We start from the raw sequence: 57,671 nt of genomic DNA, 5'->3' as shown, positions 1-57,671 counted from the left end.
AACCGCGCTTGAGCTCGGTGTCGCGCGCCTTTTCAAACGCGGCTTCTGCCTGGGCCTGTTCCGCGAAGTACTGGCGGTGCAGCTTGGCGTGCCTGCCGACCTGGCCCGACTCGCGCAGCAGCTCCCAGCCGCCGAACAGGTCCGGTTGCAGGATGAGCTGGAGGTAGCCGGTCGGATCGGTGCCGTTGACAGGTTGCTGCAGGAAGATGCGCATGGCCGCGATTGTAGCCGCGAACCGGCAACGCGGCCGTCACCGGCCCGCGGGGCGGGCGCGACAGACGGTCGCGGCTCAGCCGGTGGCCAGCACGCGCAGCACGTCGGCCTCGTCCACGTCGGCCACTACCTCGGCGCGGCCGATGCCCCGCCACAGCACCAGGCGCAGGCGCCCGGCCACGTTCTTCTTGTCCAGCCGCATGCGCGCCAGCAGTGCCTCGGGCGCCAGGCCGGCCGGAATGGCAACCGGCAGCTCGTAGCGCAGCAGCAGCTCGCGCAGGCGGGTGGTGTCGTCCTCGTGGCTCATGCCCAGCTGGGCCGACAGCCGCGCAGCCAGCACCATGCCCACCGCCACCGCTTCGCCATGGTTGAGGTTGTCGTTGCCTGGCGCGCCGTAGCCCTGCTCGGTCTCGATCGCATGGCCAAAGGTGTGGCCCAGGTTCAGCAGCGCGCGCTCGCCGCGCTCGAGCGGATCGCGCGCGACGATCTCTGCCTTGTGTTCGCAGCTGCGCGCGATGGCCTGGGCCAGCGCCGCATCGTCGCCGGCCAGCAGCGCGGCGTGTTCGGCCTGCAGCCACTGGAAGAACAGCGGGTCGCGGATCGCGCCGTACTTGATCACCTCGGCCAGGCCGGCGCGCAGTTCACGCGACGGCAGGGTACGCAGCGCGGCGGTATCGGCGATCACCGCGCGCGGCGGGTGGAAGGCGCCCACCAGGTTCTTGCCTTCGGGAATGTCCACCGCGGTCTTGCCGCCGACCGACGAGTCGACCATCGCCAGCAGCGAGGTCGGCAGCTGCACGCAGTCCACCCCCCGCATCCAGCAGGCCGCGGCAAACCCGGCCAGGTCGCCGGCCACGCCGCCGCCCAGGGCCATCACGCACGCATCGCGGGTGGCGCCCAGCGATGCCAGCGCGGTGATCGCCGCGCCGAAGTTGGCCAGCGTCTTGGAGGCTTCGCCAGCCGGCAGCACCAGTTCGCCGATCAGCAGTCCGTGGCGTGCATCCAGCAGCGCCTGCTTGACCCCGGCCAGATACAGCGGGGCGACGGACGAATCGCTGAGCAGCAGCACGTGGCGGCCGCGCACGTGGCGCGCCAGCAGTTCGCCCTGGCCAAGCAGGCCCGGGCCGATATGGATGGTGTAGGGGGTGTCGCCGCCAACGGCGACGGTGCGGGGGGACGCGGTCATGCGGAAGGTTCCAGTCGCTGCCATTGCGAGGCCAGGCGCAGCACCAGCTGCGCGGTTGCCTCGCTGGGCGTGTACAGATCGGTATCGAGGGTGAGGTCGGCCAGGCCCTGGTACAGCGGGTCGCGCAGGCTCGCCATCTCGTGCAGCACCTGCTCGCGGTCGGGCCGCTGCAGCAGGGGCCGGGCGCGGTCGCGCGCCAGCCGCTCCAGCTGCGCCGGCACGCTCACCCGCAGGTAGACCACGAAGCCGCGCCGTGCGATCGCCTCGCGGTTGCCGGCATCGAGCACGGCGCCACCGCCGGTGGAGATCAGCTGTCCCTTCCCGGCCAGCAGCTGCTGCAGCACCTGGCGCTCGTGCTGGCGGAAGCCGGCTTCGCCCGAGTGCTCGAAGATGGTCGGAATACTGGCCCCGGCCGCGTCGACGATGGCCTGGTCGGCATCGACGAAGTCCAGCGTGAAGCGCTCGGCCAAGCGGCGGCCGATGCAGGTCTTGCCGGCGCCCATCGGGCCAATCAGGATCAGGTTCGGAGCGGGATTCATTACCCGGAATGCTAACACCTCCGTGTCGCCGCCTTTACGTCCGGGACCCCATGGTGGGCGGTGCGGAATGTCCCGCGCGCAGCCGGAGTACGCCCATGTCAGTGGCCAAAATCATCGAGATCAATGCCTCCTCGCCCACCAGCGTCGAAGACGCAGTCCGCAGCGGCCTCAAGAAAGTGTCCGAAACGGTCAAGGGCATCCAAGGGGCGTGGATCAACGAGACCAAGGTGGTCACTGACGGCCAAGGCAACATCACCGAGTGGCGGGTCAACCTGCGCGTGACCTTCCTGGTCAGCTGACGATCCGGCGCTGTTCATCCAGCACCACCACGCGGTCGGCCAGCGCCGGCAGCGTGCGCAGTGCCTGCCGGCTGATCCGCTCGTAGTACTGCACGAACCGCTCCAGCTGGGCGCGGCTCATGCTGCTGCGCTCGGGCTGGGCGGCCTGCAGGTTCTGCTCCTGCTGCCAGCGCCAGCGCGGCACTACCGCGAAATCCGGCGGCTGCAGGAACCACAGCCGGTCACAGCACTGCCACAGCGCCGGATACTGTCCGGCAAGGGCCTGGTTGCACCAGCGGCGCCAGCGGCCATCGGCGTCGGCCTCACGTTCGAGCGCATTGAGCGCGGTGTCCAGTTCGCTGTCGGCCTGCGCCGGCGTGCCCAGGAACCAGCCTTCGAACACCAGCAGGTCCAGTGGTTCGTGACACTGCGGCCATTGCGCTTCCGGCACGCGTTCGTCGGCAAGCTTGTCAAAGCGCGGCAGCGCCACCGGCTGTCGCGCGGTGATCGCCTCCAGCGTGGCATGGGCAAGCGGCAGGTCATGCGTGCCGGGTGGTCCACGGGTCAGCAGCAGCGGGTGTACCTGGCGGGCCAGGCGTTGGCGTTGGGCACGGGTGAGGTAGAAGTCATCGATGGACACTGCCGCCGCGCGCAGCCCGCGTTGCTGGGCCAGGCCCACCACCTGGGCGGCCAGCGTCGATTTGCCGCTGCCCTGCAGGCCGCTGATCGCCAATACTGGCACCGTGGCCGTCACGGCCAACGCATCATCCAGCGCCTGCGCGACCAGTGCATCGGGGAAACCCTTGTTCCGGGGAATGTACGCAGCAACGGACATGCGGTGACAATAAACCCAAACCGAGCCGCAAAGAAGCCGACCATGACCGATCTCTACGCTGAAGCCCTGTCCACCTTCGCCGCGTTGTACGACGAAGCCAAAGGCAGCGCTGAAATCGAACCCAACGCAATGACCGTGGCCACCGCCACCGCCACGGGCGTCCCCTCGGCGCGAACGGTACTGCTGAAAGCCTTCGATGACCGCGGTTTCGTGTTCTACACGCATCTGGACAGCCACAAGGGCCGCGAGCTGCAGGCCAACCCGCACGCCGCGCTGCTGTTCCTGTGGCGCAGCCTGCGCGAGGCCGGCATCCAGGTGCGCATCGAAGGCACCGTGGAACAGGTCAGCAACGAAGAAGCCGACGCGTACTTTGCCTCGCGTCCGCGCCTGAGCCAGATCGGCGCGTGGGCGTCGCTGCAGTCACGCACGCTGGCCTCGCGCGAGGAATTCGATACGCGCGTGGCCACTGCCGAAGCCAGCTTCGCCGGCCGCGATGTTCCGCGGCCGGACGGCTGGAGCGGGCTGCGGGTGGTGCCGCGCCGGATCGAGTTCTGGTACGGCGCGCAGTTCCGCCTGCACGAGCGCTGGTGCTACGAGATCGATGCCAACGGGCAGTGGTGCAAGCGCCTGCTGTACCCGTAAGCGGCGCTCAACCGACCACCGGCAGGGTCAATGCGCCGATCAGCGACGACATCGCCTTCTGCCGGGTGGTGATGGCCCCGACCGCTTCGAACAGCGCATACAGCTGGGCGCGCCGGGTTTCGGCATCGGCTGCCTGCGTGAACGCGTCCAGCGTGCTGGTATCGGGATTTTCGCGGCGCGTGGTGGCACCACCGATAGTGGTGGTGGGCTCGCGCTGCAGCCAGTAGCGCGCTTCCAGCGAAGGTACGGAACCGGGGTCGGTGAGCGCTTCGGCCAGCCGGTCCAGGTCGGCACCATGCGAATCCAGCAGCGCGGCCCACGTCTCAGCACGGGGCTGCGTGGCCGAACACAGGGACAGGTAGCGCATCAGCGGGCTGGTCAGCGTGCCTTCGCCCAGCCGGTCGTACCGGGTGAATTGGGTTGCGCGGTTGTGCTCCACCCGGATCGTCGGTGCCAGCCCCGGCAGCACCGGCACGGGTACCGTCACGCCCAGCGACTGTGCGGTGCCGGTGGCCAGACGCACCGCATGCAGGTGGTTGCCGCGCGCGGACGGCGAGAAGTCTGGATCGGTCTGGAAGGAAGGCCGGAAGAAGCGCACCAGCAGCTGGCTGGTGCCGCTGACCCCAAGGTCGGCCGACAGCGGGGCGACCAATGCTTCTGCTTCGTGCAGGGGTAGCGCCCCCCACTCCGGCAACTGCCGCTCCACCTCGGACAGGATGGTGCCCAACGCGGGCGCGAGATGGGCAGCAACGGTCAGCTCCAGATAGTCACCATTGCGCAGCGGATCCGGATCCTGGCGCACATGGCGTGCCACGCCGATCTCTCCGGTGGCGGTCAGCAACGGCAGCGATGCAGAGAGCGACAAGCTGCCGCGGGTGGTGGCGATGCGCTGGATCTGCTCGCGGAACGCATGCGTCGCCCGGTACACCCACGCGCGGTCGTGCGGCAGCGTGGTGTCATGGATGCGCCGCGCTTCAGACTGCACGCTGCGCTGCAGGCGGGCCCAACCTGCATGTTCTGCCGCTGCCCGGGTGTCCGGTGCCGGCACCGCCTGCAGCCAGGCGAGCGTGTCGAGCAGGGCGATCATCACCGGTTCGGGCGCTGCGGTGCTGCTGCCCCAGTCGCGTGCCAGCGAGGCCAGCGGCGCGCGTGCCTGGGCCGGCGCACGCAACGACAGGTCGGTCAGCGCCTGCAGGTGATCGAACGCGGCGCCGACATGTGCCACGGCCTTCTGTCGTTTCTCAATGGTGTCCGGGTCCCGCGGCGACGCCATGACCTGCTGGACGATCTGGAGCGCGTGCGAACGGGGCTGGTTGCCCACCAGATGCGCCACGCGCGCTTCCAGAACGGAGCGGATGCCGGGATCCTTGCTGGCAGGCAGGCCGTCTTCGCCGAGTTCGGTCAGCCGGGTCGGCAGCGCCGCCCGCAGTACCGTGCGGTTGGCCGCAGCGGTGGCGCCGAGCTGGCCCAGCCCATAGCCGGCAGTGGCGTCCAGCGCGCCGCCATGGGTGGTCATGCCTGCGGTGATCAACAGGCCGCGCTTGCCGAATGCCAGAGGCTGCGCCACGGCCTGTTTGCCGAGCAGGACTGGCAGCGTCGACTGCAAGGCCATCGCGCGGCTGGTGCGCTCGTCGTAGCGGTCGCGACGTGGCTCGGTCACGCGCTTGAACGCGCGCTGCAGGACGTTGCCGCCCAACCGGTGGGCGACCGATGCATGCGCCAGGCGCAGCACGCGGGTGCGCATCGACATGGAGATGTCCGCATCGCCTTCGGTCGAGTAGCCGCTCAGTCTGCCTTCCACGCCTACCCCGGGACCGACGGTGGCCTGGACACTGGCTTCAGCACTTACCGTCGCGCTGCGGATGGTGGCGACCGTCAGGTCGTCGAAGGTGGCCACGCTGGATTCCTGGCGTGCACCGGCCGCCGCGCCGGCATGCACGCCGCTGGGCAACCCGAAGCGCACGCCCAGCATGCCGCCGGTGCCGGCGCTGCGCTGCGAACCCGGCAGCGCGTTGATGCGTTCTCGCTCGGTGTGGCGTGCGATCTGCTCGTGCAGCATCGCCTCGGCGCGTGCTGCGCGGGTCAGGTCGTACAGCGCCGCCCGCAGTGCCTTCTGCCGTTCGGGGACATGGCGGCCGTTGGGCAGGCGCTTGATCGCACGCAGCAGCGCGCTGCTCTGCTTGCGGGCCAACGGCTCGCGTGGGTCCAGGTCCAGCGCGTCCAGTGCGTTGGCAACATCCGCAGGCGCTTCGGCGCGGCACTGCGCCAGCAGGGCATGGATCTGGCCGCTGAGCACCACCAGTGCATCCTCGGTGGGGCCGGGGGCGCTGGGTGCATCGTCCCGCTCGGGGTCGGTGTTGGACGCTGACGCGGGCATCCGCGATACGCGGGCGGGTGCGGGCTGCGGCCGGTTCGCGTGGTTGCTGATACCGGTCAGCGGGATGGCCCGGGTCGGGCCCGCCGCGGCATCGCGCGGCCTGCGCAGGGCCAGCGCGGTGGTGCGGGCGACGAGGGTGGAAAGGGGCCTGGCGTGAGTGGCTGGGAACATGCAGTGTCCTTGGTGGTGGGCGGATCCTCGCTCTGGAACCTAGCCGTGCGGCGGGCCGTTGGACATTGCAGTATTCGCAGACAGTTCACCCGGGGTTTCCGTTGATGAACCTCCTGCGCGGCCATCGAACTTTCTTCCTCTTGACGTCATCGATGGCGTGTATCGGTCCGCGTGCGGCGGAATCGGGCGGCAAGGCCTGGTATGGCGGGAAATCCGGGCATCAAACCGCCCGATGCGCCCGGCGCGCTGATGTCGCGGCAGGACGCATGCGATCCACCGCCATGTCCCGCGCTGTCAGTTCCTGCCCATGCAGCAGACGAAATGATGAACATGTCGCACAACCGGATATCCGCATTTGGCTTTAGGAGTTTCCCTAATGCGTTGTCGGTTGAAGCCTGCTCTGCGTATCAGGGATGTCGTTGCAGGCGCGGGATGCGCAAAACGCGGTCACCGGCGCTCGTCAAACGGGGTGCCGCAGCCAACGCCACAGCGTCGTGCGCGATACGCCCAGCTGTGCGGCCAGCTGCTCCCGGTTGCCCTGATGTTCGATCAGCCACTGGTGCAGGGTTGCTGGCGAGGGGCGTGCGGGCGCAGGCCCGGCATGCAACGTGGCGCTGTCGGGCACGACAGTGCCGCCCGTGGCCGGCAGCAGTTCGGGCAGCCACGACTGCAGCTGTGCCAGGCCCAATGCCCCCTGGTCGATCCGCCAATGGATGCGCAGGCGGTCAACCAGGTTGCGCAGTTCGCGCACGTTGCCCGGCCAGGCATACCCGCACAGGCGCTCGGTGGCGGCCGCATCCAGCGGCGACGGGCGCTGGCCCAACTGCTGGAAGAAGTGCTCCAGCAGCATCGGCACGTCCTGCGGGCGCTCGCGCAGGGTAGGCAGTGCGATCCGCAGCGCGGCCAGGCGGTAGTAGAGGTCGCGCCGGAAGCGCTGCGCCTCTACCAGCGATTCCAGCGTCTGCAGGGTGGCCGCCACTACGCGCACATCCACCGGGGTGGGTTCGGTCGCACCGACCCTCAGCACTTCGCGCTCTTCCAGGACCCGCAACAGACGCGTCTGCAGCGGCAACGGCAGCTCGCCGATTTCGTCCAGGAACAACGTGCCGCCATCGGCAGCTTCTACCAGGCCGACCCGTCCACCACGCCGCGCGCCAGTGAAGGCGCCTTCGGTGTAGCCGAACAGTTCCGCTTCCAGCAGCGATTCACTGATTGCCCCGCAGTTGAGCGCCACGAAGCGGCCGCTGCGGCCACTGGCGGCGTGCAGCTGCCGGGCGACCAGTTCCTTTCCGGTGCCGGTGGCGCCGGTAACCAGCACGGTGCTGTCGTGCGGGGCATACAAGGCAATGCGCTCGCGCACCTGCTGCATCGAAGGGCTTTCGCCGAGCAGGCGCTGCTCGGTGGGGCGCGAGCGGGCAGGGGCACGCCGGCGCGGTGCGGCCACGCCGGAGCGGGCCAGGGTCTGGGTCAGTTCCAGCGCGTGTTCGAAGGCCTGGCGCACCGAATCGGCCGAGTACAGCAGCACGCCGGGCAGGCCCACGCGTTCGGCGTGGTCGATGGCCATGCCGGTGCCGACGATCACCTCGATGCCGTTGGCACGCATGTCGGCGATGCAGTCGCGCGCATCTTCGCGGGTGACGAAGCGGCGGTGTTCGATATCCAGCCCGAAGCTGTGCTGGAAGCTGCCGAAACTGGGCACGTCGGTGGCGTGGGTGACCAGCCCGATCCTGGGGGCGATCCGCCGCGCCCGCGCCAGTGCTTCCATCAGGTCGAAGCCGTTGGCCTGGATCGGTACCAGTGGTACCTCCAGGCGGCTGCGCAGGTAGGCGGCGTTGGAGCCGCCTGCAATGACCACATCGCAATGCTCGCGGCGCAGGCGCTGGCCGATCACGTCCACCGCCTCTTCAAAGCCGAGGTTGATGGGGACGATCCGCGCGCGGCGGTCGAACTCCGGGATGACGTCGCCGAGCAGGCCGGTCAGGCGCGACACGCTCACCGTCCAGATCACCGGCAGGGCGCCGGGATCCAGATCGGGCAGGCGGGGGCGGGGCAGGCGGATGGACATCGTCGGGTACCGTGTTTCAGTTCCATCCATGTTACATCCGTTTCAATGTTTCAAAGTGAAACAAGCCGGGGCGGCGGCCAAGCCAGTGGAATCAATCACTTGCGAGTTGGCACGCGCCTTGCGCCTGTTACCCGACAACCACGATGGAATGTTGCCCATGAGCACCCCTGTTTCCTCCGCCGGCGCCCGTTTCCGCGCCGCGCTGGCCGCCGAATCGCCGCTGCAGGTGATCGGGGCGATCAACGCCAACCACGCCCTGCTGGCGCAGCGCGCCGGCTACCGTGCCATCTACCTGTCGGGTGGCGGCGTCGCGGCCGGCTCGCTGGGCCTGCCCGACCTGGGCATCAACACCCTGGAAGATGTGCTGATCGACGTGCGCCGCATCACCGACGTGTGCGACCTGCCGCTGATGGTCGACATCGACACCGGCTTTGGCCCCAGCGCGTTCAACATCGCGCGCACGGTCAAATCGCTGATCAAGGCCGGCGCAGCAGCCTGCCATATCGAAGACCAGGTCGGCGCCAAGCGCTGCGGGCATCGGCCGGGCAAGGAAATCGTCACCCAGGGCGAGATGGTGGACCGGGTCAAGGCGGCCGCCGATGCGAAGACCGATCCGGATTTCTTCCTGATCGCGCGCACCGACGCCATCCAGGTGGACGGCGTGGATGCCGCGATCGAGCGCGCCATCGCCTGCGTGGAGGCCGGTGCCGACGGCATCTTCGCCGAGGCCGCCTACGACCTGGCCACCTACCGCCGCTTCGTGGACGCAGTGAAGGTGCCGGTACTGGCCAACATCACCGAATTCGGCAAGACCCCGCTGTTCAGCCGCGATGAACTGGCCTCGGCCGGCGTGGCCATCCAGCTGTTCCCGCTGTCGGCGTTCCGTGCGGCCAACAAGGCTGCCGAGAACGTGTATGAGACCATTCGCCGCGACGGCCACCAGAAGAACGTGGTGGACAGCATGCAGACGCGCGAGGAACTGTACGACCGTATCGGCTACCACGCCTTCGAGCAGCAGCTCGATGCGCTGTTCGCCGCCAAGAAGTAACGTCGCACCATTGTTTTCTGGAGGGATCATGAGCGAAGCAACCACCGCCCCCGGCTTCAAGCCGAAGAAGTCCGTCGCCCTGTCGGGCACCGCCGCCGGCAACACCGCCCTGTGCACCGTCGGCCGCAGCGGCAACGACCTGCATTACCGCGGCTATGACATCCTGGACCTGGCCAACACCAGCGAGTTCGAGGAAATCGCCCACCTGCTGGTGCACGGCAAGCTGCCCACCCGCGCCGAGCTGGTCGCCTACAAGGCCAAGCTGAAGTCGCTGCGCGGCATCCCGGCCGCGGTCAAGGCCGCGCTGGAAGAGCTGCCGCCGTCGGCGCACCCGATGGACGTGATGCGCACCGGCGTTTCCGTGCTGGGCTGCGTGTCGCCGGAAAAAGACGACCACAACCACCCCGGTGCCCGCGACATCGCCGACAAGCTGATGGCCTGCCTGGGCTCGATGCTGCTGTACTGGTACCACTGGAGCCACAACGGCCGCGCGATCGACGTGGAGACCGACGACGATTCCATCGGTGGCCACTTCCTGCACCTGCTGCACGGCGAGAAGCCGCAGGATTCGTGGGTGAAGGCGATGCACACGTCGCTGATCCTGTACGCCGAGCACGAGTTCAACGCCTCGACGTTCACCTGCCGCGTCATCGCCGGCACCGGCAGCGACATGTACAGCTGCATCACCGGCGGCATCGGTGCGCTGCGCGGGCCGAAGCACGGCGGCGCCAATGAAGTGGCGTTCGAAGTGCAGAAGCGCTACGACTCGCCGGACGAAGCCGAGGCCGACATCAAGGCCCGCGTCGAGCGCAAGGAAGTGGTGATCGGCTTCGGCCATCCGGTCTACACCGTCAGTGATCCGCGCAACAGCGTGATCAAGGACGTGGCCCGCGAGCTGTCCAGCGAGCAGCAGAACCTGAAGATGTACGACATCGCCGAGCGCCTGGAATCGGTGATGTGGGACATCAAGAAGATGTTCCCGAACCTGGACTGGTTCAGCGCTGTCAGCTATCACATGATGGGCGTGCCGACCGCGATGTTCACCCCGTTGTTCGTGATCGCCCGCACCTCGGGCTGGAGCGCGCACGTGATCGAACAGCGCATCGACGGCAAGATCATCCGCCCCAGCGCCAACTACACCGGCCCGGAAGACCAGGCCTTCGTGCCGATCGACCAGCGCCGCTGAACGAAGGGCCGGCCCACCGGCCGGCCTTTCCGCATTTCACGCACGGCCCGCCAAACAGAAGCAGCTACCGCCAGCCATGAACACTGATTACCGCAAGACCCTGCCCGGCACCGCGCTGGACTATTTCGATACCCGCGCCGCAGTCGATGCGATTGCCCCGGGTGCCTATGCCACGCTGCCGTACACCTCGCGCGTGCTGGCCGAAAACCTGGTGCGTCGCTGTGACCCGACCACCCTGGAGGCCTCGCTGCGGCAGCTGATCGAGCGCCGCCAGGACCTGGATTTCCCGTGGTACCCGGCCCGCGTGGTGTGCCACGACATCCTTGGCCAGACCGCGCTGGTCGACCTGGCCGGCCTGCGCGACGCCATTGCCGATGCCGGTGGCGACCCGGCCCAGATCAACCCGGTGGTACCCACCCAGCTGATCGTGGATCACTCGCTGGCGGTGGAATACCCGGGCTTCGACAGGGCCGCGTTCGAGAAGAACCGCGCCGTTGAAGACCGCCGCAACGAAGACCGCTTCCACTTCATCAACTGGACCAAGAAGGCGTTCAAGAACGTAGATGTGATTCCGCCAGGCAACGGGATCATGCACCAGATCAACCTGGAGAAGATGTCGCCGGTGATCCAGGTGCGCGATGGCGTGGCCTTCCCCGATACCTGCGTGGGCACCGACAGCCACACCCCGCACGTCGACGCGCTGGGCGTGATCGCCATCGGCGTCGGCGGCCTGGAAGCGGAGAACGTCATGCTCGGCCGCGCCTCGTGGATGCGCCTGCCGGACATCATTGGTGTCGAGCTGACCGGTCGCCCGCAGCCGGGCATCACCTGTACCGACCTGGTGCTGGCGCTGACCGAGTTCCTGCGCAAGGAGCGCGTGGTGGGGGCGTGGATCGAGTTCTACGGTGAAGGCGCCACCGCGCTGACCATCGGCGACCGCGCCACCATTTCCAACATGACCCCCGAGTTCGGCGCCACGGCGGCGATGTTCTCGATTGACCAGCAGACCCTGGACTACCTGCGCCTGACCGGCCGCGAAGAGACCCAGGTGAAGCTGGTGGAAACTTACGCCAAGGTGACCGGCCTGTGGTCGGACGACCTGGGCCAGGTGCGCTACGAGCGCGTGCTGAAGTTCGACCTGTCCAGCGTGGTGCGCAACATGGCCGGCCCGTCCAACCCGCACAAGCGCGTGGCCACCAGCGAACTGGCCGCGCGCGGCATTGCCGACGAAGCCAAGCTGGCCTCCGGCAAGCTCGAGCAGGAGCAGGGGCTGATGCCTGACGGCGCGGTGATCATCGCGGCCATTACCAGCTGCACCAACACCAGCAACCCGCGCAACGTGATTGCCGCCGCGTTGCTGGCGCGCAACGCCAACCGTGCCGGGCTGAGCCGCAAGCCGTGGGTGAAGAGCTCGCTGGCGCCTGGTTCCAAGGCCGTCCAGCTGTACCTGGAAGAGGCCGGCCTGATCGGCGACCTCGAACAGATGGGCTTCGGCATCGTCGGGTTTGCCTGCACCACCTGCAACGGCATGAGCGGTGCGCTGGATCCGAAGATCCAGCAGGAAGTGATCGACCGCGACCTGTACGCCACCGCCGTGCTGTCGGGCAACCGCAACTTCGACGGACGCATCCATCCGTATGCCAAGCAGGCGTTCCTGGCCTCGCCGCCGCTGGTGGTGGCCTACGCCATTGCCGGCACGGTGCGCTTCGATATCGAGAAGGATGCGCTGGGCTTCCGCGCCGATGGCAGCGCGATCACCCTGAAGGACCTGTGGCCGAGCGATGCCGAGATCGACGCGGTGGTGGCTGCCAGCGTCAAGCCGGAACAGTTCCGCCAGGTCTATGAGCCGATGTTCACCTTCAAGGTCGAACACGGTGCGCCGATCAGCCCGCTGTACGACTGGCGCCCGCAGAGCACCTACATCCGCCGCCCGCCGTACTGGGAGGGCGCGTTGGCCGGCGAGCGCGGGCTGACCGGGATGCGCGCGCTGGCGGTGCTGGGCGACAACATCACCACCGACCACCTGTCGCCGTCCAACGCGATCCTGGCCAGCAGCGCCGCCGGTGAGTACCTGGCGAAGATGGGCCTGCCCGAGGAGGACTTCAATTCCTACGCCACCCATCGCGGCGACCACCTCACCGCGCAGCGTGCCACCTTCGCCAACCCCAAGCTGATCAATGAAATGGCCGTGGTCGATGGCCAGGTCAAGCAGGGTTCGCTGGCGCGCATCGAACCGGAAGGCAAGGTCACCCGCATGTGGGAGGCGATCGAAACCTACATGGAGCGCAAGCAGCCGTTGATCATCATTGCCGGCGCCGATTACGGCCAGGGCAGCTCGCGCGACTGGGCGGCCAAGGGCGTGCGCCTGGCCGGCGTGGAAGCCATCGCCGCCGAGGGCTTCGAACGCATCCACCGCACCAACCTGATCGGCATGGGCGTACTCCCGCTGGAGTTCAAGCCGGGCGTGAACCGCCTGTCGCTGGGCATCGACGGTACCGAAACCTTCGACGTGGTCGGTGAGCGCGTGCCGCGCGCCGAGCTGACCCTGGTGATCAACCGCCGCGACGGCGAACAGCTGCGGGTGCCGGTCACCTGCCGCCTGGACACCGCGGAAGAAGTCTCGATCTACGAAGCGGGCGGGGTATTGCAGCGTTTTGCGCAGGACTTCCTCGAATCCTCGCAGGTGGCGTGAAATCCTGTCTGTCCTACTGAATATGAAGGATGAATGGGGGTGCGCTTGCAGCCATGTGGCTGTAGGCGCACCATTCATGGCAAGAATTGCCATAGGAGGCCCCCATGGCCACGATGAACATCTCGCTCAGTGACCCGCTCAAGCAGTTTGTCGACGAAGAAGTCAGCGAAGGCGGCTACTCCAGTACCTCCGACTACGTGCGTGACCTGATCCGCCAGCGTCAGCGGAGCAAATCGGAAGACCTGCTCCGCAAGCTGGTTGCAGAGGGCCTTGCCTCAGGAACCGCAGAGCCGCTGGAAGCCGATCATTTCAATCGCATGCGTGAACGGGCCAAGGAGCGCAGCGGGAAATGAAGCCCTCCCGTTGGTATCCACGCGCGCTCCAGGACGCCGACGAGGCGGCCCAGTGGTTCGCCGGCGCAGGCGGAACGGCGCTGGAACTGGCTTTCATCGATGCCCTTCAGGCAGCCGTTGAACTGTTGGAGCGGCACCCGGAAGCAGGCTCGACCCGACACGATGGTGTCCTGGACCTTCCTGAAGGATCGCTGCGCTTCCTTCCCATTCGTCGTTTTGATGATGACCTCATCTACTACATAGCGTTGGCCGACCACATCCGTGTCGTCAGGATCTGGATTGCACGTCGTGGCCTTGATGCCCTATTGGATACGCAATGACCTATCTTCCCCAACTCCGCATTCCCGCCACCTACATGCGCGGTGGCACCAGCAAGGGTGTGTTCTTCCGCCAGCAGGACCTGCCGTTTGCCGCGCAGGTCCCAGGTCCGGCGCGTGATGCGCTGCTGATGCGCGTGATCGGTTCGCCCGATCCCTATGGCAAGCACACCGACGGCATGGGCGGGGCGACGTCCAGCACCAGCAAATGCGTGATCATTTCGGCGCCATCGGTGCCCGACCATGATGTGGATTACCTCTACGGGCAGGTCTCCATCGACACCGCGTTCGTGGATTGGAGCGGCAACTGCGGCAACCTCAGCACCGCCGTAGGCCCCTTCGCGATCAGCAACGGTTTCATCGATCCGACCCGCGTTCCACGCAATGGCATCTGCACGGTGCGGATCTGGCAGGCCAACATCGGCAAGACCATCCTGGCCCACGTGCCGGTGGTGGACGGGCAGGTGCAGGAGATCGGCGACTTCGAACTGGATGGGGTGACCTTCCCGGCCGCTGAGATCGCGCTGGAGTTCCTCGATCCGTCCGACGACGAAGGCGAGGGCGGTTCGATGTTTCCCACCGGCAACCTGGTCGACACGCTGGACGTGCCCGGCGTGGGCAGCTTCCAGGTGACGATGATCACTGCTGGCATTCCCACCATCTTCCTCAACGCGGCGGACCTGGGCTACACCGGTACCGAGCTGCAGCCGGCGATCAACGAGGACAAGGCCGCGCTGGCCCGGTTCGAGGCGATCCGCGCGCACGGCGCGGTGCGCATGGGCCTGATCGACAGCATCGACCAGGCTGCCACCCGCCAGCACACGCCCAAGGTTGCGTTCGTCGCCCCGGCGCAGGACTACGTGTCCTCCAGTGGCAGGCAGATCGCGGCGGGCGACATCGACCTGCATGCCCGCGCGCTGTCGATGGGCAAGCTGCACCACGCCATGATGGGCACCGCGGCGGTGGCCATCGGCACGGCTGCCGCCATTCCGGGCACGCTGGTGAACCTCGCGGCCGGCGGCGGCGAGCGCGGCGCGGTCACCTTTGGACATCCGTCGGGAACCCTGCGTGTGGGCGCGGAGGCGGCGCAGGTCGATGGCCAGTGGACCGTGACCAAGGCGATCATGAGTCGCAGCGCACGGGTGCTGATGGAAGGCGCGGTAAGGGTCCCGGCCGGGACCGTCTGACCGCCCGGTACGCGCCACCTGGGACACGCATGGCGTGTCGCTACGCCGATCCGCGCACTGCGTGCATGCCCTGGGTCGCGTAGGGACACGCCATGCGTGTCCAGGCAGCCCGTAACGCCCGGGTGCATAATGAAGCCCTTGTTCAAGGAGCGACATATGGCAACGGTCGGGCGGTGGGGCTGGAAAGGAATCCTGGGGATGGCGCTGGTCGCCGGCCTGGCACTGGGGATCGGCGGCTGCAAGCGCAACGACAGCGGCCAGCTGCCGACGCCGTCGGGCGCGCCGATTGCCGCCAAGGCCGAAGCCGTCAGCGAGTTCACCCTGGTACGCGCCTTCCCCGACCAGAAGAGTGATGGTCTGTCGCTGGCCCTCGAGTTCTCGCGGCCGCTGGTCGGCACGCAGGACTTCGACAAACTGGTCCGCTTCGGCGAAAAGGTCGGCACCGAGGACAGCAGCTGGACCCTGTCCGACGACGGCAAGACCCTGCGCTACCCGTTCGTCGAGGCGGCCAAGGAGTACACCCTGATCGTCTCGCCGGACCTGCTGGCCGCCGACGGCAGCCGGATCGGCAAGGAGCTGCGCCAGAAGGTCTTCAGTGGCGAGCTCAAGCCGGTGGCCGGCTTCGCCTCGCAGGGCAGCGTGCTGCCAGCGCGCGAAAGCCGCGGCCTGCCGGTGGTGTCGGTCAACGTGAAGGAAGTGGACGTGGAGTTCCTGCGCGTGCGCGACAAGGAACTGTCCAGCTTCTTCAGCCAGTACCAGCGCGGCGGCCGCCGTGGCAGCTGGGAGCTGGACAGCGAATACGGCGACAAGACCCCGATGTCGCAGCTGGCCGAGCCGGTCTACGTTAACCGCTTCGTGCTGGGCGGCAAGCAGAACGAGCGCGTGCTGACCTACCTCCCCACCCAGGACATCAAGGAACTGCAGGAGCCGGGCCTGTACTTCGCGGTGATGAAGCGCAGCGGCTCGTTCGACAGCGAGTTCGACACCGCCTTCTTCACCGTCAGCGACATCGGCCTGCACACCCGCGCCTACAAGGACACCCTGTTCGTGCACACCGCCTCGCTGCAGAGCGGCGCGGCGCTGAAGAAGATCGACCTGCGCATCATCGACGCCAAGGGCGAGGTGGTGCTCAAGGGCAGCACCGACGGCAACGGCAACGCGCTGCTCAACTACACCCTGGATGCGGGCCATGTGCTGATTGCCAGCAGTGGTGCGGATACCTCGATGCTGCCGTTCAACCAGCCGGCGCTGGACCTGAGCGAGTTTGCCGTGGCCGGGCGCGACAACGCGTGGTTCGACGTGTTCGCCTGGTCCGGCCGCGACCTGTACCGCCCCGGCGAAACCGTGCGCATTTCCGCGCTGCTGCGCGACAACGACGGTAAGCCGGTCAGCGGCCCTGGCAAGGGCGGGCAGCCGGTGTTCCTGCGCCTGAAGCAGCCTGACGGCAAGACCTTCCGCGAAACCCGCCTGCAACCGGGCGAGCAGGGCTACCTGAGCTTCGAACAGACCATCCCGGTGGAAGCGCCGACCGGGCGCTGGCAGGTCGAGTTCCGCACCAACCCGGCCAGCAAGGAGGCGATCCAGGGCATGACCCTGCGGATCGAGGAGTTCCTGCCCGAGCGCATGAAGCTGGACCTGGACAGTCCGCAGAAGACCCTCAAGCCGGGCGAGCCGCTCAAGCTGCAGGCCGATGCGGCCTACCTGTACGGTGCGCCGGCCGATGGCAACCGCTTCACCGCGCGCCTGGCGGTGGCGGCCGAGCAGTCGCCGGTGGAATCGCTGCCGGGCTACTTCTTCGGCGACCCGACCCTGGAGCTGCCGCGCGAAGCGCGCGATGTGATCGATACCGAGTTCCCCGCCGACGGCACGCTGCGCCAGGACGTGGAGCTGCCGGCCGAGGTCAAGGCCAGCGCGCCGGTGGCGGTGGTGCTGTCGGGCAGCGTGTATGAAACCGGCGGCCGCACGGTCAGCCGCACCCTGAAGCGGGTGCTGTGGCCGGCTCCGGTGCTGGTCGGCGTGCGCCCGCTGTTCAACCCCGAAGACGGCGCCGATGCGAACAGCAACGCGCGCTTTGAAGTCCTGCGCGTGGATGCGGCCGGCAAGCCGCAGCCCGGCAAGGGCCTGAAGGTCACCCTGGTGCGCGAGCTCCGTGACTACCACTGGACCTTCAACGACAACCGTTGGGATTACGACTTCAGCCGCCGCTTCGAAAACAAGGAAAGCCGCACCCTGGACGCCGGCAGCGCGGCGGTGGGCGTGGACTTCCCGGTGGAATGGGGCGAGTACCGCCTGGATGTGTTCGACCCGGCCACCGGGCTGACCAGCCGTTACCCGTTCCACGCCGGCTGGAGCTGGAACGACGAAAACCGCGGCCTGGATGCACGCCCGGACAAGATCAAGCTGGGCCTGGACAAGACCGGCTACAAGGCCGGCGACAAGGTCCGCGTCACCGTCACCCCGCCGCACGCCGGCAAGGGCGTGCTGATGGTTGAAAGCGACAAGATGCTGTACGTGCAGGAGATCGACGCCAAGCCGGGCAGCACCTTCGACATTCCGGTCACCGCCGAGTGGGAGCGCCACGATGTCTACATCACCGCGCTGGTGTTCCGCGGTGGCAGTGCGCCGAGCAAGATCACTCCGGCCCGCGCGGTCGGCGTGGTGCACGTGCCGATGGACCGCAAGGCACGCCAGATCGCGGTCGGCCTGTCCGCGCCCAAGCAGATGCGGCCGGAGCAGACCCTGCCGGTGACGGTGAGCGCGCCGCAGCTGGCGGGCAAGCTGGCGCATGTCACGGTGTCGGCGGTGGACGTGGGCATCCTCAACATCACGCGCTTCCCGGTGCCCGACGCGGCCGGCCACTTCTTCGCCCAGCGTCGCCTTGGCGTGGATGCCTACGACATCTACAGCCGGGTGATCGAAAGCTTCGATGGCAGCAGCGGCAAACTGAAGTTCGGTGGTGACATGGCCTTGGCCGCGTTGCCGCAGGCCAAGCGCCCCACCGCGCGCGTGCAGACCGTGGACCTGTTCTCCGGCCCGGTAAAACTGGATGCCAAGGGCATTGCCCGGATCGCGTTGAAGGTGCCGGATTTCAACGGCACCCTGCGCGTCTCCGCGCTGGTCTACGCCGATGACCAGTACGGCAAGCGCGACGTGGAAACCGTGGTGCGTGCACCGATCCTGGCCGAAGCCAGCATGCCGCGCGTGCTGGCCCCGGGCGACCGCAGCACGGTCACCCTGGATGTGCAGAACTTCACCGGCAAACCGGGCGAGTTCAACGTGCAGGTCGATGGGATCGGCCCGCTGACCCTCGGCGAGTCCAGCCGGACGCTCAAGCTCAACGCCGATGCCAAGAGCACGCTCAGCTTCCCGCTGGTGGCGCGCGAGGGCTACACGGTGGCCAAGGTGCGGGTGCGGGTGGAAGGCAACGGCTTCAAGGTCGACCGCCGCTATGACCTGCCGGTACGCGCGGCGTGGCCGCAGGTGCTGCGCGCGCAGACCCGTACGCTGGACCCGCTGGCCGACGTGGAGCTGGGCGCCGGCCTGGCCGATGGCCTGATGAGCGATTCGGTCACCGCGCGCATGCTGGTCAGCGCGCTGCCGCCGATTCCCTTCGCCAGTGCGCTCGACGGTGCGCTGAAGTATCCGTATGGCTGCGCCGAGCAGACCACCAGCAAGGGCTACGCCGCACTGATGCTGGATGAAGCCACCTCGGCCATGCTCGGTGCCGATGGGCTGGATGCCAGGACCCGCCGCGAACGCATGGAAGGCGCGTTCGGCCGCCTGGCGTCGATGCAGGTAGCCAACGGCAACTTCTCGATGTGGGGAGACGACGGCTACGTCAATCCGTGGCTGACCCCGTACATCGCCGAGTTCCTGCTCGATGCCAAGGACGCCGGCTTCGCCGTGCCCGACGGCGTGCTGCAGAAGGCGCTCAACCGGCTCAGCGAGGACCTGCTGTCCGGCGGCAACCAGTTCTACGGCGAGGACCGCCGCGAGAACCTGAAATTCGCCAACCAGGCGTATTCGGGCTACGTGCTGGCGCGGGTCAACCGGGCCCCGCTGGGTACCCTGCGCGCGCTGTACGACAACGAACGCAGCAAGTCGCTCACCGGCCTGTCGCTGGTCCACCTGGGTATCGCGCTGTCGCTGCAGGGTGACCACAAGCGGGGCGATGCGGCCATTGCGGCCGGTTTCGCCAAGCCCAGCAGCGAGCGCCCGCAGTACTTCGGCGATTACGGCAGCGCGGTGCGCGACGATGCGTTGATGATCGCGCTGCTGCACGAGCGCAAGCTGTCCAAGCCGGCCTACGACGCACGCGCGGTGGAACTGGGCCGCGCGCTGGATGCCCGCCGCAACAACGGCTGGATGTGGCTGAGCACGCAGGAACAGGTGGCCATCGCGCGCCTGGGCAAGGCGCTGGCGGCCAACCAGACCAGGCAGGTGTCCGGCGAGCTGGCCGTCGGGAGCGAAGTGGAAGCGATCGCCGCGCGCCGCATGTTCGGCCGCAGTTTCGACTACGCCGCACTGGCCAAGGGCGTGCGGTTCAGCCCCAAGGGCGAGCCGCCGATGTTCGCCAGCCTGGAAGTGGCCGGCATTCCGCGCACCGCGCCGGAACCGGACAGCCGCACCTTGGGCGTGGAACGCAGCTGGTTCACCACCGACGGCAAGCCGTGGACCCCGCGTGCGTTGAAGGAAGGCGAAGCACTGATCGTGCGGGTCAGCGTCACCCCGAACGTGGACATGCCCGATGCGCTGCTGACCGACCTGCTGCCGGCCGGGCTGGAGATCGAGAACTTCAACCTGGGCGATGCCAAGCAGTGGGCCGACGTGGTGGTCGATGGACTGCGCGTGGAAGACCGTGGCGAGGCGGCCACGCTGCGCCATGAGGAGTTCCGCGACGACCGCTACGTGGCCGCGCTCAAGCTCTCGCGTGGCAGCACCGCCAAGGTGTTCTACCTGGTGCGTGCGGTCACCCCCGGCACCTACACGGTGCCCCCGCCGCTGGTCGAGGACATGTACCGGCCCGACCTGCGCGGGGTGGGGCGCAGTAACCCGACCACGCTGACGGTGGTCCAGCCGTGACCCAGGGCGGGCCCCGGCCGACGCCGGGGCCCGCGATGCCGGCCGTACCGCAATGACGACCCTTCGCTCCCGACTGCACTGGAACCGCTGGCGTCCCTGGCTGTGGCCGGTGCTGCGCTGGGGCACGGCCGCGCTGCTGGCTCTGCTGCTGGTGCTGGACCTGGCGTTCCCGCCGCCGTTGCCCCGGCAGCGCGATACCAGCACGCTGGTGGTGGCCGGCGACGGCACGCCGCTGCGCGCGTTCGCCGACGCCGATGGCGTGTGGCGTTACCCGGCCTCCGCCAGCAGCGTGTCGCCGCTGTACCTGCAGGCCCTGCTGAACTACGAAGACCGCTGGTTCTGGCGGCACCCCGGGGTCAACCCGTGGGCGTTGCTGCGCGCCGGCAAGCAGTGGTTGCTGGAACGGCGGATCGTGTCCGGCGGCTCCACCCTGACCATGCAGGTGGCCCGCATCCTTGACCCGCACACCCGCACCCCGTGGGGCAAGGCCAAGCAGCTGCTGCGGGCGGTGCAGCTGGAACTGCACCTGGACAAGGCGCAGATCCTGGCGCTGTACCTGGAGCGCGCACCCTACGGCGGCACCATCGAAGGCGTGGAAGCGGCCAGCTGGGCGTACCTGGGCAAGCCGGCAGCACAGCTGTCGCATGCCGAAGCCGCGCTGCTGGCGGTGTTGCCGCAGTCCCCCAGCCGGCTGCGCCCGGACCGCCACCCGGAGGCGGCACAGGTTGCGCGCGACAAGGTGCTTGAGCGCATGGTGGCGCTCGGGGTATGGACACGCGAGGAAGTGGACGACGCCCGTATCGAAGCGGTGGTGACCCGCGCGCTGCAGCCGCCGCTGCATGCGGCGCTGCTGGCGCAGCGCCTGCATGCCGCGCAGCCGCGCGCCGCGCGCATCCAGAGCACGCTGGACAGCGGGCTGCAGCGCACCCTGGAAGAGCGCGTGGCGTCGTATTTCTCGCAGCTGCCCGAACGCACCTCGGCGGCCCTGCTGGTGGTGGACAACCGCACGCTGGAGGCGCGTGCCTACGTCGGGTCGGTGGCGTTCGGTGACAGACAGCGGCTGGGTCACGTGGACATGGTCCAGGCCTGGCGTTCGCCGGGCTCCACGCTCAAGCCGTTCCTGTATGGCATGGCCATCGACGATGGCCTGATCCATTCCGAAAGCCTGATGGTCGATGCGCCGCAGAGTTTTGCCGGGTATCGCCCCGGCAACTTCGATGCAGCGTTCAATGGCCCGGTGAGCGCCGCTACCGCGTTGCGGTTGTCGCTCAACGTACCGGCGGTGGACCTGCTGGACCGGGTCGGGTCGGCACGTTTCGCCGCACGCCTGTCGCATGCCGGCATCACCCTGCGCTTCCCGCACGGCAGCGCGCCGAACCTGTCGCTGATCCTGGGCGGCACCGGTGCGCGGCTGGAGGATCTGGTTGGCACGTTCGCAGCGTTCAACCGCAACGGCATCGCCGGCCGCGTGCGCTACACGCCCGATGATGCCGTGATCGAACGGCGGCTGATGTCACCGGGCGCCGCATGGATCACCCGCGAAGTACTTGAATCCAACCCGCGCCCGGGCTATGGCGCCGGGACGTTCGACGTGACCGGGCGCCCGCGCGTGGCGTGGAAAACCGGCACCAGCTACGGCTATCGCGATGCCTGGGCGATCGGCACCACCCGCCACTACACCGTGGGCGTGTGGGTGGGGCGACCGGACGGCACGCCGTTGCCGGGCCAGTACGGCGCCGTGACCGCATTGCCGCTGATGTTCGAAGTGGTGGACAGCCTGCCACGCCAGCGCGGTGACGCCGCCGCCGCGCCACTGCCCGCCAACGTCAGCCAGGCCGAGGTATGCTGGCCGACAGGCGAACGCGCCGAGGCCACGCCGCCGGCACTGTGCCAGCGACGCCTGCAGGCCTACCTGCTCGATGATGTGGTGCCGCCCACCTTCGCAGAACGCGATGCGCGGCTGTGGCAGGCGGGGCGGCAGGCATTCAACGTGGATGCCCGCACCGGCCTGCGGCTGTCACCGGAATGCAGCGAACCGCACGAGGCCCAGCGCCGTGAAATAGCGCGGTGGCCGGCGCTGGTGTCGCCGTGGCTGCCACTGGCCCAGCGCCAGGCCGCGCAGCTGCCGGCGCTGTCGCCGGATTGCCGCGATGATGGCCGCAGCAGTGCGGGCAGCCTGCATATCGAGGGCCTCAACGACCGCGCAACGCTCGCACGCGCGCCCAATGCCGAACACGGCGTGCGCCTGCAGCTGCGTGCGCTGGGCAGTGAGCACGCGGTGGACTGGTTGCTGGATGACCGCTGGATCGCGCGCAGCGAAGGCGCGCGCAGCTTCCAGCGGGATTTCGACGAAGCCGGCGAGCACACCCTCACCGCGCTCGCCGCCGATGGTGCCTGGACCCAGGTGCGGTTCCGGATCCTCCGGTAACCGTCATTCGCGGGGGTAGACGGCCAATACCGAACAGCCGGGGCGGGCGAAGCGTGGGGTGTGGGCGCGTTGATCGCCGCCCTCGCCATCGTTGACCAGGCCATTGTCGGCCATGACGATGCGGTCGCCCGGGTTGCCGCAGATCAACCCGTTCTGGAAACCGGACTGGAAGTCCACGGCGGTGGCGCCCTCCAGGATGCTGCAGCTGCTGCCCAGCTCCAGGTGGTAGTAGCGATGACCGCCGTTCTTCTTCGGATTGGTTTCCACCACCACGCCCTTGGGATCTTCGCTCCAGCCGCGCACGTTGCGGGTGGCGAAGCAGAACTCGGGCGAACCCTGGAAGGCCTGGGCCCGGTTGCTGCGCGCTGATCTGGCCGTCACACTGACTGTCGGCAGGGTCGCCGCGTACTGGCGGCTGCTCTCGCGGGCGGCTTCGGCGAAGCTGCGGTTGTCCATCAGCCCGACCGCCGCCACCGCGCAGGTGCGGCCGTCGACCACCAGTCGCTCACCGGGGCTGCCACAGGCCCAGCCATCGGGTGCGTCCAGCCGGACCTGTTCGGCCTCGTTGACACCGGGGCAGGCATCGGTGAACTCCAGCCGATAGGGCTGGCCATTGGCGCCCAGCACGGCGATGGCCGCAGGGGTGGCCTGCTCGACCTGGCGCACACCGCGTGCATCCAGGCAGTGCGGGGAAGGCGGCGAGCGCTCGCCTGCCGCGGGGGCAGGCTGAGCGAAGGCCCCGGCAGAAGCCAGCAGGGCAAGCACAAGCGGGGCAGAACGGCGGGCAATGGTCACGATGCATTCCATGCAAGGAGGACGTGGGCGACCTTACCACCGTGCCATGGCCAACGCATTGCCGTTTCATTGCACGGTACCGACCACCGGTCGGCACCTACCGATCATGCATGCGTATCTGGTAGGTACGGACCGTTGGTCGGTACCGCGCTCACTCGCCGATCCAGCCCTCGAGCAGATCGGCAAACTCATCAGCGTGCTCTTCTTCCTGCGCCAGGATCTCTTCAAGGATCCGCTTGGTGGTGGTGTCCTTGTCGCCCACGAAGTTGATCATTTCCCGATAGCTGTCGATCGCGATGCGTTCGGCGATCAGGTTCTCGCGGACCATGTCGCGAAGGTCCTTGCCTTCCTTGTACTCGGCATGGGAGCGTCGGGTCAGCGTGTCGGGGTTGAGATCGGGTTCACCGCCCAGCTGCACGATGCGTTCGGCCAGCTTGCCGGCATGCGCCTGTTCCTGCTGCGCGTGCTCGAGGAACTCGCCCTTGACCGCGTCGGCCAGCATGCCCTTGGCCATGAAGTAATGGCGGTAGTAGCGCAGCACGCACACGTATTCGGTGGCCAGCGCATCGTTGAGCAGCTTGATCACCGCTTCGCGGTCGGCGGTGTAGCTGTCGGTGATGGCGCCATCTTCGATGTCCTTGCGGGCCTTGGCGCGCAGGGTTGCGGTGTCGCTGATGCCCGGCGGACGGCTGGCGGGCTGGGGCGTGCTTTCATTGGAGGAGGGGTTCGGGTGCTGCTTGGCTGGCTTTGACATGGCTGGCCGGGTTCCTTTGTTGCGGGAGGGGGATCAGCTGGGCAGGTGCTCCAGCACGTACTGCGCCGAAGAGACCTCGAACTTGCCGGGCTCTTCGATGAAGGTGTTGCGGACCACACCGTCTTCCACGTACAGCGCGAAGCGGCGCGAGCGCATGCCCATGCCGGAACTGCTGGCGTCCAGTTCCAGGCCGAGCGCGCGGGTCAAGTCGCCGTTGCCATCGGACAGCAGCTGCAGCCCGTCGGGGACCTGCTGGCTTTCGCCCCAGGCCTTCATCACGAACGGGTCGTTGACCGCCATGCAGAACACGTCGATGCCGCGGTGGCGGAAATCGGCGAAATGCTCGACATAGCCGGGCAGGTGGCGGGCCGAGCAGGTCGGGGTAAACGCGCCAGGCACCGCGAACAGCACCGCCTTGCGGCCATCGAACAGGGCATGGGTGTCCAGCGTCTCCATGCCCTCGCGGATGCGCTTGAGGGTGACTTCGGGAATGCGGTCGCCAACGTGGATGGTCATGGAAAGCTCCTGGGTCAAGGGCAGGGTAGTGAGGGGCGTGGGAGCGCGGCGTCAAAACGTTGAAACAAGCCTGTTCATTCCCATATCGACCGTAGCCGACCCCCGTGGCGACTGCATTGCGCAGGATCATTCGTTCGATCACGGCAGCGGGGCGGCCAGCCGCTAGAATTGCCGGCATGGCCCCGCCGGCGCGAGCGGCCGAACTTATTCGAGGTGTATGGATGGAATTCAAGGATTACTACGCCACGCTGGGTGTGGAACCCAGCGCGGGCGATGCCGAAATCAAGACCGCCTACCGCCGGCTGGCGCGCAAGTACCACCCGGACGTGAGCAAGGAAACCGGCGCGGAAGAGAAGTTCAAGGCGGTCAACGAGGCCTATGAAGCGCTGCGCGACCCGCAGAAGCGCGCGGCCTATGACCAGCTCAAGGCCCAGGGCTACCGGCCGGGCGAGGAGTTCCATGCACCGCCGAACTATGGCGGAGCGCAGGGCTTCGATTTCGAGGAAGTGTTCGGCGGCGGCGCCGGTGGCGGTGGCTTCAGCGACTTCTTCGAAAGCCTGTTTGCCCGCCAGCGCGGCGGCGGCGGGGCTGGCCGCGCCAGTGGCTTTGGCGGCGCCGGCGCCGGCCCGCAGCCGGTCCGCGACACCCGCGCCAAGCTGTCGGTACCGCTGGAAGCGGCCTACGGCGGTGACAGCCTGCGCATCACCGTCAACGGCAAGCAGCTGGACGTGCGCGTGCCCAAGGGCATCCGTCCGGGCCAGGTGATCCGGCTGACCGGGCAGGGCACCAACGGCGGCAACCTGCTGCTGGAAGTGGAATATGCCGCGCATCCCCAGTTCGAGGTCGACGGCCGCAACATCCTCTACACGCTGGATGTCACCCCGTGGCAGGCGGCATTGGGGACCTCGATCAGCGTCCCCACCCTGGGCGGTGCGGTCGAGCTGAAGGTGCCGGCCGGCTCGGATGCCGGGCGCAAGCTGCGCCTGCGTGGCCGCGGCCTGCCGGGCAACCCGGACGGCGACCAGATCGTGGAAATCGAGATCATCGCCCCGGTGCCGACCGATGAGGCGCAGAAGAAGGCCTACAAGGCGCTGGCCAAGGCGTTCGGCGAAAAGATCTAGTCGGCATACCGACCAGCGGTCGGTATCCACAACGGGTAGGTACCGACCGTTGGTCGGTACGCACTCACATCACGCCGAAGGCGGCTGCTGCCCGCTGAAGACCCGTTCCAGCACTTCGGACAGCTCGTCTTCGGAGAACGGCTTGGTGATGTAGGCCTTGGCACCCTGTCGCATGCCCCACATGCGGTCGGTGTCCTGGTCCTTGGTGGTCACCAGGATCACGGGGATGTGCTTGGTGGTGGCATCGCGCGCAAGGGTGCGGGTGGCCTGGAACCCATTGAGGTTGGGCATCACCACATCCATCAGGACCAGGTCGGGCAGCTCGGCCTTGGCCACTTCCACCCCGTCGGCGCCATCCACGGCGGTCAACGTCTCGTGACCCAGCTTCTCGACGATGCGTTTGATTGCGACCTGCTGCAACTGTGAATCGTCGACGATCAGAATGCGTGCCATGTTGTTCCCCATGTGATGCCCGCAGTGTAGGGCCGCGCCCGTGTCAGAGAGAAGCGTCCGCCGCGCCGTCCGTCGCCCAGCTGCAACGCTCAGTCGATCCGCACCACGGTGCGGCCCAGCGCGCCGCCGGCCAGCATCCGCTCGAACGCGGCCGGCAATGCCTCCAGGCCGATCTCGCCGGTGCAGATCGCGTCCAGGTGGCGCGGCTTCCAGTCGCCGCCCAGTCGCTCCCAGACCTGCTCGCGCAGCGCACGCGGGGCCGAAGACGACGACACGCCCAGCAGCGACACGCCGCGGATGATGAAGGGCATCACCGTCACGTCCAGCGCCGGACTGGCGGCCAGGCCCGCGCTGACCACGCTGCCGTAGGGCACGGTCTGGGCCAGCAGGCCGGCCAGCATCGGCCCGCCGGCATTGTCCAGGCCACCCCCGAAGCGGGCGGACGCCATCGGCTTGTCCGTGGCCAGGCTGTCGCGCGGCAGCACCTCGCGCGCGCCCAGCCCCCGCAGGTAATCGGCCTGCTCGGCCTTGCCGCTGATCGCGTGCACCTCGAACCCGGCCCGGCTGAAGATATCCACCGCGAGCGAACCGACCCCGCCGGTCGCACCGGTCACCGCCAGCGGGCCGTGGGCCGGGGTGAGCCGGTTGTCGAGCATCCGCAGCAGGGCCAGCGCCGCGGTGAAACCGGCGGTGCCGATCACCATTGCTTCGCGCGCGCCCAGGCCGGCGGGGCGTGCGATGACCGCGCTGGACTCCAGCCGGACATACTGGCTGTAACCGCCATCGCGGGTCTCGCTGAGCCCGCAGCCGGTGGCCAGCACCGCATCGCCCTCGCGCCAGGCCGGGTCGGCCGAGGCCACCACCGTGCCGGCCACGTCGATCCCGCCCACCAGCGGGAAGCGGCGCAGGATGCGCCCCTTGCCGGTGCCGGCCAGGGCATCCTTGTAGTTCACCGACGACCATTCGGCGCGCACCACCACCTCGCCCGGGTTGAGCTGGGCCAGGCCGATCGGCTCCAGGCCGCTGTGGTGGCCCTGCTCGTCCTGGTGGATGCGGAAGGCGGTGAACCGCTCGGGGATCGCCATGGGGGTGGCCCTGCAGAATGGGGGGCTCCACCTTACCGTGATGAATCGCGACCTGCGCCGGGTTGCCCCTTCCAATCCTGTCGGTCAGCCCCATCTAGTAGAATCGGACAGGATTGAACGGTTGACGGTGCGGGACTGGCCCGCAGGCAACCTTTACTGATGGAGCGTGCATGGCCTGGAATACACCCGGCGGCAACAAGGGCGGACAGGGTTCCGACGAGAATCGACGAGGGCCGTTCGGCCCGCGCGGTGGCGGCGGTGGTGGTGGTTGGGGCGGGTTGCCCGGACCGCTCAAGGACCTGTTCGATGGCGGCATCCTGCGTTGGGTGGCGGTGGCGGTGGTCCTGCTGCTGTTGTTCTCCAGCTTCCAGCTGATCGGCGAACAGCAACGCGGCGTGGTGCTGCGCTTCGGCCAGTTCTCGCGCATCCTGCAGCCCGGCCCGAACTTCAAGCTGCCCTGGCCGATCGAGTCGGTGACCAAGGTCAACGCGACCCAGATCAAAACCTTCAGCAGCGAAGTGCCGGTGCTGACCCGCGACGAGAATATCGTGCGCGTGTCGCTCAACGTGCAGTACCGCATCGACGATCCGCGCCTGTACCTGTTCGGCTCGGTGTCGGCCGACCAGGTGCTGGAGCAGTCCGCGCAGAGCGCGGTGCGCGAGCAGGTCGGCCGTGCCGACCTCAACGCCGTCCTCAACAACCGTGGCCCGTTGGCCGTGGTCGCGCAGGAACGCCTGCAGGCCGCGCTCAAGGCCTACCGTACCGGCCTGGTCGTGACCGGCCTGACCCTGCCCGATGCCCGTCCGCCGGAAGAGGTCAAGCCGGCCTTCGACGAGGTCAACGGTGCCCAGCAGGTCAAGGAACGCCTGATCAACGAAGCCCAGGCCTACGCGGCCAAGGTCGTGCCCGAAGCCCGCGGCCAGGCCTCGCGCGCCCGCACCACCGCCGAAGGCTTCAAGCAGGCCGTGGTGGCCCGCGCGCAGGGTGACGCCGAGCGCTTCAGCCTGCTGCAGGCCCAGTACAAGGACGCCCCGGAAGTCACCCGCAAGCGCCTGTGGCTGGAAACCGTGGAGAAGGTGTTGGCCGAGAACCGCAAGGTCATCGGTGGCGATGGCCGCCAGCTGATCTACGTGCCCATGCCCGACAACCGTGCCGGCGCTGCCGCCGGCACCAGTGGCACCCCGCTGGTGACCCCGGAAGTGATGATGCCGTCGCTGCCGGCCAGCACTCCGGTTGACGGCGTGCGCAACGCCGAGCGCCCGACCACGCGCCCGACCACCCGACCGACCGGTAGCGAAGGAGCCATCCGATGAAGAGTCCGCTTTGGATTGGCCTGGCCGTTGCTGTCCTGCTGGGCCTGCTGGGTTCGGTGTTCGTGGTCCGTGAGGACCAGACCGCCATGGTGCTGAACCTGGGCAAGGTGGTCCGTGCCGACATCAAGCCCGGCCTGCACTTCAAGCTGCCGCTGGTGGAAACGGTGCGCGTGTTCGACCGCCGCTTCCAGGTGCTGGCCACCGCCCCGGCGCGTTACTTCACCGCCGAGCAGAAAGACGTCAGCGTCGACTTCTTCGCCATTGGCTACATCTCCGACGTGCGCGCCTACTACCGCGCCACCGGCGGCGATGCCAGCGTGGCCGATGCCCGGCTGGCGCCGATCATCACCGACTCGCTGCGCAACCAGATCAACTCGCGTTCGTTGCAGCAGCTGGTCTCCGGCGATCGCAGCGAACTGATTGCCGGCCAGCTGACCGGCATCAACGAGGCGGTCAAGGGCCTGGGCATGCAGATCATCGACCTGCGCATCAAGCAGATCGACCTGCCGACCGACAGCCAGGTGATCAACGACGTGTACGAGCGCATGCGCGCCCAGCGCAAGCAGGAAGCGGCCAAGCTGCGGGCAGAGGGTGAAGAGCAGTCGCTCACCATCCGTGCCCAGGCCGACCGCGAAAGCACCGTGATCGTGGCCGAAGCCGAGCGCGACGCCCAGCGCCTGCGTGGTGCCGGCGACGCCGAAGCGGCCCGGATCTACGGCCAGGCCGGCTCGGCCGATCCGTCGTTCTTCTCGTTCTACCGCAGCCTGGAGGCCTACCGCAACTCCATGACCGATGGTAATGGGGTGATCGTGCTGGACAAGAACGACCCGTTCCTGCAGTACATGAAGAACGACCGCTGACCGCCGGTTGAATCCGCCCCCCTTCGGGGTGGCGGTCGACCCCGGAAACCCGGATAATGCACAAAAGCCGGACGGGCCTCCCCGTTCGGCTTTTTCCGTGTCTGGGCCTGCCTTCGCCGACCGCTCCCCGATTGGAGCCGTCACTTCCGCGCCGGCCGGCCCTGCTACGGTTTACCCGTCCGCGGCCCCGATGGCCGCAACAATTCGAGGAGCCCGTCATGGGTCAGTCTGTCGTAGTGCTTGGTGCCCAGTGGGGCGATGAAGGCAAGGGCAAGATCGTCGATCTGCTCACCGAGGAAATCGGTGCCGTAGTGCGTTTCCAGGGCGGCCACAATGCCGGCCACACCCTTGTCATCAATGGCAAGAAGACCGTGCTGCACCTGATCCCGTCGGGCATCCTGCGTGAAGACGCGCTGTGCCTGATCGGCAACGGCGTGGTGATCTCGCCGGCTGCGCTGCAGAAGGAAATCGCCGAGCTGGAAACCTCCGGCGTGGAAGTGCGTTCGCGCCTGAAGATCTCCCCGGCCGCGCCGCTGATCATGCCGTACCACATCGCCCTGGACCAGGCGCGCGAACGCGCCGCCGGCGGCAAGGCGATCGGCACCACCGGCCGTGGCATCGGCCCGGCCTATGAAGACAAGGTAGCGCGTCGCGGCATCCGCATCGCCGACCTGCATTACCCGGCCCAGCTCGAAGAGCTCCTGCGCACCGCGCTGGATTACCACAACTTCGTGCTGACCAATTACCTCAAGACCGACGCGGTCGACTTCCAGAAGACCTACGACGAAGCACTGGCCTTCGGCGAGTACGTCCAGCCGATGAAGTCCGACGTTGCCGGCATCCTGCACGACCTGCGCAAGCAGGGTAAGCGCGTGCTGTTCGAAGGTGCGCAGGGCGCGCTGCTGGACATCGACCACGGCACCTACCCGTACGTCACCAGTTCCAACACCACCGTGGGCGGTGCGCTGGCCGGTGCCGGCGTCGGCGCCGATGCGATCGACTACGTGCTGGGCATCGCCAAGGCGTATGCCACCCGCGTCGGCGGCGGCCCGTTCCCGACCGAGCTGGACGACGAGATCGGCCAGGGCATCCGCGACCGCGGTGCCGAATACGGCGCCTCGACCGGCCGTCCGCGTCGTTGCGGCTGGATGGACATCGTCGCGCTAAAGCGCGCCGTGGCCATCAACGGCATCAGCGGCCTGTGCATCACCAAGCTGGACGTGCTGGACGGCATGGAAAAGCTGAAGGTCTGCATTGCCTACGAATACCGTGGCAAGCGCACCGAATACGCACCGCTGGACGCGCAGGGCTGGGAAGAGTGCACCCCGGTGTACCTGGAATTCCCGGGCTGGAACGAGAACACCCACGGCATCACCGAGTGGGACAAGCTGCCCGCGGCCGCGCGTGCCTACCTGCGTGCCCTGGAAGAGCTGGCCGGTTGCCCGATCAGCATCGTCTCCACCGGCCCGGACCGCGACCACACCATGGTCCTGCAGGACCCGTTCGCCTGATCCAGGTGCCGGGCCACGCCCGACACCATCCGGCGTAGTGCCAGGCCCTGTCTGGCAACCAGAAGCCCCGCGAAAGCGGGGCTTCTGCGTTTTACTTGGCGCGCTTGAACATACCCATATTGGGCATTAATATGCCCAATATGGGTAACAAGGCCACCTCCGTCACAGCTCCACCGCCACGCTCCGGCTTGGCCGATGCCCTTTTCACCCAAACCCAGCAACGAATCCTGGGCTTGATTTTCGGTCAACCCAATCGGGACTTTGCCGTCTCGGAACTGATTACAGCTACCGGAGGTGGCTCCGGCGCCGTCCAGCGTGAACTCGCAAAGCTCACCGCTGCAGGTCTGCTGACCGTCCGTCGCTCGGGAAATCAGAAGCGCTATCAGGCCAACCCTGACGCGCCCATCTACCACGAGCTCGTCTCGATGATCCGCAAGACCGTCGGATTGGCTGGTCCACTTATAGACGCGTTGCTTCCCATCGCAGACGACATCCTCGTTGCTTTCGTATACGGTTCCGTCGCCAAGCAGAGCGACACTGCACGAAGCGATATCGATCTGATGATCGTTTCCGACACAGTGGGCTACGCGGATGTCATGCAGCACCTGGAGACACCGCAGCAAGCGCTCGGGCGCCCGATCAATCCGACCATCTATTCACGCCATGAATGGAATGCACGCATTCACGAAGAAAATTCGTTCTTGATGCGCGTGCTGGCGCAGCCGAAAATCTGGGTGATTGGAGGCGAGCATGAACTCAGCGCTGCACAACCTGGCGGGGCCAGGTAAATCACTCAGCATCGAACCGCCAGACACGCGCGAAATTGACGGACTGCTGCGGTCTGGCAAAGCGCGTCTTCTGGATGCGCGCCGCACGGAACTCTCCTTGGAGAGTCGTTTCGATCTAGCCTACAACGCAGCGCACGCGCTATGCCTGGCAGCGTTGCGTCGGCAAGGTTTTCGCCCGGCACACCGTTATCTCGTGTTCCAGCTCCTTCCGCACACGCTTGGAATGGGAGCCGGGGTCTGGCGCGTTCTCGACAAATGCCACCAGCAGCGGAACATTGCAGAGTACGAGGGTCACCTCGATGTGACCGAACGGTTGGTACTCGATTTGATCGAGGCATGTGACGCGGTGCGATCCGCTTTGGAATGAAGAAGGGGCCGGTACAAGCGCGACCCAATTCCAAGCGCGCCCACCGATGCGGTCAGCGCATCTCGAACGAAGACTGCAGTGGAATAGTTACGTTGCGCAGCGTGTCGCGCACGTTGATCGCCACTGTCCAAGTCCCTTTGGGGTCGCCCGCTTCAGCAGTGAACTTCATTCCTACCGAAGACAGATAGACACTGTTGGGATCGGTATCGAGCTGGGTGACGAAGCAGGGCAAGTCGTGCTCGTCGCCGCTCAGGCTGCCGTCGGGACGGGTGATGCGCAGGTCGCAGCGCACCTGCGCCATGCCGGCGGCGTCCAGCTTCGGGTTGGTCAGGAAGGACAGGATGTACAGCGAGCTGCCTTCCTTGACCTCGGTGGCCAGCTCGAAGCGCGGCACCCCGTTAACCGGGTTTTCCCACTTCTGCTGCCATTCCGGGTCTGCGGTGACCACCATCGACGCGGAGAAGCCTTCGCTGGATTTCGCCGACGACGTGTCGGGCAGCGCGTTGCCTTGGCCATCGTGCAGGGCCGTCTGCGCCAGTGCGGACAACGGCATCAGCAGGGCCAATAAGGCCAGCGTACGTGCAGTTTTCATGTAAGTGGTTCCCCTGTCCGCGTCCTGCGGTGATGAGCGAGTATCGCCCATCCACCGCGCAGGCCGTCAAGGCGGTGCGGGGCCAAACCCTGCATCGGGCCAGGGCGGCTGCTTACCCAGCCGCCGTGGTGGCCCGCTGGCGTACAGGTTGGTGATGCGGAAACCTGTTTCAATTTCAGGTCCATGCGTCAATGTGCGTGGCACCTGTACCGGCGGTTGTTTGGGAACCAACCCTACCGGGCTGCCTTGGAGGCCTTCTTCGTTGCCGCCTTGCGGGGTGCGGCCTTCTTGGCTGCAGCCTTCTTCACCGCTGCTTTCTTGGTGGCAGGCTTCCTGGCAGTGGTCTTCTTCGCTGCGGTCTTTTTGGCAGCCTTCTTCGTGGCCTTTTCAGCGGTCTTTTTTGCTGCCTTCTTGGCCGGTCGTTTCTTTCCGCCGCCGTCCTGCTTGTTCACTGTCGCCCAAGCGATGCGTTCGGCGGCTTCGTCGCTGCGGCCTTCGGCTTTTTCGCTTTCCTCGATGTGCTCGGCCTGGCGCTTCTGCTTGTCGGTGTAACTGGATTTGTCTCCGCGGGGCATGGGAATCGTCCTCTCTTCAGGGAGCAGCGGACCAGCGGTCCGCTCTACACGTTGCCCGGCAGGAGCGGATCCACTGTCCGCTCCTGCCGGCACGGGTCAGGCGAGGGTGCGCACCTTGGGTTCGCGCGCCCACTGGCGGGTGGCGGCGGCGGCAATGAAGCCCTTGGCATCTTCGGCTTCCACCACGCCATTGTCTTTGCCAACGCGCGCCGTCTTGAGCAGCTGCTGGGCGCCGTCATCGGCGGCGATGGCCTTCAGGTGGGCCCAGGCGTCCGCGGCGAAATCGATCGCGGCCGATTCCTTGCTCAGGCGCTTGGCGGCGTCGGCGCTCAGTACGATCGCCACTGCGTCGAACACCACCGAGGGCGTTCCGGCCAGCTGGCCATCCGCAGGCTGCAGTCTGCCGTCGCTCAGCTTGCCGCCGCCGACCTTGGGCGCGACCAGCTTCACCTTCGCGCCGGCTTTCTCGGCTGCTTTGCGCAGGTTTGCGATCAACCCCGCGTCGGAGCCCTCGTCGAACAGGATGCCGATGCAGCGGCCCTTGAGCAGGTCCTTGGTGCGGCCGATGATGCGCACTTCCGGCGCCTTGGGCTGGTCCTTGGCCGGAGTGGCGGTAGGGGCCGGGGCGGGCAGGGCGGGCATCGCCAGGCCGTCGGCAACGCGTTTTGCCAACGAATCGTCGATGTTGCGCAGGTGGCTCACCGTGCGCTCGCGCACGGGCACCGTTTCGACCTTGGACAATTCAAACACCAGCGCAGAGGCCAGGTGCGCCTGCTCCGCCGCCTCCAGGCTGCGGAAGAACATGCGCGCCTGGCTGTAGTGATCGGCGAAGCTGGCAGCACGCACGCGCCCCTTGCGACCATCATCGGCCGGCGTGGCATGGCTGGGGAAGCCATCAGCGGTCTCGCGCGGGCTGTCGCCCTGCAGCGAGCTGGGGTCATATGCCACCCGGCCCTTGGGGATGTTCATCTGCATATGGCCGTCACGTTGATGGTTGGCGAACGGGCACTTGGGTGCGTTGACTGGAATCTGGTGGAAGTTCGGCCCACCCAGGCGGCTGAGCTGGGTGTCCAGGTACGAGAACAGCCGTCCCTGCAGCAGCGGGTCGTTGCTGAAATCGATGCCGGGCGGCACGTTGGCCGGGCAGTAGGCGACCTGCTCGGTTTCGGCGAAGAAGTTGTCCGGCCAGCGATCCAGCACCATCCGGCCGATCACGGTCAGCGGCACCAGCGATTCGGGAATGATCTTGGTCGAATCCAGGTGGTCGAACGGGAACGCCTCGGCTTCTTCTTCGGTGAACAGCTGCACCGCCAGCTCCCATTCGGGGAAGTCACCGGCAGTGATCGCCTCGAACAGGTCGCGGCGGTGGAAATCGTTGTCCGCCCCCTGCAGCTTCACCGCCTCGTCCCACACGGTGGACTGCACCCCAAGCTTGGGCCGCCAGTGGAACTTCACGAAGGTGGATTCGCCGGCATCGTTCAACAGCCGGAAGCTGTGGATGCCGAAGCCTTCGATGGTGCGAAGCGAACGCGGAATGGTGCGGTCGCTCATCGCCCACATGATCATGTGCATCGATTCGGGCATCAGCGAAACGAAATCCCAGAACGTGTCATGGGCGCTGGCGGCCTGCGGGAACGCGCGGTCCGGTTCCATCTTGACCGCGTGGATCAGGTCGGGGAACTTGATCGCGTCCTGGATGAAGAACACCGGGATGTTGTTGCCCACCAGGTCCCAGTTACCCTCGGGCGTGTAGAACTTCACCGCGAAGCCGCGCACATCGCGCGGGGTGTCCACGGAACCGGCACCACCGGCGACGGTGGAGAAACGGGTGAACACGGGCGTGCGGACGCCTACTTCGGTGAGCACGCGCGCACGGGTGAATTCCTCCAGCGAACGGGTAAGTTCGAAATAGCCGTGCGCAGCGCTGCCGCGCGCGTGCACGATGCGCTCGGGAATGCGCTCATGGTCGAAGTGGGTGATCTTTTCGCGCAGGATGAAATCTTCCAGCAACGTCGGCCCGCGCGGGGTATCGCGCAGCGAGTTCTGGTTGTCCGCCACCGGGATGCCCTGGTTGGTGGTCAGTGCCGGATGGCCACCGCCGGCCTGCTGGTGAAGTTCGTCGCCTTCGCCACGGCGATCGGCGGGCGGGGCGGATTTGGTGCGGGGCTTGCTGGTGGCCATCAGGCGACTCCGGGCTGGCAGGGGGGATGCAACGCCTCACAGTGGCGGGCGGGGCGTTAATCGCCGGTCGGAGAACCCGGTCGCGCATGCACCTGCGCTTCACGCCGCCAACCAGGCAGGTATCCTTGGCGGCGTGTCCATCCTCCTGCCGCCCCCGCATGCGCGTTGAACCTGCCGACATCGAAGCCCTGTTCGATGCGATTCCCGATGTGCTGTTCTTCATGAAGGACCGCGACGGGCGTTACACGCACATCAACCAGACCATGCTGCGCCGGTTGGGGCTGAAGTCGCGCAAGGAAGTGATCGGGCGCACCGCTGCCGAGATCTACCCCACGGGGCTGGGCGCGGACTACGCCACCCAGGATGCGCAGGTGCTGGCCGGCAAAGTGATCGAGAACCTGATGGAGCTGCACCTGTTCGCCAACCGCGAGCCGGGCTGGTGCCTGACCTGCAAGCGGCCGCTGCTGGTGGACGGGCAGATCCGAGGGCTGATCGGCATCTCCCGCGACCTGGGGCAGAAAGACAGCCTGGGCACCCAATACGAACAGCTGCGGCTGGCGCTGGCCCACCTGAACGCGCATTACGCCGAGAACGTGCGCATGCAGACCCTGCTGGATATCACCGGGTTTTCGCTGTCCAAGCTGGAGCGCACCTTCCGCAGGGTATTCCAGATGACCCCGCAGCAGGTACTGACCCGGCTGCGCATCCAGATGGCGGTGCATCTGCTGCATGGCAGCGACACCATCGCCAGCATCGGCCAGGCCTGCGGGTTTACCGACCAGAGCGCGTTCACCCGCAAGTTCAAGGCCGAGGTCGGGGTGTCGCCGCGGGCCTATCGCGCCCAGATCGCGGAGCGCGCAGAGCCCTGACTACAGGGGCAGGGACGCCGCCCCTATCCCGTCCGCCGGCCGGACAAGGTATGGTGTCGCACCTGTTGCCCGCCAATCGATTCCGATGCCCGCATCCCAGACTCCGGCCTCCGCCGCCGCACCCGCCGACACCCGCCTCGGGAGCTCGCTCAAACCCCGCCAGCTGATCATGATGGGCCTGGGCAGCGCCATCGGCGCCGGCCTGTTTCTGGGTTCCGGGGTGGGCGTACAGGCGGCCGGGCCGGCCGTGCTGCTGTCCTACCTGGTGGCCGGTGCGCTGGTGATCATCGTGATGAACGCGCTGGGCGAGATGGCCGCGGCCAAGCCGACCAGTGGCGCGTTCTCGGTGTACGCCGCCGACGCCATGGGCGCCACCGCCGGCGCCACGGTGGGGTGGCTGTGGTGGGTGCAGCTGGTGATCGTGATCGCTGCCGAAGCGGTCGGCGCGGCGGGCCTGCTGGCCACGGTGTGGCCGGTGATCCCGGTACCGATGGCGGCGCTGGCATTCATGCTGTTCTTCACCGCGATCAACCTGCTGGGAGTGAAGAACTTCGGTGAATTCGAGTTCTGGTTCGCCATCCTCAAGGTGGCCGCCATCATCGGGTTCATCCTGATCGGCGTGGCGCTGCTGATGGGCTGGCTGCCGGACGTGGTCTCGCCGGGCCTGAGCAACTTCACCCAGCACGGCGGTTTCGCCCCCAACGGGCTGGCCGGGATCGGTGCGGCGCTGCTGGTGGTGGTGTTCGCCTTCGGCGGTACTGAAATCGTGGCCGTGGCCGCGGCCGAAACCGAAGACCCCGAGCGCAGCATTGCCCGTGCCATCCGCACCGTGGCCTGGCGCATCCTGGTGTTCTACATCGGCTCGCTGAGCGTGATCATCGCCGTGGTGCCGTGGACCAGCGAAGCGCTGAAGTCGCCGTTCGCCGCCGTGCTGCAGGTGGCCAACATTCCGGGGGCGGCCACGGCCATCACCCTGATCGCGGTGATCGCACTGTTGTCGGCGCTCAACGCCAACCTGTATGGCGCCTCGCGCATGATGTATTCGCTGGCGCGTCGCCGCGAAGCCCCGGCGGTGCTGGGCTGGACCGACCCGCGCCACGTGCCGATCATCGCGGTGCTGGCCAGCGTGTTGTTCGGCTTCGCCGCCACGGTGATGGAGCTGGTGTTCCCGGACAAGGTGCTGCCGGTGCTGCTGAACATCGTGGGCTCCACCTGTCTGCTGGTGTGGACGATCTCGCTGCTGTCGCAGCTGATCCTGCGCCACCGCGCCAACCGCGACGGCACCCGCCTGCCGTTCCGCATGGCCGGCTACCCGTACCTGACCGTGCTCGGCCTGTGCGTGCTGGCACTGATCTTCGGCCTGCTGCTCTCCGAAGCGCACACCCGCGTGCAGTTCCTGTCCATGGCCGCGCTGACCGCGATCATCGCCATTACCAGCGAAGTCACCCGCCGCGTGCGCCGCAACCGCCAGCGCGACTGATTCCTGCCAGGTGTTCAATGACATGGCCCGCGAATGCGGGCCAGGTCATTGGTGGGGCGCGCACGAAAAGGTAGGGTCGGTCCCCAGACGACCGCCGATAGGGCTGATCAGCGCTGGGACGCATGACCTTCGCCGGAGAGAAGCCTTCGTTCCGGGTCCGTGCCTTACCGGGTGTAGCGGGTCCATCGGCGGTCGATAGGGATGCGACCCTACCGGGTCCCGTCCTGCGCACGCAACGGTGCGTAGTGACACGCCATGCGTGTCAACCGCGCACAGCGCGGCTCCAGCGTCCGCAGCCGTGACAACGCGGTGCATGGGCCCATTGCAGTCGTAACACGTGGCGCAGCCGACGCACGATCCAAAAAAAGACGGCCCGCATCTGCGGGCCTTTCGCATTTGCCGCCGTGACGTACATCGTCAAATCGCCTGACCTTCGCCGTCAGTAACGACCGTTCAGATGATCGCTGGCAAAGTGCGCGTAAACGCCTTGGTTCAGGTCGCGCAGCGGTCTGTTCGCGATCTGGTCGCTTGACTGGGACTGGGTCCTGAACAAGGGGGCATCACCGACGAGCCGCTCGAGGTACGCGGGGTCCACAGTGACCGCGGGTGACCCGTACGACGCGTTGTAGATCGTGGCCGGGGGCGGTATCGCTGGCACCATCGGTGATCCGTGCGGCCTTTGAACGCGGATTACCTGCGGCGGATGGGTCCAGCCAACGCAGGGGGAAGAAAGGTCCTTCGGAACCATCAGTGCTCCACGCTTCATTCCAGATGAGGACGAGCAGGTTGGCTGAGGCGTGCTGATGCCGCTTCCAGAATACGATCACAGGAAACGAGAACGGCCCGCTTTCGCGGGCCGTCTTCGTTTCACGCAGGCAGGAGGATCAGACCTCCACGCCCTCGTCTTCCTTGTAGGCGTCGACCGGGATGCAGGCGCACATCACGTTCTTGTCGCCCATGCACGCAACCAGCGGGTGGCAAGATCAGAACCTGCCGGATAGATGAGCCCTTTGAATCAATGCCCTGATATCGGCGGAGGCCGGGTGGCCCAGCGTGGGAGCTGCTTGACTATCGGCGCTCCTGTCCGTCTGTCGGCCCGCTTCAATCTCACGTACATATTCCTTCAGCTTGAACGCGGCGCAGCCGGACCAGATTCCCAGCTTGCTGATTATTTCTTCGGGCTGAAGACCTTGCTCCAGTAGCGGTAGGCCCAGTTCTCTGACAACGTCCAGCTCGAATGCGACGAATGAAGGCCCATCGAGAATACCCAGTCGCGTGCCTATTGCTCGGCATGTGAGGCCGGACTGCGCCAGCGGGAAGCCAATGTCTTCGAGGATGCGCGACTCCATGATGGATACGTCGGGTCCATGTGAGATGCCGAGGTGTTTCAGCGATTCATTACAGCGCGCGCCGCCTTTGACCAGCTCCACGACAAGGCTCAGCTTGGTTGCCTCATCCATTGCGGGAAGGTCTCGAAGTGCCACCGCCGCGCCGCGCGCAATATCGGCGGCGGGCAGGGCCAGTGCACCCAGATGGTCTGCAAGCTCGTTGAAGTCGTGGGCCGTCGCCAGTGCGCTGAAGGCGGCCGCGCTGGCCGTCACGGACAGCGTCGCAACCGGTCCGCTGTTGCGGCTGGTTCCGATGACGCCTGTTGCCGGCAAGGACCTGAGAAAGTCTTGCGCCGATACGCTGAGGTCGGAGCTGACACCTGCGTTACGTGCGGTGGTGAGCGGAAGCGCTGGCCGCGAGGCGGATGTGCGGTGCGCTTCTGGTGCGGTGAGTCGCGCGGCTTGCATGGCAATCAGGCTGCTGTGCAAACGGGCGCAAGCCTCGGGGATGAGGTTGGAAACGCTGTGCAGATGCGCGGATGCGACGGGCGGAACGGCTTCGGAGGCACGAACTTCGTTTGCAGACGCGGCTACCTGAAGGCTAGGGCGCGCCAGCAGAGGGGCATTGATCTGGGCCATTGGGGGAAGAAAAGGGAAAACATCATTGTGGGTGGTAATCGCGCACAAGATCTTTCAGATTGCTTGCATCGGAGCGAGGCGCATTGGCGGATAGGGCAGGACGGCCCCCGGCTCATTGCCGCCTGGGCAGGCCAACGGCCGGCGCTACCGGATCCGTGGTCACGATCAGCGCACCGATCGAAATTGCTCCCTCATGGAGGTGCTATTCGCCGGATCTGGCACTTGTCTGCCCACGAAAGAAAGAAACGGCCCGCTTTCGCGGGCCGTCTTCGTTTCACGCAGGCAGGAGGATCAGACCTCCACGCCCTCGTCTTCCTTGTACGCGTCGACCGGGATGCAGGCGCACATCACGTTCTTGTCGCCGTACACGTTGTCCACGCGTGCCACCGGCGGCCAGTACTTCTGCTGGCGCAGGCTGGACAGCGGGAATGCGGCCAGTTCACGCGGGTAGGCGTGCGACCACTCGCTGGCCGACACCGCCGTGGCGGTGTGCGGGGCGTGCTTGAGCGGGTTGTCCTCGCGGTCCAGGCGGCCGTCTTCGATCGCGGCGATTTCCTCGCGGATCTGGATCATCGCGTTGATGAAACGGTCCAGCTCGTGCAGCGATTCGCTTTCGGTCGGCTCCACCATCAGCGTGCCGGCGACCGGGAAGCTCAGGGTCGGGGCGTGGAAGCCGAAGTCGATCAGGCGCTTGGCCACGTCTTCAGCCCCCACGCCGGAGGTCTTCTCCAGCGGCCGCACGTCCAGGATGCACTCGTGCGCCACCAGCCCGTTGCGGCCGGTGTACAGCGTCTTGAAGTGCGGGGCCAGGCGCTTGGCGATGTAGTTGGCGTTGAGCAGCGCCACCTGGGTGGCCTTGCGCAGGCCTTCGGTACCCATCAGCGTGATGTACATCCAGCTGATCGGCAGGATCGAGGCGCTGCCGAAGCTGGCCGCGCTGACCATGCCCACCGGGCCGTTGTCGCCGAGCTTGCCCGGCAGGAACGGGGCAAGGTGCGACTTGACCGCGCACGGGCCCACGCCCGGGCCGCCGCCGCCGTGCGGAATGCAGAAGGTCTTGTGCAGGTTCAGGTGCGACACGTCCGAGCCCCACTTGCCCGGCTTGGCCACGCCGACCAGGGCGTTCATGTTGGCGCCGTCGGTGTATACCTGGCCGCCATGCTTGTGGATGATCTCGCAGATCTCGACCACTTCTTCCTCGAACACGCCATGCGTGGAGGGGTAGGTCATCATGATCGCGGCCAGGCGGTCGCTGTACTTCTCGGCGTTGATGCGGATGTCTTCCACATCCACGTTGCCATTGCCGTCGGTCTTGGTCACCACCACCTTCATGCCGCACATCTGCGCGGAGGCCGGGTTGGTGCCGTGGGCCGAATCGGGAATCAGGCAGACGTCGCGATGGCCTTCGCCACGCGAGCGGTGGTAGGCGCGGATCGCCAGCAGGCCGGCGTACTCGCCCTGCGCGCCGGAGTTCGGCTGCAGGCTCACCGCGTCATAGCCGGTGCACTCGACCAGCATCGCTTCCAGCCCGTCGATCAGTTCCTTGTAACCAAGGGCCTGGTCGGCCGGGGCCAGCGGGTGGATGTTGGCGAACTCCGGCCAGGTCACCGGGATCATCTCGGCGGTGGCATTGAGCTTCATGGTGCAGCTGCCCAGCGGGATCATGGTGCGATCCATCGCCAGGTCCTTGTCGGCCAGCGAGCGCAGGTAGCGCAGCAGCTCGTGTTCGCTGTGGTGGGTGTTGAACACCGGGTGGGTCAGGAACGCGCTGGTGCGCACCAGGCCGGCCGGCAGGGCATCGGCGGTGGCCGCGTCCAGTGCGTCCACATCCACGCTGGCACCGAACAGCTGGCCCAGCGCGACGATGTCGGCGCGGGTGGTGGTTTCGTCCAGGCTGATGCCGACCGCTTCGCTGTCGATCGTGCGCAGGTTGATGCGCGCGGCGGCGGCCTTGGCATGGATCGCGGTCGCGTCGATGTCCTTGACGTGCAGGGTGTCGAAGAACTGCTCGCCGACGTTGATGCCGGCCGTGCGCAGCGCGGCAGCCAGGATCGCGGCCAGGCGGTGGGTGCGGCGGGCGATGCGGGTCAGGCCCTCCGGGCCGTGGTACACCGCATACATCGAGGCCATCACCGCCAGCAGCACCTGCGCGGTGCAGATGTTGGAAGTCGCCTTCTCGCGGCGGATGTGCTGTTCGCGGGTCTGCAGGGTGAGGCGGTAGGCCGCATTGCCCTGCGCATCGACCGACACGCCGATCAGGCGGCCGGGCATCGAACGCTTGTAGGCATCACGGCAGGCCATGAAGGCCGCGTGCGGGCCGCCGAAGCCGAACGGCACGCCGAAGCGCTGCGAATTGCCCACCACGATGTCCGCGCCCCATTCGCCGGGGGCGGCGATCAGGGTCAGCGCCAGCAGGTCGGTGGCCACGGCCACCAGGCCACCACGGGCGTGCACGGCATCGGCCAGCGCCTTGTAGTCGCCGATGTGGCCGAAGGTATCCGGGTACTGCAGCAGCACGCCGTAGGCGTCGGCTTCCATGGCTTCGGCCGGGGTGCCCACGCGCAGCACGATGCCCATCGGCTCGGCGCGGGTGCGCAGCAGTTCCAGCGTCTGCGGGTGCACGGCGTCGTGCACGAAGAAGGTGTCGGACCTGGACTTGGCCGAACGCTTGGCCAGGGTCATCGCTTCGGCCGCGGCGGTGGCTTCATCCAGCAGCGAGGCGTTGGCGATCTCCATGCCGGTCAGGTCGGCGCACAGGGTCTGGAAGTTGATCAGCGCTTCCATGCGGCCCTGCGAGATCTCGGCCTGGTACGGGGTGTAGGCGGTGTACCACGCCGGGTTTTCCAGCACGTTGCGCAGGATGACGTTCGGGGTGAGGGTGCCGTAGTACCCCTGGCCGATGAAGGTGCGGAACACCTGGTTCCTGTCGGCGATGGCGCGGATCTTGGCCAGTGCTTCCACTTCGGTCAGCGAGCTGGGCAGCGCCAGTGCGGCCGGCGACTTGATGCCTGACGGCACGATGGCGTCGGTCAGTGCGTCCAGCGAGGCGTGGCCGACCACGTCGAGCATCTGCGCGATTTCGGCGTCGTTGGGGCCGATGTGGCGTTCAACGAACGCGTGGTGGTGTTCAAGCTCGCGCAGGGTAGGGGTGTTCTGGGACATGGCTGGCATCCAAAAGAGTGGGCACGCACGTTCGGAAGCGCGGACGGGGCGTGTCATGGGCGACAACGATCCACCGGACCCTGCGGTCTTCCTGGGTGCCCCTCTGTCCTTTTGCCTGAGAGTTTAAAAGCGCGCGGCTGCGTGCTTCGTGCCCCTTCGGCGCCGGCACTGGCCGGTCTCTCCAGAGTTTTGGTGCGGGTGGTATCGGGCCTGAGCGATTACGGGCGTTGCGCCTTCGGCAGCGGGTGCTTCAACACAAAGCGCCGCTTCTCCCACCATGTAGCCCGGCAATTATAGCCCAGCGGCCCGGTCGGCAACGCCCGTCCGGCACATGAACAGGGGGCGCCGACCGCGCCATAACCGGGCGCCGGGCATGGTGCCAGGCAGGCGGACGGCCTATCATGGCTGCATCCTCGTATTCATCAGGCGCCACCGCAGGCTGCGGCCGGCGCCTTCCGTGCGTTCGCACGGCCGCTGACGGAAGACCCGATGACACCCGCTCCGCCCTCCAACCGCCGCCTGGCCCTGCTGCTTGCCGGCCTGGCCATGTTCGGCCCGTTCTCGATCGACACCATCTTCCCGGCGTTCCTGCTGCTGGGCGAGCGGATGCAGGTCGACCAGGTGGCGGTGCAGCAGACGGTGAGCGTATACCTGCTGTTCTACGGCCTGATGAGCCTGGCGCACGGCCCGCTGTCGGACGCGTTCGGCCGCCGCCGCGTGATCCTGGGCGGGCTGGTGCTGTTCATCGCCGCCTCGATCGGCTGCGCGCTGTCGCGCGACCTGACCACGCTGCTGGTGTTCCGCGCGCTGCAGGGCGTCACCGCCGGCGTAGGCGTGATCGTCGGCCGCGCGGTGATCCGCGACCTCTACCATGGCGCCGATGCGCAGCGGCTGATGAGCCAGGTCTCGATGATCTTCGGCATCGCCCCGGCGATCGCGCCGATCATCGGCGGCTGGATCCTGCTCGGCGGCGGCGATTGGCCGCTGATTTTCTGGTTCCTGGTGGTGTTCGCGCTGGTCTTGCTCGCCGCCACCGGCAAGTGGCTGCCGGAGACCCACCCGGTGGAAGCCCGCACCCCGCTGTCCACCCGCGCGCTGCTGCGCAGCTACCTGCAGATGGGTACCCATCCGCGCCTGCTGCGCCTGGCGGCAGCTGGTGCGTTCAATTTCTCCGGCATCTTCCTGTACATCGCCTCGGCACCGGTGTTCGTGATGCAGCACCTGCAGCTGGGCGAGGGCGGTTTTGCCTGGCTGTTCATTCCCACCATCGGCGGCATGACCACGGGCTCGTTCCTGTCCGGGCGCATGGCCGGGCGGATGACCGCCGCCCGCCAGGTCGGGATCGGCTTCAGCCTGTGCGCGGTATCGGCGCTGGTCAATCTGGCCTATGTGCTGGCGGCGGACCAGATCGCGCTGCCGTGGGCGGTGCTGCCGATCTTCATTGGTGGCGTGGGCATGGCGCTGATCTTCCCGATCCTGGCGCTTGCCGTACTGGATATGTACCCGCACCAGCGCGGGCTTGCCTCGTCGATGCAGATGTTCCTGCAGCTGATGATCAACACCGTGGTGGCCGGGGTGGTGTCGCCGATGCTCAGCCACACCCCGCTGCACCTGGCGCTGGGCTATGCCGGCTTCTTCGCCATCGGCGCCAGCTTCTGGTTCTGGGAGCGTCGCTGCGAACGCCGCCGCGAGGCTGCGGCGGCCCTGGCCTGAGCCCCCGTGCGGTATTCTTTCACCATTGTTGCGGTACGGAAGTCCCCCTGATGTCGACCACCTCCAAACTGCGTCGTGACCTGCGCCGGCGCCGCGAAATCGAAGAAGCCAACCGCGAAAAGGCCCATGCCTCGCCCGTGGAGCCGCATGCCGAGCTGCGCGACCAGCAGCGCACGCTGCTGGCCGGGGTGGTGCGCCGCGACGGAGAATGGGTGCTGGGCATGGATGGCCGTATCGCCGGGCAGACCCCCAGCGCCGCCCGCGTGCTGGCGCTGATCATGCAGGCCGCCGAACTGCACGAGCGGCAGGGCACCCCGGTGCGCCTGGTGTATTCGGATGCGCTGAAAGACGCCGCGCACGCCGAAGCCAAGGGCGAGGGCAAGGATTTCGAGCAGTTCAAGACCGAGTTGGCCGCGTCGTTGAAACCCAAATCCTGACAACCGACAGCGCAAAAAAAACCGGCCATTGGCCGGTTTTTTTGTTTACGGGGCCTTCGGCGCTGCCGCCGCGCCAGGCGGCTGCCAGCCGCACATCTGGCCCTGGTTCTGCTGCTTGAGCCACTCGTTGACCGGGGTGAAGTACTCGATCATCGGGCCGGCATCGAGCTTGTCGCCGCCGGTGATTTCCTTCAGCGTGGCCTGCCACGGCTGGCTGGCACCCTTGCTAAGCATCGCCCAGAACTTCTGGCCGGCTTCCTTGTTGCCGTAGAAGCTGCACTGGTGCAGCGGGCCCTTGTAGCCGGCCGCATCGCACAGGCCCTTGTAGAACTGGAACTGCAGGATGCGCGCCAGGAAGTAGCGCGTGTACGGGGTATTGCCCGGCACGTGGTACTTGGCGCCCGGATCGAAGAACTCCTCGCCGCGCGCCGAGGCCGGGGCCACGCCCTGGTACTTGGCCTTCAGGTCCCACCACGCCTTGTTGTACTGGTCCGGGGTGATCGAGCCATCGAACACGCCCCAGCGCCAGCGGTCGATCATCAGGCCGAACGGCAGGAACGACACGCCGCTCAGGGCCATGCGCATCTGCGCGTTGATGGTGGCCTCGCGGCTTTCCTGCGGCTTGTCGACCAGCCCGATCGAGTTCAGGTACTGCGGGGTCATCGCCAGCACGATGGTGTCGCCGATCGCTTCGTGGAAGCCATCGTTGGCACCGCCCTGGAACAGCGGCGGCAGCGGGTTGTAGGCCAGGTCGTAATAGATGTGGCCCAGCTCGTGGTAGATGGTGGTGAAGTTTTCCTCGGTCGGCTTGATGCACATCTTGGTGCGCACGTCGCCTTCCATGTTCATGTCCCACGCGCTGGCGTGGCAGACCACGTCACGGTCCAGCGGCTTGATGAACTGGGTCTTGTCCCAGTACGACTTCGGCAGCGCCGGCATGCCCAGCGACACGTAGAAGTCCTGCGCGCGTTCGGTCATCTGCTTGGCGGTACGCAGTTCGGCCTCACGCTGCGCCTTGTACAGCGCTTCCACGTTCGCGTTGCTGCCGCCGGCCTTGGCCAGCGCACCGCTCAGGTTGGCCTGGTACTGCTTTTCCAGCGCGGCGGTGATGTCCAGGCTGCCTGCGCCCGGGTAGGGCTCAAGCTGGTCCCACAGGTTGGACCAGTCCTGCTGCCACATGTTGCCCAGCAGGTGCGCGGCGATCAGGCCGCCTTCGGTTTCGGCCTTGTCCTTGCCGTAGGTGCCGTCCAGCTTGGTACGGGCGTAGCAGTGCAGCTGCTCGTACATCGGCTTGACCTGTTCCCACAGGCGGTCGGTTTCCGGGCCGATCTGCTCGGGCGGCATGTCGTAGCCGCTGCGCCACATCTGCCCGGCATCGGCGAAGCCCATTTCCTTGGCGCCTTCGTTGACCAGGCCGACGAAGCGCTGGTAGTCGGCGCGCATCGGCTTGGTGGTGGCGTGCCAACCCTGCCAGGCGTCCAGCTGCTTGTCGTAGTCGCGGCTGCTGGCCAGCACTTCTTCCAGGTCGCCCAGCTGGCGGCAGGTGGCCGGGTTGGCCTCGTCGGTGCAGTACTTGCCCGAGCCGTACGCGCCTTCCATGCGGCTGGCGATGCGGGTCAGCTCGCCCAGCTTGGCCGGGTCGCGCGGGGCCGGCATCGCGGTCATCAGCTTGAGCAGGTGGATCTGGCGCTTGGTGTCCTCGCTCATCGGCTGGCCGTCGTACTTGCCGGCCTGGGCGATCCAGCCATTGAGGATGGTCAGCCAGCGTTCGTTGGCCTTGGCCGCCACGCGCTCGGAATCGTCATTGATGTAGGTCGAGGACAGCCACTGGGCCGAGGTCATTTCCGGGTACAGGGCCTTGTACTCGGCGTTGACGCGGGCGATGAACTGGTCCGCGGTTTCGGTCGGCGCGGTGGTGCCTGCGGCCGGTGCGGTGGTGGGGGACGATTCCTTCTGGCAGGCCGCCAGCGTCAGTGCGGCAGCACCGACAGCCAGGGCCAGCAGGAGCGGGCGGTGGTTCACGGGGACATCCTTGGGTGGTGACAGACCGGCGAAGGCTAGTGGGGCCGCCGCCGCACCGCAAGGGCCACAGGTCCCGTCAGCGCGCGCAGCCGGCGAACAGGTCGCGGTCGCGCTCGTACAGCGCGGTCTTCACCTGCATCAGGCCCAGTACCGACGGGAACACGTTGTCATGGTCCGTGTACTGGGTGGCGCGCCGGCGCACGCAGGCCAGGTCCAGCCCACGGCTGGCGGCGAAGCCGGGCGAGAACCACATGGTCATCGGCACCCGGGTCTGTTCCTGCGGGGCGATCGCGTACGGCACCCCGTGCAGGTACAGGCCCTTCTCGCCGAGCGATTCGCCATGGTCGGACAGGTAGATCATCGCCGTGTCGTAATCCTGCATGCCCTGCAGCGTGCCGATGGTGTGGGCCAGCAGCTGGTCGGTGTACAGCAGCGCGTTGTCGTAGCTGTTGGTGATTTCCTCGCGGCTGCACTTGCCCAGGTCCGGGGTGTCGCAGGTCGGGGTGAAGTGGCGGAAGCGGGCGGGGTAGCGCTCGAAGTAGCTTGGGCCGTGGTTGCCCAGCTGGTGCAGCACCACCACCCGGTCGCCCGGCGTTGCACGGACCTGTTCGGCGAGGTTGTCGATCAGGATCTCGTCCCTGCAACGGCCGTTGGCGCACAGGGTGGGATGCGTTGCATCGTCCAGTGCCTGCATCGGCAGCCCTTCGCACACGCCCTTGCAGCCGGACTGGTTGTCGCGCCACAGCGTGCCGATGCCGGCGTGGTCGAGCACGTGCAGCAGCGACTGGTGCGCGCGGATTTTCTTCTCATCGTAATCGTGGCGGCCATAGGGCGAGAACAGGCAGGGCAGCGACACTTCGGTGCTGGTGCCGCACGAATGCATGTCCGGGAAGTTGATCGCGCTGGTCTGCGCCAGCTGCGGCGTGGTCTGCCGGGCGTAGCCGTTCAAGCCCCAGTTCCGTGCACGCGCGGTTTCGCCCATCACGATCACCAGCAGCCGCGGCTTGCTGTCGGCCGCGCGCGGGGTGGCCTTGGCATCCAGCCCGATCGGCAGCTTCGGTGCGCGCTGGATCGGGTTGTCGCCGCGCAGCGCCTTGGGCAGGCCCAGCAGGTAGTTGCCCGGCGTGGCCAGGTAGCGCACCTCGCGCTGGTTGCGCATCAGCGCCGACATTTCCTGGAACGACAGCAGCGAACCGCCCAGTGCCACGGCGGCCGACAGCAGCAGGAAGCCGCCACGCCACAGCAGTGCCTTGCCCCAGCTGCGGCGCAGCAGCTGCACGCGCCACAGCACGACCATCGGCAGCGCCGCCAGCAGCACCAGCGGGGCGATCAGGCTGGGAGTGATGAGCTCGCGGCTTTCCTTGTGGTCGGTCGCCAGCACGTTGCGCAGCATGTCCGCATCCAGGTAGATGTGGTAGCTGCTCATGTAATGGGCGGCCATCGCCGTGCCCAGCAGCAGCACGCCGATCATCACCTTTGCGTTCCAGCGCCACACCAGCAGGCCCATCAGCAGGCTGTGCGCGCCGACCAGCAGCAACAGCAGCGAAAGGCCGAAGCGCAGGCTGCCCGGATGGGTGGCCATCGCGCTGTGCCAGAACAGGCCGTTGCAGGCCAGCGCGAAGAACATGCTGGTGAGCGCGATGAGGGTTTCGGTGGACCAGGTGGGGCGCCAGTGGCGCAGGGCTGACAGCGAAGCAAGGCGCGGCATGCGCGAGGCGATGGCATTCACGCGCGTGCTCCTGCCATGCGGCGTACCAGCAGGAACAACAGCAGCGACACCGTCCAGCAGGTCGCCAGCGTCCACAGGTCATGCGACAGGAAATGCGCGCCGCGCAGCTGCTGCGCGGCACCGAACACGCCGCCGGCGACCAGCCCCACGGCAAGGCCACGCCATCGCCATGCCGGGCGCACCAGCAGCGCGAAGAAGTACAGGCTCACCCAGGCAAACCCGGCGCTGGAATGCCCGGCCGGGAAGCACACCCCGCGCGGCATGCCGTGCGGGCGGGTGGCGAACAGGCCCACGTATTCGCGCAGGCCGCCGTAGCGCGCCAGGTCCCACGGGCAATCCATGTTGGTGAGGGACTTCAGCAGCGACACCACGCCGGTGCCCAGCGCTACGGCCATTACCAGGTACAGCAGCGGCCAGCGCCATGCGGCCGCGCGTTCGTGGCGCCAGGCGTGGAAGCACAGCACGAGGGTCAGCAGCGTTGCCGCTGCGCTCAGCCACTTGCCACCCTTGTGGATCAACTGGCTCGTCGCCCATGCGTTCTGCAGGAGCCAGTGATGGCCTTCCACGCGGTACAGCTGGTCCGCAAGCCACTGGTCACCCCCGCCCGCCATCAGTGCGGCACTGGCGGCCAGCACGGCCAGCAGCGGCCAACCGAGATGGCGGCGCAGGAACCCGGACGCCTGCGCGGGCGCATCGGAAGCGAGCGGGACAAGTGCAGGGGAAGCAGGAAGCATCAGGCAGGGCCGGCGGGGAAACCGGCGCCATGGTCGTCAGCGGCGTGTCGGAGACCGGTCGGAGCGATGTTCCCCGCGCGTTAATCGGCCGCGCCGTGCATCCGCGATTCAGTCACCGTCGTCCACGCCGGCGGCTGCATCCTTGGACAGCTCAGCGTGACAGGCTGCATTCCATGCCGTGCCGGGTACCAGCCACCAGCGGTTGCGGTTGGCACTGCCGATCATCTCCGCCTGCGCGCGATCCACGCACGGGCTGATTGCCTGCTCCAGCACCAGCAGCCAGCGCTTGTGCGGCCCCTGCGCCAGCCACGGGCCAGCGTCATGCCACTGTTCGTCCCAGGGGCGCTTGAAGCCGAAGTCGGTCACCGGCCGGTCGGCCTGCAGCAGGTTCTGCTCGCGCCAGGCCAGCGCGCCCAGCTCGGCCGACGGGCCGATCCGCTCGCCGACCTGCTGCATCAATGCCGACGAAGAACTGTACGGACCCAATGCAGGCATCAGGCCCCAGCCGTGCAGGTTCCACAACAGCACCGCAGTCAATACAGCAAGCATGCCGGCACGCCGCTGGCGAAGCCAGGCGGCCAGCAGCAGCACCACAATGCCGAAGCCAAGCAGCCACGCCCCGAGTACCGGCAGCAGGGTTTCCGGCATGCCGCGCTTGGCCAGCTGCGCATGCGCCCAGGCACCGTCGCCCAGCAACTGCGCGCCGATCCCCAGAGCCGCCGCGCTCAGCACCAGCACGTAGGCCAGCAGCAGCCAGCGCGGACCAGGCCGGCGCAGCAGGCCGGGCAGCAGCGGGGCGGCGGCCACGCACAGCGCCGGCAGCATCGGGAAGATGTAGACCTCGCGCTTGCCGGGGCTGGCACTGAAGAACAGCAGCACCAGCAGCGCCCAGCCGAGCAGCAGCCAGTAGCGCCCATCCAGGCGCTTGAGGCGCTTCCACCACGCCGGAACCAGCGCGGGCAGCAGCAGGCTGCCGGGCAGCCACAGCGTGGCGATCACCTGCAGGTAGTACCAGGCCGGCTGCACGTGGTGCCAGGCATTGGCATAGCGGGTGCCGGTCTGCTTGAACAGCAGTTCGCGCGCATAGCCCTGCAGCTCCGGCGAGGGGTCATTGAGCAGCGCGATCCCAAGTGGGCCCAGCCACACGGCGGTGCCGAGCAGGAATGCCGGTATCAGCCACAGCAGTGAACGCGCGCGGGGCAGGGCAGCGCCAGGCCGCGGCTGGCCTTTCCAGCGCCACAGCGCCCACGGCAGCAGCACCAGCAGCGGCAGGAAGCCCACGCCCTTGGTCACCGTGCCGAGACCCGCGGCGAACCCGGCCACCCACAGCAACCGCGTGTTCGGCCGTTCCAGCAGGTGGCGCAGCAGCGCCCACAACGACAGGGTGGTAAGCGCGACCAGCACCATGTCGATCTGCGCACGCTTGGCCATCAGCCCGAACTGCAGGCAGCTGGCCAGCGCCAGCAGCGCCCACCAGGCGATGCGCCGGTTCCAAAGACGCCGCGCCAGGTCCCAGCTCAGCCACAACGTGGCCAGCGCGGCCAGCAGCGAGGGCAGCAGGAAGGCCAGGTTCCAGTTCCCGATGACCTGGTAGGTCGCCGCCTGGATCCACATGAACACCGGCGGCTTTTCGGCGTACAGTTCGCTGCCCCGGTGGGGCAGCAGCCACTGGCCGGTCTCGACCATGGCCCGGGCGGCCAGCACGAAACGGGGCTCATCCGGCGGGGTAGGGGCGCGCAGTCCGATCCCTGCGGCAAGGGCCAACAGCAGGGCGAGGCAGGTCAGCAGTCGCCACCGATGGCGGGTCAGGATCGTCTGCAAGGGCAAGGGATCGGTTGGAAAGCCCGCACTGTCGCCCAGCCGATGTAAGAAAGGCGTCGAATCGGGGCGATTGCGACCGGATTCCGACATTCCAGCGGCTACCATGGCGGTATCACTCCCGAGTTCCCGACGCATGCGGCTCCTGGTCATTGAAGACAACCGCCAACTGGTCGCCAACCTGTTCGAGTACTTCGAAGCGCGTGGCCATGTCCTCGACGTCGCCCCCGATGGCGTCACCGGCCTGCACCTGGCCGCCACCCAGAGCTACGACGCGCTGATCCTGGACTGGATGCTGCCGCGCATGGAAGGCCCCGACGTGCTGCGCCGCCTGCGAATCGAGCACGGGTCGGAAGTGCCGGTGATCATGCTCACCGCGCGCGATGAACTGCCCGACAAGATCGCCGGCTTCCGCGCCGGCGCCGACGACTACCTGACCAAGCCGTTCGCCCTGCCGGAACTGGAAGTCCGGCTGGAAGCGCTGCGCGTGCGCGCGCAGGGGCGCAACCCGCGCAAGGTGCTGGAAGTAGCCGATCTCACCCTGGACCTGGCCACGCTGGAGGCGCAGCGCGACGGCCAGGCCCTGCACCTGTACCCGGCCTGCCGCAAGCTGCTGGAAGTGCTGATGCGCGCCAGCCCGGCGGCGGTCACCCGCCAGCAGCTGGAGTTCGCGCTGTGGGGCGATGAGCTGCCCGACGGCGACCTGCTGCGTTCCCACATCTACGAACTGCGCCGCAGCGTGGACGGTCCGTTCCAGCACAAGCTCATCCATACCCTGCCGCGCGTGGGGTATCGCCTGGGTGCGCCGGCCACCGAAGGCCACGATGAAACTGCGTAAGCCCGCGCCGCTGCACCGGCGGCTGGTCTGGTGGCTGCTGGGCTACCTGGCGTTGATCTCGCTGGCGGTGTTCAGCGTGGGCAACTACGTGCACGAGCATGCCGAGCATTCGGCGTGGCGCGCACTGCTGAACTCCGAACTGGACAGCATCGTCAACCACATCGAACACGAACCGCACTACCGCTGGCAGGACTCGGACACGTTGCGCCTGTTCACCGTCGATGACAGTCCCGGTGTTCCGCCGATCCTGCGCACCCTGCATCCGGGCCTGCACGACGGCGTGGAAATCGCCGGCCGCGCCAGCGCGGTGATGGTGCGCGACACCGCCGGGCAGGGGCGGCTTGCACTGGTGCTGGACATCAACGACTTTCACGACCTGGAAGAATTCGCCACCCGCTGGGTGATGCTGGCCAGCGTGGTGATGATCGTAGTGACGGTGGTGATGGCCTCGTTCGGCGTCAGCCGCCTGGTCAGCCCGCTGCGCTCACTGGCCCGGCATATCGACGGCCTCAAGCCCGGCGTGGCTGGCCAGCGCGTCGAAGTCGACCCGCGCGGCAGTTCCGAGCTGTACGTCATCGCCGCCGCACTCAACGACTACCTGGCCCGCAACGAACAGTTCGTGGAACGCGAACGGGTGTTCATCAGCACCGCCAGCCACGAACTGCGCACCCCCATCGCGGTGATCACCGGCGCCGCCGAACTGGCGCTGGAGCAGCCCGCGCTGCCCGACCGTGCGCGCCAGCAGATGCAGCGCGTGCACCGCACCGCCCAGGGCGTGGAGCAGCTGATCCAGCTGCTGCTGGTACTCGCGCGCGAACCGGCGCGGCTGGCCGCGTTGAAGGAACGCATCCCGCTGGACCAGCTGGTGCCGGACATCATCGAAGACCATCGCCACCTGATGGGCGACAAGGACCTGCAGATCGCGGTGCAGGGCCTGGCCAACGTGGACATCATCGCGCCGCTCGGCGTGGTTCAGGCCGCGATCGGCAACCTGCTGCGCAACGCCATCGAAAACAGTGGCCGCGGCACCATCACCATCAACGTATCCGACCGCGCCGTGGTCACCCTGCAGGATCCTGGCGAAGGCATGAGCCCTGAAGAAATTGCCGCGGTCTACGCGCGCATGGCGCGCGGTGATCGCAACGGACAGAGCGGCATCGGCCTCGAACTGATCGCCCGCCTGTGCGAACACCTCGGCTGGGCACTCACCATCGAGCAGAGCGAACCGCGCGGTACCCGTGTCATCCTCGACCTGAGCGCATCGCTGCCGGGGTAGGCGTGGCAGTGCGCGGCAGCGCAACGTGGCATGTGGTGAAGACAGTGTTAAGCTCAAAAAGGCGTCGCATCATGCGGCGCTTTTTTTTGCCCTTTCGATCGACAGAGGATCGCATGCCGACCGAACCCAGTACTGCCCTCATCACCAACGATATCGTTGGCCTTGGCCTGATCGCCGCCACCCTGGCCCTGATTTTCTGGGCCGCCAGCGGCCCGACCCCCCTGCTGAAGAAAATCTTCGCTTGGGTGCCCGCCCTGCTGCTGTGCTACTTCATCCCGGCCATCTACAACACCGCTGGCCTTATCGACGGCCACGACACCGCCCTCTACAACCCCATCGCCCGCGACGTGCTGCTGCCCGCCGCCCTGGTGCTGCTCACCCTTTCCATCGACCTCAAGGGCATCCTCAAGCTCGGCCCCAAGCTGCTCATCGTGTTCTGCGCCGGCACCTTCGGCATCATGCTCGGCGCCGTGGTGTCGTTCCAGCTGATGTCCTGGATCCACCCGGAAACCGTCGCCGGCGATACCTGGGCCGGCATGGCCGCACTGGCCGGCAGCTGGATCGGTGGCGGCGCCAACATGGTCGCCATGCGCGAAGTATTCGGCACCGACGCCACCACCTTCGGCCAGTTCGCCGTCGTCGACGTCGCCTGCGCGAGCCTGTGGATGGCCGTTCTGCTGTTCCTGGCCAACCGCGCCACCCAGATCGACACCCGCAAAGGCGCCGACACCCGCGCCATCGACGAAATGAAAGCGCGCATCAGTGCCTATGAGGCCCAGAATGCCCGCATTCCCAGCCTCACCGACCTCATGCTGATCGTCGGCGTCGCCCTCGGCGGCGTCGGCCTGGCCCACGCCATCGCCGCCCCCCTGAGCGCCTGGTTCAAAGCCCACATCAGCTGGGCCAGCCAGTTCAGCCTCGACAGCGCCTTCGTCTGGGTGGTCCTGCTCTCCACGTTGCTCGGCCTCGGCCTGAGCTTCACCCGCGCACGCCGGCTCGAATCGGCAGGCGCATCCCGCCTGGGCACCGTGTTCCTGTACTTCCTGATTGCCTGCATCGGCATGCAGATGGACCTGCTGTCCCTGCTGGATCGCCCATGGCTGTTCCTGCTCGGCGTGATCTGGATGCTCACCCACATCCTCGTCCTGTGGACCGTCGCCAAGCTGGTCAAGGCGCCGCTGTTCTTCTTCGGCATCGGCTCGATGGGCAACATCGGCGCAGCGGCATCGGCACCGGTGGTGGCAGCGGCATTCCATCCCAGCCTGGCGCCGGTGGGTGTGCTCCTCGGAACAGTCGGATACGCCACGGGAACCGGTCTGGCATACGTAACCGGCTTGATCCTCAAATGGATGGCCGGAGCATAACGACGCCATCAGCATCGGGAAGGCCGGCCAACGGCCGGCGCTACCGCGTTTTCGTTCCGTCATCTGCCATCTGTGGATGGCGGGGCGGCGGTGGGGGTGCGGGACTGTAGAAAACATGGATGTTTTCTACAAGCCCCCAAGGGTGAAGCTGCACTGCTTGCGAGGCACTGCCTCGCGTGCGGCTGAACGCACAACCGCTGGCGGTTGGGCCGGGGCCCGGAGGGCGGTTCACGGCGTGTCCCGCACCCCCACCGCCGCCCCGCCATGGCCGATATCAAATCAGAGCCAAGAGAAAAGGCGGCGCAGGTGCGCCGCCTTTTCGTTTCTAGAAGCCGTCTCGACCAACGGTCGAGACCTACCGTTCAACAGCGCGATAGCGCCAATGTCAGCAGCAGCGACCCCCATTGCGGCCGCCGTAACGCGCTTCCTGGCGCTCGCGGAAGAACGTCTTGTAGTCCATCGGCGTGCGGTCCGGATGCTTTTCCAGCACGTGCCGCACGTAGTTGTCGTAATCGGGAATCCCGCAGCACAGACGTGCCGTCTGCACCAGGCGCCGCCAGATGCGGCGGTGCGCCTGGTACTGCCCGACCGGAACCAGACCCGTGCTCATCACAGGTCCGCCATCTGGTGCGGCTGCAGCGCCACGTATTCCGTCTCACGGTCCGTGCGCTGCGGCGTACGGCGTGCCACCACGATCGTCTTGATCGCATAGGCCAGGATCGCGAACACCACGAACAGGAACAGCACCGTCAGCCCCGTGTTGACGTACGCGTTCACCACGATCTGCTGCATCTGCCCCACCGTCTTGGCCGGTGCCGTGATCGTCCCGCTCGCAATCGCATCCTGGAACTTGTGCGCCTGCGCCAGGAAGCCCTGCGCCGGATTGCTGTCGAAGATCTTGATCAGCCCCGCATACGTCGTGCAGATCAGCAGCCATACCGCCGGCACCGCCGTCACCCACGCATAGCGGTCACGCTTCATCTTGAACAGCACCACCGTACCCAGCATCAGCGCGATACCCGCCAGCATCTGGTTCGAGATGCCGAACAGCGGCCACAACGTCTGGATGCCGCCGAACGGATCCACCACGCCCGTGTACAGCAGATAGCCCCACAGCGCCACGCAGCCCGCCGTCGCGATGATGTTCGCCGTCCACGACTCGGTCTTCTTCAGCGCCGGGATGAAGTTGCCCAACAGGTCCTGCAGCATGAAGCGGCCCGCACGCGTACCCGCATCCACCGCCGTCAGGATGAACAGTGCCTCGAACAGGATCGCGAAGTGGTACCAGAACGCCATCATCGCGTTGCTGCCACTTGGGATCGCCTGGTGCAGGATCTGCGCGATACCCACCGCCAGCGTCGGCGCGCCACCCGCGCGGTGCAGGATCGTCGGCTCGCCAATCGCCGCCGCCGTCGCCTCCAGCTGCTCCGGCGTGATCGTGAAGCCCCACGTCGTGGTGATGTAGTGTGCCGCCGAGACCGCATCGGCACCGATCACCGCCGCCGGGCTGTTCATCGCGAAGTAGATGCCCGGATCGATGATCGATGCCGCCACCAGCGCCATCACCGCCACGAACGATTCCATCAGCATGCCGCCGTAACCGATGTAGCGCATGTGGCGCTCATTGGCCAGCAGCTTCGGCGTCGTACCCGACGCGATCAGCGCATGGAAGCCCGACACCGCACCGCACGCAATGGTGATGAACAGGAACGGGAACATGCCGCCCTTCCACACCGGACCATCACCGCTGGCCGCGAACTGCGTCAGCGCCGGCATCTTCAGCTCCGGCATCACGATCAGGATGCCGATGGCCAGCGCCACGATCGTGCCGATCTTCAGGAACGTCGACAGGTAATCGCGCGGGGCCAGCAGCAGCCACACCGGCAGCACCGATGCCACGAAGCCGTAACCGATCAGCATCCAGGTGATCTGGATCCCGGTGAAGGTGAAGGCCGGGCCCCAGACCGGGTCCGCCGCCACCTTGCCGCCGTACCAGATCGCCAGCAGCAGCAGGATCAACCCCACCACCGAAATTTCGCCGATCTTGCCCGGGCGGATGTAGCGCATGTAGATGCCCATCAGGATCGCGATGGGCATCGTCGCAATCACCGTGAACATGCCCCACGGGCTTTCCGCCAGTGCCTTCACCACCACCATCGCCAGCACCGCCAGGATGATGATCATGATCAGGAACGCGCCGAACAACGCGATGGTGCCAGGCACCTGGCCCATTTCCTCGCGCACCAGGTCACCCAGTGAACGCCCGTTGCGGCGGCTGGAAATGAACAGGATCATGAAGTCCTGCACCGCGCCGGCCAGCACCACGCCCACCACCAGCCACAGCAGGCCGGGCAGGTAGCCCATCTGCGCCGCCAGCACCGGGCCCACCAGCGGCCCCGCACCGGCGATGGCCGCGAAGTGGTGGCCGAACAGCACGTGCTTGTTGGTGGGCACGTAATCCAGGCCATCGTTGTTGATCACCGCGGGCGTGGCCCGGGTGGGATCCAGCTGCATCACCTTGTCGGCGATGAACAGGCTGTAGAAGCGATAGGCAATGAGATAGATGGAGACTGCGGCGACCACGATCCACAGCGCGTTGATGTGTTCGCCCCGCCGCAATGCAACGGTGCCAAGACAGAATGCGCCGAGCAGCGCGAGCGCCGCCCAACCCAGCTTGGAAAAACCTTTCATGAGATTGCGTCTCCCTGAAGAACTCCGTAAGGGTCCGCCCTGGCAGTGACCGGGTCAATGC

At 67.1% G+C, this 57,671-nt stretch carries 45 protein-coding genes and 1 riboswitch (1 of these 46 only partly in view); of the genes, 23 read left to right on the top strand and 22 right to left on the bottom strand.

Going from position 1 to position 57,671, the window contains the following annotated elements; genetic code table 11:
• The 3 genes from AC06E7_RS01840 to AC06E7_RS01830 form a co-directional block, all read right to left on the bottom strand.
• A protein-coding gene (locus tag AC06E7_RS01840) for a WGR domain-containing protein (protein ID WP_478062711.1) crosses the window boundary here: on the bottom strand, positions 1-214 show its 5' portion. 38 nt of this gene lie to the left of the window's left edge; the window shows 214 of its 252 coding nt (coding positions 1-214); it begins with the start codon at positions 212-214; its stop codon lies beyond the left edge, outside the window.
• A gap of 75 nt (positions 215-289) precedes the next feature.
• Positions 290-1,399: a 3-dehydroquinate synthase gene (aroB, locus tag AC06E7_RS01835; protein ID WP_478062709.1), complete on the bottom strand. Its 1,110-nt coding sequence runs from the start codon at positions 1,397-1,399 to the stop codon at positions 290-292.
• Positions 1,396-1,938 (bottom strand): shikimate kinase, encoded by a 543-nt coding sequence (locus tag AC06E7_RS01830; RefSeq protein WP_307106557.1) that lies wholly within the window; start codon positions 1,936-1,938, stop codon positions 1,396-1,398. Before AC06E7_RS01830 ends, aroB begins: the two co-directional genes overlap by 4 nt.
• 95 nt (positions 1,939-2,033) lie before the next feature.
• On the opposite strand from AC06E7_RS01830, the gene AC06E7_RS01825 reads away from it, so the two are divergent.
• The gene (locus AC06E7_RS01825; protein ID WP_068853673.1) at positions 2,034-2,237 is read left to right on the top strand and encodes a dodecin family protein; all 204 of its coding nucleotides are present in this window, start codon (positions 2,034-2,036) and stop codon (positions 2,235-2,237) included.
• Here AC06E7_RS01825 and AC06E7_RS01820 read toward each other — a convergent pair.
• Positions 2,230-3,051, bottom strand: coding sequence for a kinase (locus tag AC06E7_RS01820; protein ID WP_478062706.1), 822 nt, complete (start codon positions 3,049-3,051; stop codon positions 2,230-2,232). The two genes, AC06E7_RS01825 and AC06E7_RS01820, sit on opposite strands and share 8 nt — an antisense overlap.
• Before the next feature lie 3 nt (positions 3,052-3,054).
• On the opposite strand from AC06E7_RS01820, the gene pdxH reads away from it, so the two are divergent.
• Positions 3,055-3,693, top strand: a complete 639-nt coding sequence (gene pdxH / locus AC06E7_RS01815; RefSeq protein ID WP_419403234.1) for a pyridoxamine 5'-phosphate oxidase — start codon at positions 3,055-3,057, stop codon at positions 3,691-3,693.
• A 7-nt stretch (positions 3,694-3,700) separates the two neighbouring features.
• Here the strand turns inward: pdxH and AC06E7_RS01810 are convergent, their stop codons facing one another.
• Together AC06E7_RS01810 and prpR are read right to left on the bottom strand one after the other, a co-directional pair.
• The gene (locus AC06E7_RS01810) at positions 3,701-6,241 is read right to left on the bottom strand and encodes a hypothetical protein (RefSeq protein WP_478062704.1); all 2,541 of its coding nucleotides are present in this window, start codon (positions 6,239-6,241) and stop codon (positions 3,701-3,703) included.
• A gap of 460 nt (positions 6,242-6,701) precedes the next feature.
• On the bottom strand, positions 6,702-8,306 hold the full coding sequence (gene prpR / locus AC06E7_RS01805; protein ID WP_478062702.1) for a propionate catabolism operon regulatory protein PrpR: 1,605 nt from the start codon (positions 8,304-8,306) through the stop codon (positions 6,702-6,704).
• A gap of 148 nt (positions 8,307-8,454) precedes the next feature.
• Between prpR and prpB the strand changes: the two genes are divergently transcribed.
• The 8 genes from prpB to pbpC all read left to right on the top strand — a co-directional run bounded on the left by prpB (position 8,455) and on the right by pbpC (position 22,599).
• The gene (gene prpB / locus AC06E7_RS01800) at positions 8,455-9,354 is read left to right on the top strand and encodes a methylisocitrate lyase (RefSeq protein ID WP_068853669.1); all 900 of its coding nucleotides are present in this window, start codon (positions 8,455-8,457) and stop codon (positions 9,352-9,354) included.
• 28 nt (positions 9,355-9,382) lie between these two features.
• Entirely contained in the window at positions 9,383-10,540 is a 1,158-nt protein-coding gene (prpC, locus tag AC06E7_RS01795) for a bifunctional 2-methylcitrate synthase/citrate synthase (protein WP_478062701.1), read from the top strand.
• 76 nt (positions 10,541-10,616) lie between these two features.
• Positions 10,617-13,232, top strand: a complete 2,616-nt coding sequence (gene acnD, locus AC06E7_RS01790; RefSeq protein WP_478062699.1) for a Fe/S-dependent 2-methylisocitrate dehydratase AcnD — start codon at positions 10,617-10,619, stop codon at positions 13,230-13,232.
• 104 nt (positions 13,233-13,336) lie between these two features.
• Entirely contained in the window at positions 13,337-13,585 is a 249-nt protein-coding gene (locus AC06E7_RS01785; protein ID WP_095364393.1) for a type II toxin-antitoxin system ParD family antitoxin, read from the top strand.
• Positions 13,582-13,905, top strand: a complete 324-nt coding sequence (locus tag AC06E7_RS01780) for a type II toxin-antitoxin system RelE/ParE family toxin (protein WP_478062697.1) — start codon at positions 13,582-13,584, stop codon at positions 13,903-13,905. The genes AC06E7_RS01785 and AC06E7_RS01780 overlap by 4 nt, the downstream gene beginning before the upstream one ends.
• Complete coding sequence (gene prpF / locus AC06E7_RS01775; protein WP_478062695.1) at positions 13,902-15,089, top strand: 2-methylaconitate cis-trans isomerase PrpF; 1,188 nt, start codon at positions 13,902-13,904, stop codon at positions 15,087-15,089. Before AC06E7_RS01780 ends, prpF begins: the two co-directional genes overlap by 4 nt.
• A gap of 198 nt (positions 15,090-15,287) precedes the next feature.
• The gene (locus AC06E7_RS01770; protein WP_478062693.1) at positions 15,288-20,171 is read left to right on the top strand and encodes an alpha-2-macroglobulin family protein; all 4,884 of its coding nucleotides are present in this window, start codon (positions 15,288-15,290) and stop codon (positions 20,169-20,171) included.
• 52 nt (positions 20,172-20,223) lie between these two features.
• Complete coding sequence (gene pbpC, locus AC06E7_RS01765) at positions 20,224-22,599, top strand: penicillin-binding protein 1C (protein WP_478062691.1); 2,376 nt, start codon at positions 20,224-20,226, stop codon at positions 22,597-22,599.
• 3 nt (positions 22,600-22,602) lie between these two features.
• Here pbpC and AC06E7_RS01760 read toward each other — a convergent pair whose 3' ends face one another.
• The 3 genes from AC06E7_RS01760 to AC06E7_RS01750 all read right to left on the bottom strand — a co-directional run bounded on the left by AC06E7_RS01760 (position 22,603) and on the right by AC06E7_RS01750 (position 24,664).
• Positions 22,603-23,394: a DUF6491 family protein gene (locus tag AC06E7_RS01760; RefSeq protein WP_478062689.1), complete on the bottom strand. Its 792-nt coding sequence runs from the start codon at positions 23,392-23,394 to the stop codon at positions 22,603-22,605.
• 151 nt (positions 23,395-23,545) lie between these two features.
• Positions 23,546-24,148: a ferritin-like domain-containing protein gene (locus tag AC06E7_RS01755; protein ID WP_095364399.1), complete on the bottom strand. Its 603-nt coding sequence runs from the start codon at positions 24,146-24,148 to the stop codon at positions 23,546-23,548.
• A 33-nt stretch (positions 24,149-24,181) separates the two neighbouring features.
• Positions 24,182-24,664: a peroxiredoxin gene (locus AC06E7_RS01750; RefSeq protein WP_320457500.1), complete on the bottom strand. Its 483-nt coding sequence runs from the start codon at positions 24,662-24,664 to the stop codon at positions 24,182-24,184.
• Positions 24,665-24,885: 221 nt separating this feature from the next.
• Between AC06E7_RS01750 and AC06E7_RS01745 the strand changes: the two genes are divergently transcribed.
• Positions 24,886-25,785 carry a DnaJ C-terminal domain-containing protein gene (locus tag AC06E7_RS01745; RefSeq protein WP_093532859.1) on the top strand — a complete coding sequence of 300 codons (900 nt, stop codon included), beginning with the start codon at positions 24,886-24,888 and terminating at the stop codon, positions 25,783-25,785.
• 69 nt (positions 25,786-25,854) lie between these two features.
• Here AC06E7_RS01745 and pilH read toward each other — a convergent pair whose 3' ends face one another.
• Positions 25,855-26,238 (bottom strand): twitching motility response regulator PilH, encoded by a 384-nt coding sequence (gene pilH / locus AC06E7_RS01740; RefSeq protein WP_068853659.1) that lies wholly within the window; start codon positions 26,236-26,238, stop codon positions 25,855-25,857.
• A gap of 89 nt (positions 26,239-26,327) precedes the next feature.
• A complete protein-coding gene (locus AC06E7_RS01735; RefSeq protein ID WP_478062686.1) occupies positions 26,328-27,323 on the bottom strand; it encodes a YhdH/YhfP family quinone oxidoreductase in 996 nt (331 codons plus the stop codon).
• A gap of 170 nt (positions 27,324-27,493) precedes the next feature.
• Here AC06E7_RS01735 and hflK point away from each other — a divergent pair, with 170 nt between their 5' ends.
• The 5 genes from hflK (at position 27,494) to AC06E7_RS01710 (ending at position 32,162) form a co-directional block, all read left to right on the top strand.
• Positions 27,494-28,636 (top strand): FtsH protease activity modulator HflK, encoded by a 1,143-nt coding sequence (gene hflK / locus AC06E7_RS01730; protein ID WP_093532861.1) that lies wholly within the window; start codon positions 27,494-27,496, stop codon positions 28,634-28,636.
• Positions 28,633-29,496, top strand: coding sequence for a protease modulator HflC (gene hflC / locus AC06E7_RS01725; protein ID WP_093532862.1), 864 nt, complete (start codon positions 28,633-28,635; stop codon positions 29,494-29,496). The genes hflK and hflC overlap by 4 nt, the downstream gene beginning before the upstream one ends.
• Before the next feature lie 218 nt (positions 29,497-29,714).
• Complete coding sequence (locus tag AC06E7_RS01720) at positions 29,715-31,007, top strand: adenylosuccinate synthase (RefSeq protein WP_068853655.1); 1,293 nt, start codon at positions 29,715-29,717, stop codon at positions 31,005-31,007.
• Positions 31,008-31,195: 188 nt separating this feature from the next.
• Entirely contained in the window at positions 31,196-31,795 is a 600-nt protein-coding gene (locus AC06E7_RS01715; protein WP_255220528.1) for a transcriptional regulator, read from the top strand.
• Positions 31,758-32,162: a hypothetical protein gene (locus tag AC06E7_RS01710; protein WP_095364404.1), complete on the top strand. Its 405-nt coding sequence runs from the start codon at positions 31,758-31,760 to the stop codon at positions 32,160-32,162. The genes AC06E7_RS01715 and AC06E7_RS01710 overlap by 38 nt, the downstream gene beginning before the upstream one ends.
• A gap of 52 nt (positions 32,163-32,214) precedes the next feature.
• On the opposite strand, the gene AC06E7_RS01705 is transcribed toward AC06E7_RS01710, so the two are convergent.
• The 3 genes from AC06E7_RS01705 to AC06E7_RS01695 all read right to left on the bottom strand — a co-directional run bounded on the left by AC06E7_RS01705 (position 32,215) and on the right by AC06E7_RS01695 (position 35,510).
• Positions 32,215-32,754 carry a hypothetical protein gene (locus AC06E7_RS01705; protein WP_478062683.1) on the bottom strand — a complete coding sequence of 180 codons (540 nt, stop codon included), beginning with the start codon at positions 32,752-32,754 and terminating at the stop codon, positions 32,215-32,217.
• A gap of 233 nt (positions 32,755-32,987) precedes the next feature.
• A complete protein-coding gene (locus AC06E7_RS01700; protein ID WP_478062681.1) occupies positions 32,988-33,329 on the bottom strand; it encodes a hypothetical protein in 342 nt (113 codons plus the stop codon).
• A 96-nt stretch (positions 33,330-33,425) separates the two neighbouring features.
• A complete protein-coding gene (locus AC06E7_RS01695; protein ID WP_478062679.1) occupies positions 33,426-35,510 on the bottom strand; it encodes a catalase in 2,085 nt (694 codons plus the stop codon).
• Positions 35,511-35,668: 158 nt separating this feature from the next.
• On the opposite strand from AC06E7_RS01695, the gene AC06E7_RS01690 reads away from it, so the two are divergent.
• Positions 35,669-36,379 carry an AraC family transcriptional regulator gene (locus tag AC06E7_RS01690; protein ID WP_068853648.1) on the top strand — a complete coding sequence of 237 codons (711 nt, stop codon included), beginning with the start codon at positions 35,669-35,671 and terminating at the stop codon, positions 36,377-36,379.
• A gap of 85 nt (positions 36,380-36,464) precedes the next feature.
• Entirely contained in the window at positions 36,465-37,859 is a 1,395-nt protein-coding gene (locus AC06E7_RS01685; protein ID WP_478062676.1) for an amino acid permease, read from the top strand.
• A 983-nt stretch (positions 37,860-38,842) separates the two neighbouring features.
• Here AC06E7_RS01685 and AC06E7_RS01680 read toward each other — a convergent pair.
• Both AC06E7_RS01680 and gcvP read right to left on the bottom strand, forming a co-directional pair.
• Positions 38,843-39,826, bottom strand: coding sequence for a hypothetical protein (locus tag AC06E7_RS01680; RefSeq protein ID WP_478062674.1), 984 nt, complete (start codon positions 39,824-39,826; stop codon positions 38,843-38,845).
• A gap of 291 nt (positions 39,827-40,117) precedes the next feature.
• The gene (gcvP, locus tag AC06E7_RS01675) at positions 40,118-42,997 is read right to left on the bottom strand and encodes an aminomethyl-transferring glycine dehydrogenase (protein ID WP_478062672.1); all 2,880 of its coding nucleotides are present in this window, start codon (positions 42,995-42,997) and stop codon (positions 40,118-40,120) included.
• Positions 42,998-43,081: 84 nt separating this feature from the next.
• A riboswitch (glycine riboswitch) is annotated at positions 43,082-43,183 on the bottom strand.
• Between the two features lie 294 nt (positions 43,184-43,477).
• On the opposite strand from gcvP, the gene AC06E7_RS01670 reads away from it, so the two are divergent.
• Together AC06E7_RS01670 and AC06E7_RS01665 are read left to right on the top strand one after the other, a co-directional pair.
• Entirely contained in the window at positions 43,478-44,701 is a 1,224-nt protein-coding gene (locus AC06E7_RS01670) for a multidrug effflux MFS transporter (protein ID WP_478062670.1), read from the top strand.
• Positions 44,702-44,751: 50 nt separating this feature from the next.
• Complete coding sequence (locus AC06E7_RS01665) at positions 44,752-45,138, top strand: hypothetical protein (RefSeq protein WP_095364411.1); 387 nt, start codon at positions 44,752-44,754, stop codon at positions 45,136-45,138.
• A 45-nt stretch (positions 45,139-45,183) separates the two neighbouring features.
• Here AC06E7_RS01665 and AC06E7_RS01660 read toward each other — a convergent pair whose 3' ends face one another.
• The 4 genes from AC06E7_RS01660 to AC06E7_RS01645 all read right to left on the bottom strand — a co-directional run bounded on the left by AC06E7_RS01660 (position 45,184) and on the right by AC06E7_RS01645 (position 51,444).
• Positions 45,184-47,160 carry a M2 family metallopeptidase gene (locus tag AC06E7_RS01660; protein ID WP_320457489.1) on the bottom strand — a complete coding sequence of 659 codons (1,977 nt, stop codon included), beginning with the start codon at positions 47,158-47,160 and terminating at the stop codon, positions 45,184-45,186.
• Positions 47,161-47,236: 76 nt separating this feature from the next.
• Entirely contained in the window at positions 47,237-48,868 is a 1,632-nt protein-coding gene (locus tag AC06E7_RS01655) for a phosphoethanolamine transferase (RefSeq protein ID WP_478063608.1), read from the bottom strand.
• Positions 48,869-48,885: 17 nt separating this feature from the next.
• Entirely contained in the window at positions 48,886-49,623 is a 738-nt protein-coding gene (locus AC06E7_RS01650) for a phosphatase PAP2 family protein (RefSeq protein ID WP_478062668.1), read from the bottom strand.
• Between the two features lie 108 nt (positions 49,624-49,731).
• A complete protein-coding gene (locus tag AC06E7_RS01645) occupies positions 49,732-51,444 on the bottom strand; it encodes a glycosyltransferase family 39 protein (protein ID WP_478062667.1) in 1,713 nt (570 codons plus the stop codon).
• A 133-nt stretch (positions 51,445-51,577) separates the two neighbouring features.
• Here AC06E7_RS01645 and AC06E7_RS01640 point away from each other — a divergent pair, with 133 nt between their 5' ends.
• The 3 genes from AC06E7_RS01640 to AC06E7_RS01630 all read left to right on the top strand — a co-directional run bounded on the left by AC06E7_RS01640 (position 51,578) and on the right by AC06E7_RS01630 (position 54,919).
• A complete protein-coding gene (locus tag AC06E7_RS01640) occupies positions 51,578-52,279 on the top strand; it encodes a response regulator transcription factor (protein WP_217537764.1) in 702 nt (233 codons plus the stop codon).
• Positions 52,266-53,555, top strand: a complete 1,290-nt coding sequence (locus tag AC06E7_RS01635) for a sensor histidine kinase (RefSeq protein ID WP_478062664.1) — start codon at positions 52,266-52,268, stop codon at positions 53,553-53,555. Before AC06E7_RS01640 ends, AC06E7_RS01635 begins: the two co-directional genes overlap by 14 nt.
• A gap of 113 nt (positions 53,556-53,668) precedes the next feature.
• Positions 53,669-54,919 (top strand): DUF819 family protein, encoded by a 1,251-nt coding sequence (locus tag AC06E7_RS01630; RefSeq protein WP_478063606.1) that lies wholly within the window; start codon positions 53,669-53,671, stop codon positions 54,917-54,919.
• A 385-nt stretch (positions 54,920-55,304) separates the two neighbouring features.
• Here AC06E7_RS01630 and AC06E7_RS01625 read toward each other — a convergent pair whose 3' ends face one another.
• Complete coding sequence (locus AC06E7_RS01625) at positions 55,305-55,529, bottom strand: YbdD/YjiX family protein (RefSeq protein ID WP_068853636.1); 225 nt, start codon at positions 55,527-55,529, stop codon at positions 55,305-55,307.
• Positions 55,529-57,610 (bottom strand): carbon starvation CstA family protein, encoded by a 2,082-nt coding sequence (locus AC06E7_RS01620; protein ID WP_068853635.1) that lies wholly within the window; start codon positions 57,608-57,610, stop codon positions 55,529-55,531. The genes AC06E7_RS01625 and AC06E7_RS01620 overlap by 1 nt, the downstream gene beginning before the upstream one ends.
• Positions 57,611-57,671 lie beyond the last annotated feature (61 nt).

The sequence above is a fragment of the Stenotrophomonas sp. Steno-Z4 genome (assembly GCF_056393145.1).
This window is presented reverse-complemented; position numbering and strand designations above follow the sequence as displayed.

Excerpts from the sequence above, each read along its gene's own strand:
- aroB (WP_478062709.1), bottom strand. The coding sequence starts at position 1,399 with ATGACCGCGTCCCCCCGCACCGTCGCCGTTGGCGGCGACACCCCCTAC.
- AC06E7_RS01830 (WP_307106557.1), bottom strand. The coding sequence starts at position 1,938 with ATGAATCCCGCTCCGAACCTGATCCTGATTGGCCCGATGGGCGCCGGC.
- AC06E7_RS01825 (WP_068853673.1), top strand. The coding sequence starts at position 2,034 with ATGTCAGTGGCCAAAATCATCGAGATCAATGCCTCCTCGCCCACCAGC.
- AC06E7_RS01820 (WP_478062706.1), bottom strand. The coding sequence starts at position 3,051 with ATGTCCGTTGCTGCGTACATTCCCCGGAACAAGGGTTTCCCCGATGCA.
- AC06E7_RS01810 (WP_478062704.1), bottom strand. The coding sequence starts at position 6,241 with ATGTTCCCAGCCACTCACGCCAGGCCCCTTTCCACCCTCGTCGCCCGC.
- prpR (WP_478062702.1), bottom strand. The coding sequence starts at position 8,306 with ATGTCCATCCGCCTGCCCCGCCCCCGCCTGCCCGATCTGGATCCCGGC.
- prpB (WP_068853669.1), top strand. The coding sequence starts at position 8,455 with ATGTTGCCCATGAGCACCCCTGTTTCCTCCGCCGGCGCCCGTTTCCGC.
- prpC (WP_478062701.1), top strand. The coding sequence starts at position 9,383 with ATGAGCGAAGCAACCACCGCCCCCGGCTTCAAGCCGAAGAAGTCCGTC.
- acnD (WP_478062699.1), top strand. The coding sequence starts at position 10,617 with ATGAACACTGATTACCGCAAGACCCTGCCCGGCACCGCGCTGGACTAT.
- AC06E7_RS01785 (WP_095364393.1), top strand. The coding sequence starts at position 13,337 with ATGGCCACGATGAACATCTCGCTCAGTGACCCGCTCAAGCAGTTTGTC.
- AC06E7_RS01780 (WP_478062697.1), top strand. The coding sequence starts at position 13,582 with ATGAAGCCCTCCCGTTGGTATCCACGCGCGCTCCAGGACGCCGACGAG.
- prpF (WP_478062695.1), top strand. The coding sequence starts at position 13,902 with ATGACCTATCTTCCCCAACTCCGCATTCCCGCCACCTACATGCGCGGT.
- AC06E7_RS01770 (WP_478062693.1), top strand. The coding sequence starts at position 15,288 with ATGGCGCTGGTCGCCGGCCTGGCACTGGGGATCGGCGGCTGCAAGCGC.
- pbpC (WP_478062691.1), top strand. The coding sequence starts at position 20,224 with ATGACGACCCTTCGCTCCCGACTGCACTGGAACCGCTGGCGTCCCTGG.
- AC06E7_RS01755 (WP_095364399.1), bottom strand. The coding sequence starts at position 24,148 with ATGTCAAAGCCAGCCAAGCAGCACCCGAACCCCTCCTCCAATGAAAGC.
- AC06E7_RS01750 (WP_320457500.1), bottom strand. The coding sequence starts at position 24,664 with ATGACCATCCACGTTGGCGACCGCATTCCCGAAGTCACCCTCAAGCGC.
- AC06E7_RS01745 (WP_093532859.1), top strand. The coding sequence starts at position 24,886 with ATGGAATTCAAGGATTACTACGCCACGCTGGGTGTGGAACCCAGCGCG.
- pilH (WP_068853659.1), bottom strand. The coding sequence starts at position 26,238 with ATGGCACGCATTCTGATCGTCGACGATTCACAGTTGCAGCAGGTCGCA.
- AC06E7_RS01735 (WP_478062686.1), bottom strand. The coding sequence starts at position 27,323 with ATGGCGATCCCCGAGCGGTTCACCGCCTTCCGCATCCACCAGGACGAG.
- hflK (WP_093532861.1), top strand. The coding sequence starts at position 27,494 with ATGGCCTGGAATACACCCGGCGGCAACAAGGGCGGACAGGGTTCCGAC.
- hflC (WP_093532862.1), top strand. The coding sequence starts at position 28,633 with ATGAAGAGTCCGCTTTGGATTGGCCTGGCCGTTGCTGTCCTGCTGGGC.
- AC06E7_RS01720 (WP_068853655.1), top strand. The coding sequence starts at position 29,715 with ATGGGTCAGTCTGTCGTAGTGCTTGGTGCCCAGTGGGGCGATGAAGGC.
- AC06E7_RS01710 (WP_095364404.1), top strand. The coding sequence starts at position 31,758 with ATGAACTCAGCGCTGCACAACCTGGCGGGGCCAGGTAAATCACTCAGC.
- AC06E7_RS01705 (WP_478062683.1), bottom strand. The coding sequence starts at position 32,754 with ATGAAAACTGCACGTACGCTGGCCTTATTGGCCCTGCTGATGCCGTTG.
- AC06E7_RS01700 (WP_478062681.1), bottom strand. The coding sequence starts at position 33,329 with ATGCCCCGCGGAGACAAATCCAGTTACACCGACAAGCAGAAGCGCCAG.
- AC06E7_RS01695 (WP_478062679.1), bottom strand. The coding sequence starts at position 35,510 with ATGGCCACCAGCAAGCCCCGCACCAAATCCGCCCCGCCCGCCGATCGC.
- AC06E7_RS01690 (WP_068853648.1), top strand. The coding sequence starts at position 35,669 with ATGCGCGTTGAACCTGCCGACATCGAAGCCCTGTTCGATGCGATTCCC.
- AC06E7_RS01685 (WP_478062676.1), top strand. The coding sequence starts at position 36,465 with ATGCCCGCATCCCAGACTCCGGCCTCCGCCGCCGCACCCGCCGACACC.
- AC06E7_RS01680 (WP_478062674.1), bottom strand. The coding sequence starts at position 39,826 with ATGGCCCAGATCAATGCCCCTCTGCTGGCGCGCCCTAGCCTTCAGGTA.
- gcvP (WP_478062672.1), bottom strand. The coding sequence starts at position 42,997 with ATGCCAGCCATGTCCCAGAACACCCCTACCCTGCGCGAGCTTGAACAC.
- AC06E7_RS01670 (WP_478062670.1), top strand. The coding sequence starts at position 43,478 with ATGACACCCGCTCCGCCCTCCAACCGCCGCCTGGCCCTGCTGCTTGCC.
- AC06E7_RS01665 (WP_095364411.1), top strand. The coding sequence starts at position 44,752 with ATGTCGACCACCTCCAAACTGCGTCGTGACCTGCGCCGGCGCCGCGAA.
- AC06E7_RS01655 (WP_478063608.1), bottom strand. The coding sequence starts at position 48,868 with ATGCCGCGCCTTGCTTCGCTGTCAGCCCTGCGCCACTGGCGCCCCACC.
- AC06E7_RS01650 (WP_478062668.1), bottom strand. The coding sequence starts at position 49,623 with ATGCTTCCTGCTTCCCCTGCACTTGTCCCGCTCGCTTCCGATGCGCCC.
- AC06E7_RS01640 (WP_217537764.1), top strand. The coding sequence starts at position 51,578 with ATGCGGCTCCTGGTCATTGAAGACAACCGCCAACTGGTCGCCAACCTG.
- AC06E7_RS01635 (WP_478062664.1), top strand. The coding sequence starts at position 52,266 with ATGAAACTGCGTAAGCCCGCGCCGCTGCACCGGCGGCTGGTCTGGTGG.
- AC06E7_RS01630 (WP_478063606.1), top strand. The coding sequence starts at position 53,669 with ATGCCGACCGAACCCAGTACTGCCCTCATCACCAACGATATCGTTGGC.
- AC06E7_RS01625 (WP_068853636.1), bottom strand. The coding sequence starts at position 55,529 with ATGAGCACGGGTCTGGTTCCGGTCGGGCAGTACCAGGCGCACCGCCGC.
- AC06E7_RS01620 (WP_068853635.1), bottom strand. The coding sequence starts at position 57,610 with ATGAAAGGTTTTTCCAAGCTGGGTTGGGCGGCGCTCGCGCTGCTCGGC.